50 protein-coding genes and 2 pseudogenes (1 of these 52 cut by a window edge) are annotated in these 57,245 nt (G+C 70.4%); 32 read left to right on the top strand and 20 right to left on the bottom strand.

Features of this window, described 5'->3' with window-relative positions; genetic code table 11:
* Both ACFWBQ_RS00685 and mmpA read left to right on the top strand, forming a co-directional pair.
* Positions 1–320, top strand: the 3' end of a protein-coding gene (locus ACFWBQ_RS00685) for an endonuclease V (RefSeq protein ID WP_385482411.1). Its footprint begins 358 nt before the window's first position; only the last 320 of its 678 coding nucleotides appear in the window; its start codon lies beyond the left edge, outside the window; the stop codon is at positions 318–320.
* Between the two features lie 114 nt (positions 321–434).
* Positions 435–581 (top strand): morphogenic membrane protein MmpA, encoded by a 147-nt coding sequence (gene mmpA / locus ACFWBQ_RS00680; protein ID WP_329205388.1) that lies wholly within the window; start codon positions 435–437, stop codon positions 579–581.
* Between the two features lie 43 nt (positions 582–624).
* Here mmpA and ACFWBQ_RS00675 read toward each other — a convergent pair whose 3' ends face one another.
* A complete protein-coding gene (locus ACFWBQ_RS00675) occupies positions 625–1,815 on the bottom strand; it encodes a saccharopine dehydrogenase family protein (protein WP_385482407.1) in 1,191 nt (396 codons plus the stop codon).
* Between the two features lie 205 nt (positions 1,816–2,020).
* Between ACFWBQ_RS00675 and ACFWBQ_RS00670 the strand changes: the two genes are divergently transcribed.
* From ACFWBQ_RS00670 to ACFWBQ_RS00650, 5 genes are read left to right on the top strand one after another with little or no spacing between them, the layout of a single operon-like run.
* Complete coding sequence (locus ACFWBQ_RS00670; protein ID WP_385482405.1) at positions 2,021–3,166, top strand: CaiB/BaiF CoA transferase family protein; 1,146 nt, start codon at positions 2,021–2,023, stop codon at positions 3,164–3,166.
* Entirely contained in the window at positions 3,166–4,200 is a 1,035-nt protein-coding gene (locus ACFWBQ_RS00665; protein ID WP_385482402.1) for an LLM class F420-dependent oxidoreductase, read from the top strand. The genes ACFWBQ_RS00670 and ACFWBQ_RS00665 overlap by 1 nt, the downstream gene beginning before the upstream one ends.
* Before the next feature lies 1 nt (position 4,201).
* A complete protein-coding gene (locus ACFWBQ_RS00660; protein WP_385482399.1) occupies positions 4,202–5,344 on the top strand; it encodes an acyl-CoA dehydrogenase family protein in 1,143 nt (380 codons plus the stop codon).
* Positions 5,345–5,394: 50 nt separating this feature from the next.
* Positions 5,395–6,609 carry an acetyl-CoA C-acetyltransferase gene (locus ACFWBQ_RS00655; RefSeq protein ID WP_385482396.1) on the top strand — a complete coding sequence of 405 codons (1,215 nt, stop codon included), beginning with the start codon at positions 5,395–5,397 and terminating at the stop codon, positions 6,607–6,609.
* Between the two features lie 39 nt (positions 6,610–6,648).
* A complete protein-coding gene (locus ACFWBQ_RS00650) occupies positions 6,649–8,820 on the top strand; it encodes a 3-hydroxyacyl-CoA dehydrogenase NAD-binding domain-containing protein (RefSeq protein ID WP_385482393.1) in 2,172 nt (723 codons plus the stop codon).
* Positions 8,821–8,839: 19 nt separating this feature from the next.
* Here the strand turns inward: ACFWBQ_RS00650 and ACFWBQ_RS00645 are convergent, their stop codons facing one another.
* A complete protein-coding gene (locus tag ACFWBQ_RS00645) occupies positions 8,840–9,574 on the bottom strand; it encodes a MerR family transcriptional regulator (RefSeq protein ID WP_385482390.1) in 735 nt (244 codons plus the stop codon).
* A gap of 165 nt (positions 9,575–9,739) precedes the next feature.
* Between ACFWBQ_RS00645 and ACFWBQ_RS00640 the strand changes: the two genes are divergently transcribed.
* Together ACFWBQ_RS00640 and ACFWBQ_RS00635 are read left to right on the top strand one after the other, a co-directional pair.
* Positions 9,740–11,572: an AMP-dependent synthetase/ligase gene (locus ACFWBQ_RS00640; protein ID WP_385482388.1), complete on the top strand. Its 1,833-nt coding sequence runs from the start codon at positions 9,740–9,742 to the stop codon at positions 11,570–11,572.
* 43 nt (positions 11,573–11,615) lie between these two features.
* Entirely contained in the window at positions 11,616–12,092 is a 477-nt protein-coding gene (locus ACFWBQ_RS00635) for a macro domain-containing protein (RefSeq protein ID WP_385482385.1), read from the top strand.
* 6 nt (positions 12,093–12,098) lie between these two features.
* Here the strand turns inward: ACFWBQ_RS00635 and ACFWBQ_RS00630 are convergent, their stop codons facing one another.
* Positions 12,099–13,262, bottom strand: coding sequence for an acyl-CoA dehydrogenase family protein (locus ACFWBQ_RS00630; RefSeq protein ID WP_385482382.1), 1,164 nt, complete (start codon positions 13,260–13,262; stop codon positions 12,099–12,101).
* A 101-nt stretch (positions 13,263–13,363) separates the two neighbouring features.
* Here ACFWBQ_RS00630 and ACFWBQ_RS00625 point away from each other — a divergent pair, with 101 nt between their 5' ends.
* On the top strand, positions 13,364–13,996 hold the full coding sequence (locus ACFWBQ_RS00625; protein WP_385482379.1) for a TetR/AcrR family transcriptional regulator: 633 nt from the start codon (positions 13,364–13,366) through the stop codon (positions 13,994–13,996).
* Between the two features lie 31 nt (positions 13,997–14,027).
* Here ACFWBQ_RS00625 and ACFWBQ_RS00620 read toward each other — a convergent pair whose 3' ends face one another.
* Genes ACFWBQ_RS00620 through ACFWBQ_RS00605 form a run of 4 tightly spaced genes read right to left on the bottom strand, consistent with a single transcriptional unit; the run spans position 14,028 to position 18,547 of the window.
* The gene (locus tag ACFWBQ_RS00620; protein ID WP_385482376.1) at positions 14,028–15,467 is read right to left on the bottom strand and encodes an aldehyde dehydrogenase family protein; all 1,440 of its coding nucleotides are present in this window, start codon (positions 15,465–15,467) and stop codon (positions 14,028–14,030) included.
* On the bottom strand, positions 15,464–16,342 hold the full coding sequence (locus ACFWBQ_RS00615) for an oxygenase MpaB family protein (RefSeq protein WP_385482374.1): 879 nt from the start codon (positions 16,340–16,342) through the stop codon (positions 15,464–15,466). The genes ACFWBQ_RS00620 and ACFWBQ_RS00615 overlap by 4 nt, the downstream gene beginning before the upstream one ends.
* A gap of 32 nt (positions 16,343–16,374) precedes the next feature.
* On the bottom strand, positions 16,375–17,913 hold the full coding sequence (locus ACFWBQ_RS00610) for a DUF6114 domain-containing protein (protein WP_385482371.1): 1,539 nt from the start codon (positions 17,911–17,913) through the stop codon (positions 16,375–16,377).
* Positions 17,914–17,926: 13 nt separating this feature from the next.
* A complete protein-coding gene (locus ACFWBQ_RS00605; RefSeq protein ID WP_385482368.1) occupies positions 17,927–18,547 on the bottom strand; it encodes a DUF6230 family protein in 621 nt (206 codons plus the stop codon).
* A 103-nt stretch (positions 18,548–18,650) separates the two neighbouring features.
* Here ACFWBQ_RS00605 and ACFWBQ_RS00600 point away from each other — a divergent pair, with 103 nt between their 5' ends.
* Together ACFWBQ_RS00600 and ACFWBQ_RS00595 are read left to right on the top strand one after the other, a co-directional pair.
* Complete coding sequence (locus ACFWBQ_RS00600) at positions 18,651–19,550, top strand: oxygenase MpaB family protein (protein ID WP_385482366.1); 900 nt, start codon at positions 18,651–18,653, stop codon at positions 19,548–19,550.
* Positions 19,547–20,449, top strand: a complete 903-nt coding sequence (locus ACFWBQ_RS00595) for an oxygenase MpaB family protein (RefSeq protein WP_385482363.1) — start codon at positions 19,547–19,549, stop codon at positions 20,447–20,449. Before ACFWBQ_RS00600 ends, ACFWBQ_RS00595 begins: the two co-directional genes overlap by 4 nt.
* Here ACFWBQ_RS00595 and ACFWBQ_RS00590 read toward each other — a convergent pair.
* Positions 20,412–21,433, bottom strand: a pseudogene (locus ACFWBQ_RS00590) (LacI family DNA-binding transcriptional regulator). The gene ACFWBQ_RS00595 and the pseudogene ACFWBQ_RS00590 sit on opposite strands and share 38 nt — an antisense overlap.
* Before the next feature lie 218 nt (positions 21,434–21,651).
* On the opposite strand from ACFWBQ_RS00590, the gene ACFWBQ_RS00585 reads away from it, so the two are divergent.
* A complete protein-coding gene (locus ACFWBQ_RS00585; protein WP_385482360.1) occupies positions 21,652–22,980 on the top strand; it encodes a M14 family metallocarboxypeptidase in 1,329 nt (442 codons plus the stop codon).
* A 73-nt stretch (positions 22,981–23,053) separates the two neighbouring features.
* A complete protein-coding gene (locus ACFWBQ_RS00580) occupies positions 23,054–24,790 on the top strand; it encodes a BCCT family transporter (protein ID WP_385482357.1) in 1,737 nt (578 codons plus the stop codon).
* 13 nt (positions 24,791–24,803) lie between these two features.
* Here ACFWBQ_RS00580 and ACFWBQ_RS00575 read toward each other — a convergent pair whose 3' ends face one another.
* Positions 24,804–25,772: an FAD-dependent oxidoreductase gene (locus ACFWBQ_RS00575; protein ID WP_385482354.1), complete on the bottom strand. Its 969-nt coding sequence runs from the start codon at positions 25,770–25,772 to the stop codon at positions 24,804–24,806.
* Positions 25,773–25,838: 66 nt separating this feature from the next.
* Here ACFWBQ_RS00575 and ACFWBQ_RS00570 point away from each other — a divergent pair.
* Positions 25,839–26,164 (top strand): annotated as a pseudogene (locus ACFWBQ_RS00570) (oxidoreductase); the annotation flags it as partial.
* A gap of 706 nt (positions 26,165–26,870) precedes the next feature.
* Here ACFWBQ_RS00570 and ACFWBQ_RS00565 read toward each other — a convergent pair.
* Positions 26,871–27,317, bottom strand: a complete 447-nt coding sequence (locus ACFWBQ_RS00565; RefSeq protein ID WP_385482352.1) for a hypothetical protein — start codon at positions 27,315–27,317, stop codon at positions 26,871–26,873.
* Positions 27,318–27,826: 509 nt separating this feature from the next.
* On the opposite strand from ACFWBQ_RS00565, the gene ACFWBQ_RS00560 reads away from it, so the two are divergent.
* On the top strand, positions 27,827–28,300 hold the full coding sequence (locus tag ACFWBQ_RS00560) for a hypothetical protein (protein ID WP_385482350.1): 474 nt from the start codon (positions 27,827–27,829) through the stop codon (positions 28,298–28,300).
* Complete coding sequence (locus ACFWBQ_RS00555) at positions 28,300–29,940, top strand: ABC-F family ATP-binding cassette domain-containing protein (protein ID WP_385482348.1); 1,641 nt, start codon at positions 28,300–28,302, stop codon at positions 29,938–29,940. Before ACFWBQ_RS00560 ends, ACFWBQ_RS00555 begins: the two co-directional genes overlap by 1 nt.
* Before the next feature lie 73 nt (positions 29,941–30,013).
* On the opposite strand, the gene ACFWBQ_RS00550 is transcribed toward ACFWBQ_RS00555, so the two are convergent.
* The 5 genes from ACFWBQ_RS00550 to ACFWBQ_RS00530 form a co-directional block, all read right to left on the bottom strand.
* The gene (locus ACFWBQ_RS00550; protein ID WP_385482345.1) at positions 30,014–31,318 is read right to left on the bottom strand and encodes a pectate lyase; all 1,305 of its coding nucleotides are present in this window, start codon (positions 31,316–31,318) and stop codon (positions 30,014–30,016) included.
* Positions 31,319–31,497: 179 nt separating this feature from the next.
* Positions 31,498–32,490 carry a LacI family DNA-binding transcriptional regulator gene (locus ACFWBQ_RS00545; protein WP_385482343.1) on the bottom strand — a complete coding sequence of 331 codons (993 nt, stop codon included), beginning with the start codon at positions 32,488–32,490 and terminating at the stop codon, positions 31,498–31,500.
* A 616-nt stretch (positions 32,491–33,106) separates the two neighbouring features.
* On the bottom strand, positions 33,107–35,554 hold the full coding sequence (locus tag ACFWBQ_RS00540) for a Tex family protein (protein WP_385482340.1): 2,448 nt from the start codon (positions 35,552–35,554) through the stop codon (positions 33,107–33,109).
* Between the two features lie 157 nt (positions 35,555–35,711).
* Complete coding sequence (locus tag ACFWBQ_RS00535) at positions 35,712–35,843, bottom strand: LPFR motif small protein (protein ID WP_385482337.1); 132 nt, start codon at positions 35,841–35,843, stop codon at positions 35,712–35,714.
* 68 nt (positions 35,844–35,911) lie between these two features.
* Complete coding sequence (locus tag ACFWBQ_RS00530; RefSeq protein ID WP_385482335.1) at positions 35,912–36,775, bottom strand: hypothetical protein; 864 nt, start codon at positions 36,773–36,775, stop codon at positions 35,912–35,914.
* A 136-nt stretch (positions 36,776–36,911) separates the two neighbouring features.
* Here ACFWBQ_RS00530 and ACFWBQ_RS00525 point away from each other — a divergent pair, with 136 nt between their 5' ends.
* A complete protein-coding gene (locus ACFWBQ_RS00525) occupies positions 36,912–37,868 on the top strand; it encodes a GlxA family transcriptional regulator (RefSeq protein ID WP_385482332.1) in 957 nt (318 codons plus the stop codon).
* A gap of 28 nt (positions 37,869–37,896) precedes the next feature.
* Positions 37,897–38,532 (top strand): DJ-1/PfpI family protein, encoded by a 636-nt coding sequence (locus ACFWBQ_RS00520; protein WP_385482330.1) that lies wholly within the window; start codon positions 37,897–37,899, stop codon positions 38,530–38,532.
* On the opposite strand, the gene ACFWBQ_RS00515 is transcribed toward ACFWBQ_RS00520, so the two are convergent.
* Entirely contained in the window at positions 38,519–39,304 is a 786-nt protein-coding gene (locus ACFWBQ_RS00515) for an enoyl-CoA hydratase/isomerase family protein (RefSeq protein WP_385482327.1), read from the bottom strand. The genes ACFWBQ_RS00520 and ACFWBQ_RS00515 overlap by 14 nt on opposite strands.
* Before the next feature lie 80 nt (positions 39,305–39,384).
* On the opposite strand from ACFWBQ_RS00515, the gene ACFWBQ_RS00510 reads away from it, so the two are divergent.
* Together ACFWBQ_RS00510 and ACFWBQ_RS00505 are read left to right on the top strand one after the other, a co-directional pair.
* Positions 39,385–39,972: an HdeD family acid-resistance protein gene (locus ACFWBQ_RS00510; protein ID WP_385482324.1), complete on the top strand. Its 588-nt coding sequence runs from the start codon at positions 39,385–39,387 to the stop codon at positions 39,970–39,972.
* A 148-nt stretch (positions 39,973–40,120) separates the two neighbouring features.
* Entirely contained in the window at positions 40,121–40,576 is a 456-nt protein-coding gene (locus ACFWBQ_RS00505) for an ATP-binding protein (protein ID WP_385482322.1), read from the top strand.
* A gap of 25 nt (positions 40,577–40,601) precedes the next feature.
* On the opposite strand, the gene idi is transcribed toward ACFWBQ_RS00505, so the two are convergent.
* From idi to galE, 4 genes are all read right to left on the bottom strand, one after another.
* Positions 40,602–41,195, bottom strand: coding sequence for an isopentenyl-diphosphate Delta-isomerase (idi, locus tag ACFWBQ_RS00500; protein WP_385482319.1), 594 nt, complete (start codon positions 41,193–41,195; stop codon positions 40,602–40,604).
* Positions 41,196–41,342: 147 nt separating this feature from the next.
* The gene (locus ACFWBQ_RS00495) at positions 41,343–42,596 is read right to left on the bottom strand and encodes a GNAT family N-acetyltransferase (RefSeq protein WP_385482316.1); all 1,254 of its coding nucleotides are present in this window, start codon (positions 42,594–42,596) and stop codon (positions 41,343–41,345) included.
* 203 nt (positions 42,597–42,799) lie between these two features.
* Complete coding sequence (locus ACFWBQ_RS00490; RefSeq protein WP_385482313.1) at positions 42,800–43,741, bottom strand: cation diffusion facilitator family transporter; 942 nt, start codon at positions 43,739–43,741, stop codon at positions 42,800–42,802.
* 164 nt (positions 43,742–43,905) lie between these two features.
* Positions 43,906–44,889 (bottom strand): UDP-glucose 4-epimerase GalE, encoded by a 984-nt coding sequence (galE, locus tag ACFWBQ_RS00485; protein ID WP_385482310.1) that lies wholly within the window; start codon positions 44,887–44,889, stop codon positions 43,906–43,908.
* A gap of 285 nt (positions 44,890–45,174) precedes the next feature.
* On the opposite strand from galE, the gene ACFWBQ_RS00480 reads away from it, so the two are divergent.
* From ACFWBQ_RS00480 to ACFWBQ_RS00430, 11 genes are all read left to right on the top strand, one after another.
* Positions 45,175–46,950 carry a DUF5941 domain-containing protein gene (locus ACFWBQ_RS00480; RefSeq protein WP_385483122.1) on the top strand — a complete coding sequence of 592 codons (1,776 nt, stop codon included), beginning with the start codon at positions 45,175–45,177 and terminating at the stop codon, positions 46,948–46,950.
* On the top strand, positions 46,947–47,684 hold the full coding sequence (locus tag ACFWBQ_RS00475; protein WP_385482307.1) for a sugar phosphate nucleotidyltransferase: 738 nt from the start codon (positions 46,947–46,949) through the stop codon (positions 47,682–47,684). The genes ACFWBQ_RS00480 and ACFWBQ_RS00475 overlap by 4 nt, the downstream gene beginning before the upstream one ends.
* On the top strand, positions 47,672–48,733 hold the full coding sequence (locus tag ACFWBQ_RS00470; protein WP_385482304.1) for an iron-containing alcohol dehydrogenase family protein: 1,062 nt from the start codon (positions 47,672–47,674) through the stop codon (positions 48,731–48,733). Before ACFWBQ_RS00475 ends, ACFWBQ_RS00470 begins: the two co-directional genes overlap by 13 nt.
* Positions 48,711–49,490: a CDP-alcohol phosphatidyltransferase family protein gene (locus ACFWBQ_RS00465; protein WP_385482301.1), complete on the top strand. Its 780-nt coding sequence runs from the start codon at positions 48,711–48,713 to the stop codon at positions 49,488–49,490. The genes ACFWBQ_RS00470 and ACFWBQ_RS00465 overlap by 23 nt, the downstream gene beginning before the upstream one ends.
* Positions 49,491–49,498: 8 nt before the next feature.
* Positions 49,499–50,371, top strand: a complete 873-nt coding sequence (locus ACFWBQ_RS00460) for a glycosyltransferase family 2 protein (protein WP_385482299.1) — start codon at positions 49,499–49,501, stop codon at positions 50,369–50,371.
* A 105-nt stretch (positions 50,372–50,476) separates the two neighbouring features.
* Positions 50,477–51,406, top strand: a complete 930-nt coding sequence (locus tag ACFWBQ_RS00455; protein ID WP_385482296.1) for an ABC transporter permease — start codon at positions 50,477–50,479, stop codon at positions 51,404–51,406.
* Positions 51,399–52,184 (top strand): ABC transporter ATP-binding protein, encoded by a 786-nt coding sequence (locus ACFWBQ_RS00450; protein WP_385482294.1) that lies wholly within the window; start codon positions 51,399–51,401, stop codon positions 52,182–52,184. Before ACFWBQ_RS00455 ends, ACFWBQ_RS00450 begins: the two co-directional genes overlap by 8 nt.
* A 417-nt stretch (positions 52,185–52,601) precedes the next feature.
* The gene (gene hpnC, locus ACFWBQ_RS00445; protein WP_385482291.1) at positions 52,602–53,522 is read left to right on the top strand and encodes a squalene synthase HpnC; all 921 of its coding nucleotides are present in this window, start codon (positions 52,602–52,604) and stop codon (positions 53,520–53,522) included.
* Between the two features lie 29 nt (positions 53,523–53,551).
* Positions 53,552–54,472 (top strand): presqualene diphosphate synthase HpnD, encoded by a 921-nt coding sequence (hpnD, locus tag ACFWBQ_RS00440; RefSeq protein WP_385482288.1) that lies wholly within the window; start codon positions 53,552–53,554, stop codon positions 54,470–54,472.
* A 124-nt stretch (positions 54,473–54,596) separates the two neighbouring features.
* Entirely contained in the window at positions 54,597–55,985 is a 1,389-nt protein-coding gene (hpnE, locus tag ACFWBQ_RS00435) for a hydroxysqualene dehydroxylase HpnE (RefSeq protein WP_385482285.1), read from the top strand.
* Positions 55,982–57,085 (top strand): polyprenyl synthetase family protein, encoded by a 1,104-nt coding sequence (locus ACFWBQ_RS00430; RefSeq protein WP_385482282.1) that lies wholly within the window; start codon positions 55,982–55,984, stop codon positions 57,083–57,085. The genes hpnE and ACFWBQ_RS00430 overlap by 4 nt, the downstream gene beginning before the upstream one ends.
* The last annotated feature ends 160 nt before the right edge of the window (positions 57,086–57,245 follow it).

The following is a 57,245-nucleotide window of genomic DNA, read 5'->3' as shown; positions in this document are numbered from 1 at the left end:
TCGGACTCGCCAGCCATCTGGGTGTCCTCACCGGCCTCGCGGTCATCGGCGTCGCCAAGAATCCGTTCACCTTCCGCTACGAGCAACCAGGACCCCGGCGTGGTGACTTCACCCCGCTCATGGACGGGGACGAGGTGGTCGGCCGGGCGTTGCGCACCCAGGACGCCACCAAGCCCGTCTTCGTCTCCGTCGGCCACCGCACCGGCCTGGACAACGCCTGCGCCCACACGATGCTGCTGGCCCGCGACTTCCGTCAGCCGGAGACCACGCGCCGGGCCGACGCCCTGTGCCGAGCGGCCCTGCGGGAGGCCGTTGCCTGACCGCCGTTGCCCGCTCGCCGTGGCCCGAACGCCCTTGCCCGCCTGCTGGGATTGTTTCCATCTGAGTACATGAACGGATGTTGTTCGTCGAACATCAGGGGCAGGCTGGTACGCATGATCGACCACCACGCACCCCCCATGAACACCGGAACCGTACGACTGTCCCAGCGCGGCGTTGCCGTGGGTATGACCCTGGGCGTCGTCGCGGGAGCCGCCTGGACCGTCTCCATGGTCTGTACCCTCGCCTCCTGGATGCTCTGACCCGGCCTACGCCCTCCCGCGCGCCCCGGGAACCGCACCCTCCTCACAGCACCGCCGCGACCCGGAAGCCCAGCCCCGCAGCCGTCAGCCGTTCCAGGAGCGCATCGCCCATCGCCACGGCAGTCGTGACCTGACCCGACGTCTTCGGCAGGTCGTCCAGGGCGAGGCACAGGGCCGATTCGGCGAGCATCTTCGCCGTCTCGTCGTAACCCGGGTCGCCGCCCGACACCTCGGTGAAGACCCGGCGGCCACCGCCTTCCCCGACGAAGCGCACCGTGAACCAGCTACGCGTCCTGCGCTGCTTGTCGGGGCCGCTGCCGGGTTCGTAGCGGTCCATCAGCCAGCCGCGCACGGCGGGGATCTGGGCGGCCGCCGTCAGCGCGCCCAGGGCGGCGGTCCCGCCGAGTGCCACCGACAGGTGCTTCACCGAAGCGAAGTGCCGGTAGCGGAAGTCGGGGCCGTAACGCTCCAGTACCCGCGCCGACCGCTCCACGACGCGAGGGTCCAGGGTCGGCAGCGGCAGCGCCCAGGTTCCGGTCGCCGGGCTGAAGTGGGGTGAGCCCTGCGGGGCGCGGGCCCGGCGGCCGACCAGGCGGGGCTCGTGCAGACGGCGTTCCTTGGCCGCCCGGATCATCTGCGGGCCGCGGCCCATCGCGGTCAGCGCCGAGGCGAATGTGCCGCCCGAGAAGACGGCATTGCTGCGGACGAAGCCGTCGACGGTCAACGGTACGTCCTCGGGGAGCTGCTGGACGGTGAAGTAGACGCCGAGATCGTGCGGTACGGAGTCGAAGCCGCAGGCATGCACGATCCGGGCCCCCGTCTCGCGGGCCCGTGTGTCGTGCTCCAGGAACATCCGGTCGACGAACTCCGCCTCGCCGGTGAGATCGGCGTAGTCGGTCCCGGCCTCGGCGCAGGCTGCGACCAGTTGCTCGCCGTACCAGACGTACGGACCCACCGTGGACGCCACCACATGCGCGGACTCGGCGAGTTCGCGCAGCGTGCCGGGATCGCCGGCATCGGCTGTCAGCAGGGGAAGGTCCGCGCAGCGCGGGTCGACCGCGGCGAGGTTTTCGCGCAGCCGTTCGAGCTTGTCCCGGTTGCGGCCCGCCGCTGCCCAGCGGAAACCGTCCGGTGCGTGCGCCGCCAGGTATTCGGCGGTGAGTGTCCCCACGAAGCCGGTGGCGCCGAAAAGGATGACGTCATAGGGGCGTTCTGCCCCGTTCTGCCTGTTCATGAGTGCCTCCGCAGGGGCCGGCGCCGATGTAGCAGGCAGAGGGTAGCGGAGGGGTTCGTGGCGCTGTGCAGCCGGGAGGGCCTCCATGCGAGAGGATCCGGGAGAAGGAACTAAGCGCTTGCTCGGCCAAAAGGGTTGTGCGGAGCGTCAAGCATTCTTAACATCATCGATGTTACATCAGTTGTGTCACACTGCTGGGGGCTTGATGGCAACGACAGGGCAGGGTCCGCTGGCCGGGGTGCGTGTCGTCGAACTGGCGGGCATCGGCCCGGGACCGTTCGCCGCGATGCTCCTGGCCGACCTCGGCGCCGATGTGGTGCGCGTCGACCGGCCCGGCGGCGCGGGGCTCGGGATCGATCCCGCGTACGACCTCACCAACCGCAACAAACGCTCGGTCCTCATCGACCTCAAGGCCGAGGGCGGCGCAGGGCGGGTCCTGGACCTCGTCGAGCGCGCCGACATCCTGGTCGAGGGCTACCGGCCGGGCGTCGCCGAACGCCTCGGTGTGGGCCCGGCAGCCTGCCTGGACCGCAATCCGCGGCTCGTCTACGGGCGGATGACCGGCTGGGGCCAGGACGGGCCGCTGGCCGACAGGGCCGGCCACGACATCGCCTACATCGCACTCACCGGCACCCTCTCCATGATCGGCAGACCCGGTGAGCCGCCCACGGTGCCCGCCAATCTGGTCGGCGACTACGCGGGCGGCTCGCTGTACCTCGTCGTCGGTGTGCTCGCCGCCCTCCAGCACGCCCGTACCCCCGGCGGCACGGGTCAGGTGGTGGACGCCGCCATCGTCGACGGAGCGGCCCATCTCGCCACGATGATCCACGGGATGCTGGCGGCCGGCAGCTGGCAGGACCGGCGCGGCTCCAACCTCCTCGACGGCGGCTGCCCCTTCTACGGCTGCTACGAGACGTCCGACGGCGAGTACATGGCCGTCGGACCGCTGGAGCCGCAGTTCTACGAGCAGTTCAGCAAGCTGCTCGGGATCGGTGACGAGGCACCCGACCGCAACGACTTCAGCCGCTGGGCGCAGCTGCGCACCGTCGTCGCCGACCGCTTCAAGGCCCGTACCCGCGCCGAGTGGACGGAGATCTTCGAAGGCACGGACGCCTGCGTCGCCCCCGTCCTCTCGCTCCGCGAGGCGCCTCACCACCCACACCTCGCCGCCCGCTCCACCTACATCGAGCACAGCGGCCTCACCCAGCCCGCGCCCGCTCCCCGGTTCTCCGCCACCCCCTCCCGCGTGCACAGCGGACCCGCCCGGCCCGGCGCGGACACCGAGGACGTGGCCCGCGACTGGGACGTACCGAGCATGCGCACCCTCCCGACGAAGGACGGCACCGACTGATGGAACTCTCCCTCCCGCTGAACTACGCCGGCGACCCGCGCGCCGCCTGCGACCAGGTAGCCGCCCTGGAGTCCGCCGGACTCGACGCCGTCTGGGTCGCCGAGGCGTACGGCTTCGACTCGCCGACGATCATGGGGTATCTGGCCGCCCGCACCGAGCGCATGAAGATCGGCGCGGCGATCCTCAACGTCTACTCCCGCACCCCCGCCCTCATCGCCCAGACCGGTGCCGGACTCGACGCCATCTCCGGCGGCCGGGCTTTGCTGGGGCTCGGCGCATCAGGCCCCCAGGTCGTGGAGGGCTGGCACGGCAAGGCGTACGACAAGCCGCTCGGCCGGACCCGCGAGACCGTCGAGCTCTGCCGGCGGATCTGGCGCCGCGAGGTCATCGACCACCACGGCATCACCGACATGCCGCTGCCGAAGGAGAAGGGCGGCAGGCTCGGCAAGCCGCTGAAGATCCTCACCCGGCCGGTCCGCGAGAACATCCCGCTCTACATCGCCTCGCTCGGCCCCGCCAACGTGGCGCTGACCGCCGAGATCGCCGACGGCTGGCTGCCCACCCTCTACATCCCGGAGAAGGCCGGTCAGGTCTGGGGCACCGCCCTGGCCCAGGGCGCGGCGAAGCGTGACCCCTCGCTCGGCCCGCTGCAGACCGTCGCGGGCGGGCTGCTCGCCATCGGCGACGACGCCGCGGCCCTCAGGGACCTGGCCCGCCCGCAGATCGCGCTGTACGTCGGCGGCATGGGCGCACCCGGCAAGAACTTCTACAACGACCTCGCCGTCGCCTACGGCTACGAGAAGGAAGCCGCCACGATCCAGGAGTTCTACCTCTCCGGGAAGAAGAAGGAGGCCGAGGCCGCCGTCCCGGACGAATTCTGCGAGCTCATGTCGCTCTGCGGACCCGAGGGGTACGTACGCGACCGCATCGAGGCCTTCCGCGAGGCAGGCGTCACCATGCTCAACGTCACGCCCGTCGGCCCCGAGCCGGCCCGTCTGATCTCCACCGTCAAGAACTGGCTCCAGGGGGCTTGAAGTGCAGCGGCAGATCTTCATGGAAGAGCACGACGCGTTCCGCGAGACCGTCCGCACCTTCCTGACGAAGGAGGTCCTCCCCCACTACGAACAGTGGGAGAAGGACGGCATCGTCTCGCGCGAGGCCTGGCTCGCGGCCGGCCGGCAGGGGCTTCTCGGCCTCGCCGTGCCCGAAGAGTACGGGGGCGGCGGCAACGCCGACTTCCGCTACAGCGCCGTCCTCGCCGAGGAGTTCACCCGGGCCGGCGTCGCCGGGCTCGCGCTCGGCCTGCACAACGACATCATCGGCCCCTACCTCACCGGACTCGGCACCGAGGAGCAGAAGCGGCGCTGGCTGCCCGGCTTCTGCAGCGGCGAGACCATCAGCGCCATCGCCATGACCGAACCCGGCGCCGGCTCCGACCTCCAGGGCATCCGCACCACCGCCGAGGACAAGGGCGACCACTGGCTGCTCAACGGCTCGAAGACCTTCATCTCCAACGGCATCCTCGCCGACCTGGTGATCGTCGTCGCCAAGACCTCCCCCCAGGGCGGTGCGAAAGGCCTCTCGCTGCTCGTCGTCGAACGCGGAGCCGAAGGCTTCGAGCGGGGCCGCAACCTCGACAAGATCGGCCAGAAGTCCCAGGACACCGCCGAGTTGTTCTTCAACGACGTGCGCGTCCCCAAGGACAACCTCCTCGGCGAGCTCGACGGCGCCTTCATCCACCTCATGACCAACCTGGCCCAGGAACGGATGGGCATAGCGGTCGCCGGAATCGCCGCCGCCGAGTACCTCCTGGAGATCACCACCCAGTACGTCAAGGAGCGCGAAGCCTTCGGGCGCCCACTCTCCAAGCTCCAGCACATCCGGTTCGAGATCGCCGAGATGGCCACCGAATGCGCCGTCACCCGGGCCTTCCTCGACCGGTGCATCGTCGACCACTCGGACGGGACACTCGACGCCGTACACGCCTCGATGGCCAAGTGGTGGGCCACCGAACTGCAGAAGCGCGTCGCCGACCGGTGCCTCCAACTGCACGGCGGATACGGCTACATGACGGAGTACCGGGTCGCGAAAGCGTTCACCGACGGCCGCATCCAGACCATCTACGGCGGTACGACCGAGATCATGAAGGAGATCATCGGCCGCTCGCTGCTCGGCTGACCCGGCTCCCGCCACCCCTGTTGCGCAACCCTCCTCGAAAGGCTGCTGTCTTGAGTACCGAAGCGTTCGTCTACGACGCGATCCGCACCCCGCGCGGTCGCGGCAAGGCCAATGGCGCCCTGCACGGCACCAAGCCGATCGACCTCGTCGTCGGCCTCATCCACGAGATCCAGGGCCGCTTCCCGGACCTCGACCCCGCGGCCATCGACGACATCGTCCTCGGCGTGGTCAGCCCGCTCGGCGACCAGGGCTCGGATATCGCCCGTATCGCCGCCATCGCCGCCGGACTCCCGGACTCCGTCGCGGGCGTACAGGAGAACCGCTTCTGTGCCTCGGGCCTGGAAGCGGTCAACCTGGCTGCCGCGAAGGTCCGTTCGGGCTGGGAGGACCTCGTCCTGGCCGGCGGCGTCGAGTCGATGTCGCGGGTGCCCATGGGCTCCGACGGCGGTGCCTGGGCCATGGACCCGATGACCAGCTTCGAGACCGGCTTCGCCCCGCAGGGCATCGGCGCCGACCTCATCGCCACCATCGAGGGCTTCTCCCGCAGGGACGTCGACGAGTACGCCGCACTGTCCCAGGAGCGCGCCGCCGCGGCCTGGAAGGACGAGCGCTTCGGCCGCTCCGTCGTACCCGTCAGGGACCGCAACGGTCTGCTCGTCCTCGACCACGACGAGCACATGCGGCCCGGCACCACCGCCGACTCGCTCGCCTCCCTCAAGCCGTCGTTCGCCGCGATCGGCGAGATGGGGGGCTTCGACGCCGTCGCCCTGCAGAAGTACCACTGGGTCGAAAAGATCGACCACGTCCACCACGCGGGCAACTCCTCCGGCATCGTGGACGGCGCCGCACTCGTCGCCATCGGCTCGAAGGAGGTCGGCGAGCGCTACGGACTCACCCCGCGCGCCCGCATCGTCTCCGCGGCCGTCTCCGGCTCCGAGCCGACCATCATGCTGACCGGGCCCGCACCGGCCACCCGCAAGGCGCTGGCCAAGGCCGGGCTCACCATCGACGACATCGACCTCGTCGAGATCAACGAGGCGTTCGCCGGAGTCGTCCTGCGCTTCGTCAAGGACATGGGCCTCTCGCTCGACAAGGTCAACGTCAACGGCGGCGCCATCGCGCTCGGCCACCCGCTCGGCGCGACCGGCGCGATGATCCTCGGCACGCTCATCGACGAGCTGGAGCGGCGCGACCAGCGCTACGGCCTCGTCACCCTGTGCGTCGGCGGCGGCATGGGCGTCGCCACCGTCATCGAGCGTCTCTGACCGTCCCCCGGCCATCCCTGCTTACGGAGAAGAAGAACCATGACCGAGAGCACGACCATCCGCTGGGAACAGGACGAGACCGGCGTCGTCACCCTCGTACTCGACGACCCCAACCAGTCCGCCAACACGATGAACCAGGCCTTCAGGGACTCCATCGAGGCCATCGCCGACCGGGCCGAGGCCGAGAAGGACTCCATCCGGGGCATCATCTACGCCTCCGCCAAGAAGACCTTCTTCGCGGGCGGCGACCTCAAGGACATGATCAGGATCGGTCCGGAGAACGCGCAGGACGCGTTCGACGCGGGCACCGCGATCAAGAGGTCGCTGCGCCGCATCGAGACCCTCGGCAAGCCGGTCGTCGCCGCGATCAACGGTGCCGCGCTCGGCGGCGGTTACGAGATCGCGCTCGCCTCCCACCACCGCGTCGCCCTGGACGCCCCCGGCTCGCGGATCGGCCTGCCCGAGGTCACCCTCGGCCTGCTGCCCGCAGGTGGCGGCGTCACCCGCACCGTACGGCTGATGGGCATCACCGACGCGCTGTTGAAGGTCCTCCTCCAGGGCACCCAGTACACCCCGCAGCGGGCTCTGGAGAACGGCCTGGTGCACGAGGTCGCCGCCACCCCCGAGGAGATGCTCGACAAGGCCCGCGCCTTCATCGACGCCCACCCCGAGTCGCAGCAGCCCTGGGACGTCAAGGGCTACCGGATCCCCGGCGGCACCCCGTCCAACCCGAAGTTCGCGGCCAACCTGCCCGCCTTCCCGGCGAACCTGAAGAAGCAGCTCGCGGGCGCCCCCATGCCCGCGCCCCGCAACATCCTGGCTGCGGCGGTCGAGGGTTCGCAGGTCGACTTCGAGACCGCGCTGACCATCGAGGCCCGCTACTTCACCGAGCTGGTGACCGGCCAGGTCTCGAAGAACATGATCCAGGCGTTCTTCTTCGACCTCCAGGCCGTCAACTCCGGTGCCAGCCGCCCCAAGGGCATCGAGGAGCGCCGGATCCGCAAGGTTGCCGTCCTCGGCGCCGGGATGATGGGCGCGGGCATCGCGTACTCCTGCGCCCGCGCCGGCATCGACGTCGTCCTCAAGGACGTCTCCACCGAGGCCGCCGCCAAGGGCAAGGCGTACAGCGAGAAGCTGCTCGCCAAGGCGCTCTCCCGGGGCCGTACGACCGAGGCGAAGCGCGACGAGCTGCTGGCCCGCATCACCCCGACCGGAGACCCGGCCGACCTCGCGGGCTGCGACGCCGTGATCGAGGCCGTCTTCGAGGACACCGCGCTCAAGCACAAGGTGTTCCAGGAGATCCAGGACATCATCGAGCCCGACGCGCTGCTCTGCTCCAACACCTCGACGCTGCCCATCACGGTGCTCGCCGAGGGTGTCAGCCGGCCGGTGGACTTCATCGGGCTGCACTTCTTCTCGCCCGTCGACAAGATGCCGCTCGTCGAGATCATCAAGGGCGAGAAGACCGGCGACGAGGCACTGGCCCGTGCCTTCGACCTGGTGCGCCGGATCAAGAAGACGCCGATCGTCGTCAACGACTCCCGCGGCTTCTTCACCTCGCGCGTCATCGGCCACTTCATCAACGAGGGCGTCGCGATGGTCGGCGAGGGCGTCGAGCCCGCGTCGGTCGAGCAGGCGGCGGCCCAGGCCGGATACCCGGCCAAGGTCCTCTCGCTGATGGACGAGCTGACGCTCACCCTGCCTCGCAAGATCCGCAACGAGACCCGGCGTGCGGTTGAGGAGGCGGGCGGTACCTGGGCCCCGCACCCGTCGGACGAGGTCATCGACCGGATGGTCGACGAGTTCGAGCGGCCCGGCCGCAGTGGGGGAGCGGGCTTCTACGAGTACGGCGAGGACGGCAAGCGCGGTGCGCTGTGGCCTGGGCTGCGTGAGCACTTCGCGAAGCCGGACGCGGACGTCCCGTTCGAGGACATGCAGGAGCGGATGCTCTTCGCCGAGGCCCTGGACAGCGTCCGCTGCCTGGAGGAGAACGTCCTCATGACCGTCGCCGACGCCAACATCGGCTCCATCATGGGCATCGGCTTCCCGGCCTGGACCGGCGGCGTACTCCAGTACATCAACGGGTACGAGGGCGGCCTGCCCGGCTTCGTGGCGCGCGCCCGGCAGCTCGCCGAGCGCTACGGCGACCGCTTCCTGCCGCCCGCGCTGCTGCTGGAGAAGGCGGAGAAGGGCGAGACCTTCCACGACTGACACCCGGCACGGGCCGCGTTCACTCCGCGGTGAACGCGGCCCGCAGCTCCTCCTTCAACGACCGCTGGAAGGCCGTCACCAGGGCCTGGAGCACCATCGGCTGCATATGGGCGGACAGCGACTTCATCGCCTTCACATGCTCCGGGTCCGACTCCCGCTCCCGGTACGGATTCCACACCTCGTCCCGGAACAGCCGCGTCAGCTCATGAGCGGCCGACCGGGTGTGCTCCAGCAGGACCGTGCGCGCCGCCAGGATCGTCTCGTGGGCGATCGGTACGTCCAGCAGCTCCACCCCGAGTCGCAACAGCCCGACATCGACCCGATGGGTGTCGTCGTCGGCGCCACCGGGGCGTTCCAGTACCCCCATCGCCGCCAGCCGGTCCACATCCGAGCCGGTGAGGGCCCGGCCGGCGCGCCGCTCCAGCTCCGCCCGGTTCATGTCCTCCGCGGAGTCCGGCGCCCAGGAGGCCACCAGAGCCCGGTGGATCGCCAGGTCGTGCGCACTCAGATCGGGCGGCAGCTGCTCCAGGTACCGCTCGATCGCAGCCAATGTCATGCCCTGGTGCTGGAGCTCCTCGATCAGGGCGAGCCGCGAGAGATGGCCGGGCCCGTAGTGCCCGACCCGGCGCGGGCCGATCTCCGGGGGCGGCAGCAGCCCCCGGGTGCTGTAGAAACGCACGGTGCGTACGGTGACTCCCGCGCGCGCAGCCAGTTCGTCGACGGTGAGCGTCGGCTCGTCGGTCCCGGTCGCCATGTCTGCTCCTTGTCGCCGGCCGCTGGACTGCGGTGCCTGCGCACCAATCAGGTGCAACAGTATTGCTGTCTCACCACTGTTGTGAAAGTGTCCGGCACCATCGAAGCACAGTCCCACCCCCCGGTACGGACCGGTCGGTCCGGCCGATGGCGACAGGAGGCGGCCGTGACCACGATCCTGCGACTTCCCACCGAACCCGATCAACTCACCCTCCCGGCCCTGCTCCTGCGCAATGCCGAGGACCACGGCGGGCTTCCCGCCCTGTCCTGGCGGGCCGCGGGCGACGATGTCGAATGGACGACCCTCACCTGGCAGGAAGTGCGCCGGGAGACCGCGGTGCTCGCCGCCGGTTACGCCGCCCTCGGAGTGGAGCGCGGCGAGCAGGTCCTCATGATGATGGGCAACCGGCCCGAACACTGGCTGAGCGATCTGGCCCTCACCCACCTCGGAGCCGTCCCCGTGACGGTGTACGGCACCGCTGCTCCCGGGCAGATCGCGCACATCGCCCGGCACAGCCGGGCGCGGTTCGCGGTCATCGAGGGCGCACGGGAACGGGAGCGCTGGGAGCCCCTGCTGGCGGACGCCACGGCACCGCTGGAGAAGCTGGTCGTCGTGGATCCGGACGAGGCCGGACCCCACCCGGCCTACGCCCTTGTTCACGCCACCGGAGCGCGGCTGCACAGGGCCGATGCCTTCGACAAGGCCTGGCGGGAATCCCGCGCGGACGATCCTCTGACGGTCGTCTACACCTCGGGCACCACCGGTGACCCGAAGGCCGTCCCGATCACGCATCGCAGCGTCGTGGTCAACGCACTGGCCCTGGACCGGGTGGTGGACCTCCCCGACCATGTCGAGCACATCTGCTACCTGCCGTTCGCCCACATCGCGGAGCGGATGCTCGGCATCTATCTGCCGGTCTTCCGGGCCTCGCACGTCCATCTGTGCGCGGACACGGCGGCGGTCGCGGCCACCGCGGGCGCGCTCCGTCCGGCTCAGTTCTTCGGTGTGCCGAGGGTGTGGGAGAAGCTCGCCGCAACCGTACGGGCCGCCCTGGCCGGACTGCCGGCACCACAGCAGGCGGTGATCGAAGCCGCGGCTGTGACGGCGCGGGAACACGTGTCGTACCGGGAGCGGGGCGAGGAGCCGCCCGCCGTGCTGGAGGCCGCGTACCGGCGGGCCAAGGCAGAGGTGCTGGACCCGATCCTCGCCCTCGCGGGCTTCGACCGGCTGGTCTGGACGGCCAGTGCCTCCGCCCCGATGCCGCTCGACGTGGTCCGCTTCTGGGCGGGCTTCGGCATCGTCGTCATGGACGCCTGGGGGCTCACCGAGACCGTCGGTGTGTTCACCACCAACAGCCCGTCGGCGTTCCGGCTCGGATCGGTGGGCCGGCCGCTGGAGGGGCTGGAGCTCCGGATCGCGGAGGACGGCGAGATCCTGGTCCGGGGCGGGACCGTGTTCGCGGGCTATCTGCGCGCCGACGGCACGGTGGACGGGGCGCTGGACGCCGATGGATTCTTCCCGACCGGGGACATCGGGCGGATCGACGGCGACGGCTATCTGTGGCTCACCGACCGCAAGAAAGAAATGATCATCACCTCGACGGGCAAGAACGTCTCCCCGGCACTCGTCGAGAACACGCTCAAGGAACACCCGCTGATCGGACAGGCACTCGTCCACGGCGACGGACGCTCCTACCTGGTGGCCCTGCTCGTCCTCGACCCGGAGCTGGCTCCGGCCTGGGCGGCGGCTCGCGGCATCGACGGGAGTCCGGCCACGCTGGCCGGCCACCCCGCCGTACGCGAGGAGATCGCCCGGGCCGTCGAAGCGGCCAACGCCCGGCTGAACCGCACCGAACAGATCAAGCGCTACCGGCTGCTGTCGCAGGAGTGGGGCCCGGAGACCGGCGAGCTGACCCCCTCGCTGAAGCTGCGCCGCCGGGTGATCCGCGAGCAGTACGGCGAGGTGCTCGACGCACTGTACGAGGAGGGCGGGAGCTGAGCGCCCCGGGTGGATTGTCAGTGGTGGCCCGTACGGTGAGGGCATGTCAGGGATCACCTATGTGCAGGGAGACGCCACCACGCCTCAGGGCAAGGGCGTCAAGCTCATCGTGCACTGCTGCAACGACCTGGGCGGCTGGGGCAAGGGCTTCGTGCTGGCCCTCTCCCGCCGCTGGCCCGAGCCGGAAGCCGCGTACCGCCGCTGGCACCGCGAGCGCGCAGGCAACGATTTCGGTCTGGGCGCCGTGCAGTTCGTCCAGGTGGGTCCGTACACCTGGGTGGCGAATCTGGTGGGGCAGCGGGGGATACGCACCGGCAGCAAGGGTGTGCCGGTGCGTTACGAGGCGATCGACGCGGGGCTGGAGAAGGTCGCCGCCCGGGCCGCGGAGTGGGGGGCGTCGGTCCATATGCCGCGCATCGGCTGCGGACTGGCCGGCGGCACATGGTCCAGGGTCGAACACCTGATAGCCGGGCGGCTGGCGGACCGCGGGATCGCCGTCACGGTGTACGACCACGGATAGCCGGATCTACAGCCCGTAGCTCCGGCCGATGATGTCCCTCTGGATCTCGCTGGTCCCGCCGTACACCGTCGACACGACCGCCGCCCGGAGATGGCGCTCCATGCCGTACTCGGTCGCGTAGCCGTAGCCACCCATCATCTGCATGCCCTCCAGCGCCGCGAGCTTCGCCGTCTCGGTCGCCTTGAGCTTCGCCATGGACGCCTCGCGCGGGAACAGCCGCTCCGGCTCGGCGTCGCAGGCCGACGCCACGTCGAAGACGAGCAGCCGCGCGCACTCGATCTCAGTCGCGAGGTCGGCCAGCCGGTGCCGCAGCGCCTGGAAGGAGCCGACAGGGCGGCCGAACTGCTCGCGGCCCCGCACATACGCGACGGTGTCGTCGAACACCCGCTCCGCCAGCCCCAGCATGTTCGCGGCGAGGAAGAGGCGTTCCGCGTTGAGTCCCGCCATCAGCTGGGTCCAGGCGCCGTCGACGCTGCCGACCACCGCGTCGGCCGGCAGCAGGACGTCGGTGAAGTAGACATCGTTGACCTCGCGTCCGCCCATCGTCTCGATGGGCCGGATCCCGATCCCGGGTGTGCGGGCGGGGACATGGAACATGGTCAGCCCCTCGTGCTTCGCCCCGCCGCTGTGCGTGCGGGCCACCAGCAGGATGTGCTCGGCCAGGTGGGCGTTGGAGATCCACGTCTTGTGGCCGTTGACCAGCCAGCCGCCCTCCGGGGTCCGTTCGGCCCTGCACCGCAGCGCCGCCACGTCGGATCCGGCCTCCGGCTCCGACATCGCGATGGAGAGGACCTGCCCGGCCACCACGCCCCCGAGCGCCGCCTTGCGCTGCTCCTCGCTGCCGAACCGTTCGTACGCCTTGGCCGTGATCACCGAGGTGATGAACCCGCCGGCCGGTACGAGCCCCCGTGCCGTCTCCCGCAGGAAGAGGCAGGCGTCGGTCATCCCGCCGCCTGCGCCCCCGTACGCCTCCGGCAGGCACACACCGAGCCAGCCGAGCCCGGCCAGCCGGGCGTAGAGCGACGGGGCGTGCGGTCCGCCCGACTCGGCGGTCAGGGCGTCGCGCTGCTCGCGCGTACCGCACTCGCGCCGGGCGAAATCGCGTAGGGCCGCGACGAACGCCCGCTGTTCGGCGGAGAGCGAGCGGGGGAGGGCATGGTCGATGGACACGGGGTGCCTCCTGAAAGGGGAAAGTTACAAAGTGACGGAACAGGTATCTGTGTTCCGTTTGTCGCTATGGTTGAGTGGTCACGGTGGAACGGGGAGGGCTCATGTCGGCACGGAGCACGAACGAGGCACTGCTGGCCCGCGCGCTGATCGAGACGCCGCCGTCGGATGCGCTGAGCGAGCAGATCCTCGACGCGGCACGCGAGCAGTTCATGACTTTCGGGCTGCGCCGCTCGACCGTCGACGACGTGGCCAAGCGGGCCAAGGTCTCGCGGGTGACGGTGTACCGGAGGATCGGCAACAAGGACAGCCTGGTGTCGGCCTGCCTGCTGCGTGAGTACCGCCGCTTCGTCATGGACGTCGACGACGCCGTGGCCGCACTGCCCACCATGGAGGACCGGCTCGTCGCCGGTTTCGTCGCCGTCCTCCAGCACATCCGCGAACACCCCTTGGTGGGCGGGCTGTTGAAACTGGAGCCGGAGATCATGCTCCCCTTCCTCACCCTGGAGAGCGGCCCCGCCTTCCTCGCGATGCGCGGGTATCTGGCCGACCGGCTTCGCCATGCCCAGCGCGCGGAGGGGCGGCCGGAGACGGACCCGACACCGGTCGCCGAACTCATGGTGCGGATCACTGTCTCCTTCCTCCTCAATCCGGTGAGCTGCTTCGAGCTCGACGACGACGAGCAGGTGGGTGCCTTCGCCCGCCGGTACCTGGTACCGCTGCTCAGCACCGGGTGACCGCGCTCAGCGCCGGGTGACCGCGTTCGGATCAGAACCGGGCGTGCAGTTTCCTGCCGAGCTCGACCGCCCGGGCGGCCTTCGCCCGGGGCGTCGCGAACGACGTCAGATCCACCGCCGGTGCGAACCGTCGTACGGTGACCGAGTGCGGCGCCGCGAAGGCTCGCAGCCCTTCCTCGCCATGGATCCGTCCGTACCCCGACTCGCCCGCACCGCCGAACGGAAGTGAGGCGATCGCGGCGAAGCCGAGCACCGAATTGACCGACACCGCACCGGAGTCGAGGCGTTCGGCCACCTGGAGCCCGGCCGCCCGGGAGCGGGTGAAGACGGCGGCGCCCAGCGAGTACGCCGACGCGTTGGCCCGCTCGACGGCCTCGTCCATGTCGCGCACCGGATTCACCACGACGACCGGGCCGAAAGTCTCCTCCGTCACGGCCGGGGAATCCTCGGGTACGCCGGTCAGCACCACCGGTCCCACAGTCCGCGTGGCCGGCGCATCGGGGCCGCCGAGCACGGCACGGCCCCCGTCCATCAGGGCCTGTTTCACATGGCGCCCCACCACATCGAGCTGGGAGGGCAGGGTGAGCGGCCCGTAGGCGTCGCCGGGCGCCAGCGCCCGGGCCCGGGTGACGATGCGTGAGCACAAGGCTTCGTGCACCGACGCCACCGCGTACACCCGCTCCACGCCCGCGCAGGTCTGGCCGGCGTTGCTCATCGCGCCCCACACGATCGCGTCGGCCGCCGCGTCCAGATCGGCGTCCGCCGCGACCAGTACCGCGTCCTTGCCCCCGCACTCGGCGAGCAGCGGCGTGAGCGTGGCCGCGCAGGCCGCCGCGACCTTGCGCGCGGTGCCGGGTGATCCCGTGAAGGCGACCTTGTCCACACCGGCCGGGCCGTCCGCGCCGGCCAGGGCGGCGCCGGTGGAAGCCGGGCCGGTGACCGTCTGCAACAGGTCCCCGTGGTCCGGGACGGCCTCCCCGAAGCTCCGGGCCAGCAGAACCCCCACTCCGGGCGTGAGTTCGGACGGCTTGAAAACCACGGCGTTACCCGCCGCGAGGGCGTAGCCGATCGAACCCATCGGCGTGTAGAGCGGATAGTTCCACGGCCCGATCACCCCGATCACCCCGAGCGGGCGGTAGGCGAGCAGCGCCCGCTGATGGACCGACAGCAGACCGGACGGCACCCGGCGTCGGCCCAGCACCCGGCGGGCATTGCGTGCCGCCCAGTCCAGGTGGACCACAGTCAATAGCACCTCGGCGCGGGCATCGTGCACCGGCTTGCCGGTCTCGGAGGCGATCAGCTCGGCGAACTCATCGGTGCGCCGGGCCAGTGCGCGCTTCCAGCGCAGCAGCGCCGCGCGCCGCTTCAGGGGGCCGAGCGCGGCCCAGCTCCTGCCGGCGCTCCTTGCCCGTGTCACCGCGGCGCGGATGTCGTCGATGCCGTGGACGGGACGGTCCGTCGGGGTCGTCATGTCTTCTCCATGGGCAGGGGTTCCAGCGGGCGGCTCTGTGCCCAGTGCGGACCGAGGTCGTCGAGCTGGTATCCGAAGGGGTAGCTGCGCGGCCGGGGCCGGGAAGGAAGCCAGCGCGGCCGGGCGGGCAGCAGCCGTACTCCGTGCGACCGGGCGCGCACCAGCCGCGTTGCCGTCGTCCGTACCCACCGGGGCTGGGCCGGGAAACCGAGGGCCCGCAGCAGCGGCTCGTCCAGCAGGGCGAGCGAGAGTCTGGCCACCAGGGGGCGCAGCGGGGCCGGGTACCAGGCAGCCATGACCCGGAAGGTGGCGTTGGCGACCCGGCGGTTCGCCGGGTCGTACGCGAACATCCGGTCCTCGTAGGAGTCGAGCAGCCTCTCGAATCCTTCGTAGGTGTCGGGAGCGCCCTCGATGCCCATCATGACGGCCATGCGCCGCCCCACCTCCGTCAGTGCCCCCGCCTCCTGCGCACACAGGGGCCGCCACCCGAAGCGGTCGATCCAGCGTTTGGGGCCGACGACGGTCGTGGCCAGCACATAGAGGTAGTCCTCGTTCGGGATGTGGTACTTGCCGTGAATGCGGTTGAGATGCCGGGCGGCCGCCCGGGCGCGCTCGGACTCGAAGCCGTCGGCCGCCATCTCGTATCCGAACAGGACGGTGTCGTCGTAGCGTTTCTGGCCATTGCGCTCGAACTCCTGGGTGCGGTCGAGCAGTACGGAGATCCTCGGGACGCCGTAGTCGCGCAGGAAGGCGACGCTGATGCCCTGCCGGTAGTCCCACGGGAATTCGTACTGCGACATCAGCCGGAGTATCTCGGCGCAGTCGCGGGCGGGATCCATCCGGCGGATCTCGCGCAGTCGGCTGTAGCGGCCCATGGTGTGCAACCTCCTCTGTGGATGAAGCCGGTTCAGGTGCGGGGGCCCGCGGTGAGGCCCGTGAAGCGGACGTCACCGGCATCGACGAGGACCTGGCCCGCCTCGACGGACTTCGCGGTGAGCCGGGGCAGTCGGACCGAGACGGGAAGATTCGCCGGGATGATGTCCGCGCCGATGCAGATGCGCGGGGTGTCCACACCGATGACGGGGATCCGGATGGACGCCGTCAGCACCGTCGCGTAGACGTCGACGTTGCGGATGTCGAGCTGCACATCGATGGTGGACGGAGTGCCGTCGGGGCCCTCGACCCGGAAGCGGTAGTCCTTCGCGACCAGTCGTTCGGCGTGGATCCAGAGCACCTTGACCCTGCCGCCTCCCACCGTCGGCAGGTACGTGGTGCCGTGGATGATCGCGTCGTACGCGTCGAGCCGGGTCGCCCCCACCTCGGGAGGGTGCGGACCGACGGGATAGGTGGCGCGGCCGGGGCCGGGCCGGTCCCCGATCGCGAGGGGCGGCGTCAGGGCGGTGAGATCGTCGGGGTTCTTTATGGGACCGGGCTTCGCGGTCTCGCGCGAGGGCGGGTCGCCCCCGGGCGGCGGATTGTCCAGGCCACCGGTGTCCACCCCGGTCAGGCAGGGAAGCGTGACCTGCTCGCCTGGGGGCTCGGAGGGTTCGGACGGAGCCGACGCGCTTGCGGACGGTTCGGGCTCTCCGGACGCGGACGGGGAAGGTGTGGGGCTCGTGCTCGCGGACCCCGAGAGGCCCGGGGTGGGGGCTGCGGTGGTCCCGGGAGCCGGGGTGGGCTCAGGAGCGCACTCGTCCTCGTCCCAGGGCGGCGTCAGCCCGTCGAACGGCCAGGGCAGGGTGACGCCTCCCGGGTCCTGGCACGCCGTCGCGGCGTTCCCCTGTCCGGGTGCCGCCGCGACGAGCGCCCCGGTCAGGGCAAGGCACAGGGGGAGCGCCACGAGGCGCGGCACCCGGTGTGCCGTACGTGTGCGGAGAGCCGGCCCCTCCCCGGCCGCAGGGGCTGCCGGGGACGGGTGCGGGGCGCGGCTCTCACCTGCTTTTGGGTCCGGAACGTCCCGGGTCACCGGTGCGGTGCGGTCCGGGGATTTCGGTAGGGCCCTGTCCGGTGCCGACGGTGCGGTCCTGTCCGGCATCCAGCCGAACGCCATGGAGGAGCCCAGCAGGCCGAGCCCCACACCGATCCCGAACCCGCCCAGGTTCGTCGTCGCCAGGGAGACCAGCGAGGCGATCGCCGTCACCACGGACACGAACAGCCGCTGGACGGGTACGAAGACGAAGAACAGGCCGCCCGCGATCAGCACGAGCCCCACCCCGATCGCCGACATCGCCCCGATGCCCACCTTCAGCATCAGCGGCAGCGGAGCCAGCGGCAGGAAGATCATCTCCAGGCCGCCGAGCACCGTCCACACCCCGGCCCAGAACGGCCGCCGCCTGCGCCAGGCACGCAGGGGCCGTCGCAGCCCCGGGGCCGGCAGCACCCGGTCCAGCCGGCTGCCGGTCTCCTTCATCAGCTCGGCGCCGAAGCCGAGCACCAGAGCGATCACAGTTCCCGCCCCCTCAGAAGCACTCGGTGCCGTCGTCGCTGAGCTCGACCTCGATCTTGTCGAGCGTCAGCGATCCGCCGTTGGTGGCCCAGGCGGTGCTCTTCACATCCCGTGCCAGCGCGGTGTCGGCCTGGACGCCGAAGATCCCGGCGGGCCCGCTGACACCGGGCGCCGCGTCGAGCGTCGACGCGTCACGGCCCGCCTGGACACCCGTGATCCGGCCACCGGAGCTGGTCAGCGCGTCCGCGTTCACCACCAGGTTCTCGCCCTTGATCGGTTTGCCGTTGCCGGAGCGGACGAGCAGCGAGATCTCCCCCACCAGCGGCAGCTTCTGCTTCATGGAGACACAGACGCCCTTGGCCGATCCGTTCTTGATCCCGGCCAGCAGCACCGCGTGCCCGGTGCCGTCCTTGCTGCCGATGGAGGAGGGGAAGCTCGCGATCCCCGAACCGTTGATCTCCTCGGCCGACACCTTGAAGTTCTTCCCGGACACCGCGAACGACGCGGCCATCGCCCCTTGCGCCAGTGCGATGACCACTGCGCCCACAGCGATCACTGAGGGGACGAACATCACCGCTGATCTCTTCCAGTGCGTGCGGCCTTCAGGGCTCAACTCGGCTACTGCATCAGTCATTTGACGTTCCCTCTCATCCTGAGAGTCAAAGTTACAAATACTATTGACTTGTTTCACGAGGCGCGTCAACACTGCTGACACAGATTCGAGGAAGGGACCCCGCATGGACATGCACACGGGTGCCGAGCCACCCTCCGCCGCCACGGCACCGCTCCGGGGCAGCGCCGCATGGCGCTACTTCGGAGACCTCCGCAACCTGCTGATCGCCCCCCAGTTGCTGCTGCTCCAGGTCGCCCACCCCGTCGTGGGTGCGGGCGTCGAGGACCACTCCGACTTCCGCGCCGAGCCGTGGCAGCGGCTCTGGCGCACCGTGTCGTCGCTCCACACCGTGATCTACGGGGGACAGGCCGCGGCGACGGCCGAGGGCGCGCGCCTCCGGCGCGTCCACAAGCCGATGAAGGGCACCGACAACCAGGGCCGCCGCTACCACGCGCTCAACCCGGAGGCCTATCACTGGGTCCACGCCACCCTGGTCCGCGGCGCGTACGACGGGCACCGGATCTTCGGCAAGGGGTTCAGCGCCGAGGAGACCGAGGTGTACTACCGCGGCATGCGCGACGTCGGTCGGATCTGGGGGCTGGGGGACCACCACCTGCCGCCCGACTGGGAAGCCTTCTGCGCGTACTACGACGAGATGGTCGGCGAGCGGCTGGAGCTCAACCAGTCGGTCCTGGATGTCCTGAACGAACTGCGCAGCCCGCAGAAGCCGCCGGTCCGATGGCTCCCCGGAGCCCTCTGGCGCCCGGTGGGAGCCAAGGCCGCGCACTATGCCCTGCTGGTCACCGTCGGCACCCTGCCCCCGGTGCTCCGCGAACGCCTCGGCCTGGACTGGAGCCCCCGCCAGGAACGCTCCCTGCGCCGGTTCGCCCGCCTGGTGCGGGTGCTCCTGCGACTGGTCCCGCCGCCCCTCCGGCTCGCCGGCGCGCTCGCGATCGCATACTGGAACACACACGGCCCGGGCACCGATCCGCGCACCCGCCGACCCCTGGGAGCCCCCGCATGACCAGCGCAGGAGAGCCTGTCCCGCCCCCGCCGGGCGGCGTCCTGTGGAGCCTCGCCGGTGACATCCGCGGGCTGCTGATGCTGCCTGCGGCCCTCACCCTCCAGGTCGCCCACCCGGCCGTGGGCGCGGGCGTCGACGAGCACTCGGTCTTCCGTACGGACCCGTGGGGACGCGGCGAGCGGTCCCTGCGCTCGCTCCAGCTCTGGGTGTACGGGGGAGAGGCGGCCGCCGAGGAGGGTCGCAGGCTCAGGAAGCTGCACCGCACCATCCAGGGCACCGACACCCGCGGCCGCCGCTATCATGCGCTCGCGCCCGCGAACTACGCGTGGGTGCACGCCACCGGCTTCCCCGTGTACCGGCACGCGGCGCGCTACCTGGTCCGCCCCCTCACCGAGGCGCAGGAACGGGCCCTGTACCGCGAGTGGCTCCAGGTCGGCCGGATACTCGGCATTCACGACCGGGACATGCCGCAGACGATCGAAGAGTTCTGGCCGTACTACCGCACGATGCTGGCCGACGAGATAGAGGCCACCGCCGTCGTACGGGAACTGGTCGCCGCCGACAGCGCCGTACCGCCACCCGGCAGAGGGCCGCGGGCCGTGAGGCTGCTGGTGGCAGCGGTATGGCCGGTCCTGCTCCCGCCGCTCGCCCGGTTCCGCAGCTTCATCACCGTGGGGCTGATGCCCCCGGACGCCCGCGAGGCGATCGGGCTCGACTGGACCCCGGCCCAGGAGCGGCGCCTTCGGCGGCTGTGCACCGTGGTCCGGCTGGTGGTGCCCGTGCTTCCCGAGCGGCTGCGCTATCTGCCGCGCGCCCGGACCGCGCGTGCCGCCTGGCACGCGGAGCAGAAGGTCCGGGGGTTCACGCCGAGGCGCGACGGACCAGTTCGGTCGGAGTGATCACGGACTCGGGCCACTCGCCCGTATCGCTGTTCAGCCGTTCCATCAGCCGGACGATCAACCGCCCCATTCCTTCGATGTCCTGACGGGCCGTCGTCGGAGGCGGTTCGGTGGTCTCCGCCACCGCCTCCATGTCGTCGAAGCCGACCGGTGCCACGTCCTGCGGCACCCGGATCCCCCGCTCGCGGAGCACCCGCAGGGCCCCGAAGCCATCATCCGGACATGACGTCAGCAGCTCCTCCATCGCCCGCCCACCGCCCCCGGTGGTGAAGTCGCTGTCCACCACCAGGGCCGGATCGGCGTCGGGCAGCACATCGTGATAGCCGTCGATCCGGTCGAGCGCAGACGTCGGGTCGCGCGGTCCGGCGATGCGGGCGATCCGTCGTCGGCCGAGCGAGACCGGATGACGTACCGCCTCACGGGCGCCGCCCCGGTTGTCGCAGTCGACGTACGGCACGGGCGGCGCGGTGGCATCCGTTGTTGCCGAGGGGCGCTCGGGCGGCCGCCGTAGACCGTCGGAACCCTGAACCGCCGGATGATCGCCGGCAGTTCGTCGTCGGTGTGCAGTGAGAAGGCAAGCGCGCCGTCCACATGGCCACCGGCCGGATAGCGGGTGACCCGGTCGACGTCACCGCTGCCCTCCACCAGGAGCAGCACCAGCTGAGCGTCGTGCGCATTCGGTTCGCGGCTGATTCCGCGGATCTGGCGCGAGAAGAACGGGTCGGAGAAGATGCGGAACTCGGGTTCGTCGATGATCACGGCGACCGCGCCGTTACGCCGGGTGACCAGCGTGCGCGCGGCGCGGTTGGGGATGTGGCCGAGTTCGTCGACCGCCGTGTGTACGTGCTCCACCAGGGGCTGCCGCACCCCGGCGCCGCCGTTGACGACACGGGACGCCGTCGCCCGGGACACGCCGGCGCGGGCCGCCACGGCCTCCAGGGTGGACCGGACGTCACCCCGAGGACCGCGGGCCGGATCGGGCAAGGGAAGCTCCTCGTACACGCGTGCGCCGGCGGGGAACGACCGGCGACCGGCGGGTTGAACACGAACGCGGCCACCCTGACCGCCCCGCTGTTTCGGCCGGACAGGTGATCGCCCCCTGTTGCACAGGAGTTGACCGGGGTACCTTCCGCACACGCCGACACGTGGGCGGGGCGGGACCGCTGTGGCCCAGCCCGGCCGGACCCGGGAGGCAGTCGTTCATGGTGCTCCGACTCACCCGTTCACTCCGTCACCGTTCCCTCCGCCGCCGCGTGCTGCGGCGCGATCTGGGCGTGATCGTGGCGGCAGCCGCGCTGGCCGTGCCGTTCGCCACCGGGCCGGCCGAGGCATCGCACCTCGTGCCCCGCACCGGATTCGAGACCAGCAGGGGAGAGCGGTGGACCGGGCAGGCGGAGGAGCGGTCCTTCCTTGCCGAGGTCGACCGGGCGAGCGACCGCGTCCTCGTCGAACGGATCGGCACGACGAACCAGGGGCGCCCTCTCCGGCTCGTCCACATCGGCACCCGCAGCCCGGCGGCCGGCACCGTACTGCTGATCTGCAGTCAGCACGGCGACGAACCGGCCGGCCGTGAGGCCTGTCTGTCGGCCGTCCGGGATCTCGCCCTCGCCGAGGACCGGGCGACCCGACGACTCCTGTCCCGAGCGCGTGTACTGGTGCTGCCCGACGCAAATCCCGACGGACGTGCGGCAGACACCCGTGGCAACTCCGACGGCGTGGACGTCAATCGTGACCACATCGCCCTGCGGACGGCAGAGGGCCGCGCTGTCGCACGGGTCATCCGTGACCAACGACCCGATGTCATCTATGACTTGCACGAGTACGGTGCCACCCCGCCGTATTACGACAAGGACCTCTTCGTGCTGTGGCCGCGCAATCTCAACACGGAGGACGGAGTGCACGACGCCGCACGGAGCCTGGCCGACCACTACGTCAGGCCCGCCGCGGCGGCAGCCGGCTACAGCAGCGGCCTCTACGGGATCTGGACCGACCCTGTCACGGGAGAACCGGTCAAGCAGACCGCGGGCGACGGCCAGGAGCGGATCCTGCGCAACACCGCGGGCATCAAGCACGCGGTCGGCCTGCTCATCGAGTCGCGGACCGACGCGCTCACCGAGGCCGAGCGGTCCGATCAGGCACTGAACAAGCGGCGCAGGGTCGCCTCCCAGCAGGCGGCACTCGGCGGTCTGTTCTCCTTCGTCGGGGATCGCCACGGCCGTATCGCCGCGGTCACCGCCGCGGCCCGCCTGGCGGGGCTCGCCGACCGCGGTCCCGTTATTCTCGGCGGCGCCGACAACGATCCGGCCGAACCGGGGGAGACCCTCCAGGATCCGCCCTGCGGCTACCGACTCGACGCGGCCCAGTACGCGGATGTCGGGGACGAACTGGCGCTGCACGGTGTGGCTTCCCGCCGCGACGGTGACGGAGTATACGTACCGCTGCGGCAGCCGGCCCGCAAACTGATCCCGCTCCTGCTGGACGAGCGGGCGACATATCACCTCGTAAAGGGTCAAGCCGATACGGCTTGTTGATCCCTGGGATGCACGCTGCGTGTGGTACTGCCTACGGAGAGCGAAATTTCGCACTGCGTGAAAGGTGCCATTTGTGTCACACGACGAGCAGAGAACGGATGGGCGGGGGGAGTACCTGCCGGTCACGGCCGACCTGCCCGCTGAGCCGGACCACGGCCGGCGCCCCACGACCGACAGGGTGGTCTTCGGTGTCACGGCGGTGCTCACCGTAGCCTTCGTGGTCTGGGGCTCCACGGCCACCGACTCGCTGGAGGATGTCTCCAGCAAGCTGCTCAACGGGCTGATCCACAACGGTGGTTGGGCCTTCATGCTGGCCGCGTCGGGCTTCGTCGTCTTCGCCCTGTGGCTCGCGATCAGCCGTTACGGGAAGATCTCGCTCGGCCAGGAGGGCGAGAAGCCCGAATTCCGAACGGTCTCCTGGGTCGCGATGATGTTCAGCGCGGGTATGGGAATCGGCCTGATGTTCTACGGAGTGAGCGAGCCGCTGGCCCACTTCGTCAATCCGCCTCCCGGCACGCGTCCCGCCGACGCCGCCGAAGCGATGCAGACGGCGATGGCCACGACCCTTTTCCACTGGACACTGCATCCCTGGGCGATCTACGCGGTGGTCGGTCTCGCCATCGCGTACAGCACCTACCGACGGCGCAGGCGGCAGACGATCAGTGCGGTGTTCGAGCCGCTCATCGGAGCCCGGCACGCCCATGGCGGCAGGGGTCGGTTCATCGACATTCTCGCCATCTTCGCGACCCTGTTCGGCTCGGCGGCCTCACTCGGGCTCGGAACCCTCCAGATCGGCAGCGGTTTTCAGGAGCTCAACTGGATGGAGACGACCGGCACGGGTCTTCTCGTGGCGATCATCGCCGTCCTGACGGCCGCCTTCGTCGCCTCAGCCGTGTCCGGCGTCGAGAGGGGCATCCAGTGGCTGTCCAACATCAATATGGTGCTCGCTCTGATCCTCGTGGTGTTCGTCTTCATCGCCGGTCCCACCATCATCGTGCTGGATCTGCTGCCCACGTCCCTCGCCGCGTACTTCGGTGATCTCGCCCAGCTCGCCGGGCGTACCGAGGCGACCGGCGAAGGAGAAGTGGCCGACTGGCTCGCGAGCTGGACCGTCTTCTACTGGGCGTGGTGGATCTCGTGGACGCCCTTCGTCGGGATGTTCATCGCCAGGATCAGCCGGGGCCGGACGATCCGGCAGTTCGTCGGCGGCGTCATCCTGGTGCCGAGCACGGTCAGCCTGGTCTGGTTCGCCGTCTTCGGCGGTTCGGCGATCAGGCTGGAGGAAGCCGGGCAGCTCAAGAACGTCGGGGAGACCCCGGAGGCACAGCTCTTCGGCGTCCTCCAGCAGTTCCCGATCGCCACGGTGATGAGCATCCTGGTGATGGTCCTGGTCGGCATCTTCTTCGTCTCCGGTGCGGACGCGGCCTCGATCGTGATGGGCACGCTCTCCCAGAAGGGAGTGCGCGAACCGGCCAAGTGGGTCGTGATCTTCTGGGGCGTCGTCACCGGTGCCGTGGCCGCGGTCATGCTGCTCATCGGCAACGGCAAGGGTGACGCCCTGGCGGGCCTCCAGAACCTGACCATCCTGGTGGCCGCGCCCTTCACGATCGTGATGATCGGCATGTGCGTGTCCCTGATGAGGGACCTGCGGCAGGACCCGATGATCGTCCGCCACGAGTTCGGCGTGGAGGCCGTCGAGTCCGCGGTGATCGAGGGCCACGCCAAGTACGACGGAGACTTCGAGATCAGGATCGGTCCCGGTAGCGAGGTCATCACCGACAAACGGCACAAGCCCGGCCCGTCCGACTGACCGGCGCTGCGGCTCAGCCCACCAGCTGGGCCGCAGCCCGTGCGCAGCCCCAGGCCACCGTCACCCCGGCGCCGCCGTGCCCGTAGTTGTGCACCAGCAGGCCGCCTCCGGGCTGCGCTTCGGCCTCGATCCGTACCCCGCCGTCACGGGCCGGCCGATGCCCGACCCGGTGTCCCGTGATCCGGGCCCCGGCGATCTCCGGCCGCACCCGCGCGCAGCGTGCCACGATCTCCTCGGCCGTGCGGGGGTCGGGCTCCGTGCGCCAGTCGTCCGTCTCGGCGGTCCCTCCCAGCAGCAGCCCGCCCGGCTGGGGGAAGAAGTACGTCGTCGCGCTCGAAGCCGGATCCGCCAGGGTGAACCACTCGTAGATCCCCGGATTCTCCACCACCACCAGCTGGCCCCGCACCGGCCGCATCCCCGGATCCGGGACCAGGCCGCGGGCGCCCAGGCCGGTGCAGTTGACCACCACGGGGGCCTCGGCGGCGGCCTCGTCGAAGCCACGCACCGTACGCTGCTCGGTCACGCCCCCGGCCGCGGCCAGCCGCCCCTGCAGCCAGCCCAGATGGACCGGCATGTCGATCAGGGGCAGAGTCACCCGCAGCCCCTGATCGACCTCGGACACGTTCTTCAGGCTGCGCGCCCACGGTCCCAGCGCCGACAGCCGCTCACCCCCGTGCACCCCCGGGACCAGCCGTACGCCGGACTCGTCCGGTGCGGCGGCCAGGTCCTCGTACACCCGCAGTGACTGCAGCGACCAGTCGCCGACCAGGGCCTCCGGCTCGATCCGGTACGGCCACCACAGGGCACCGGCCACCGCCGACGTCGTGGCCGAGGACGCGTCACGTGACCAGAGCCGCACCCGGTGACCGCGCTCCGCCAGTACCACCGCCGTGGTCAGCCCGCTGACTCCGCCACCCACCACGATCACGTCCGTCACACTGCTCACCCCATCCCTCCCGCGGCCACGGGCGCCCGCGCTCATGGGCGGACGCTAACGGAATCCCCCAAGCCGTGCTCACACCGGGCTCCCGGTGGGAATACTCCCGTCATGTCAGCCCAGTACTCGACTTTCGGCCTCGCGCCGGCGATACGGGCCGGGGGAGTCCTGGCCGACGGTGGCTACCAGGCGCACCGGGACTTCATGGACTTCATCGTCGACGGCAGACCGCTGCTGTTCCAGCTGTCCGACCTCGACGCGGTCTCGCCGCTCGCCTCCGACGTACCGCCGGAAATCTTCGCCACTCATGTACGGCGCCTGCTGCTCGCAGCGGACGCTCCGCCGGCCGACGGCCGCTATGTGATCTACGGCTGCCCGAGTGCGAGAGCCTCGAATGCGGGGCGGTCACCGCCGTCATCTCCCAGCGGGCTGATGGTCAGCATCCACTGCATGCGCGACAGGCTCGAAGCCATCGAGCTGGGGAGACCGTCGACCCAGACAGACCGAGTGCTATTCCAGGGTGTCGACGTTTTTGCGCTTCCCGCCCGAGAGGTCGTCCGACGCGTCGGTGAGTACACCTCCATCGAGGAAGACCCCGACGACGCTGGTTCATTCATCGCCCAGAACTTGTTGCTGAGCTTCTGGCGCCCATTCGCAGCCGACGATGAGCCCGAGGAAGAACAGGGCTACTACTTCAGCTCAGTCCTCGTGGCACAGCCTGGCGACTACGACACGGGGGCCCCTCTCCATACCCAGAACACGAGGGACCGGGCGCGCCGCCGCGGGAAGCGCTGCGATGCTCGGTTCAGCCCGCACGCCGGGATCGAGGTGAGTCCGGAGCCGGTCGGACTCGGGCTCGAGCCAGTCACTGCCCGGGCAGGCCTCGCCGGGGCTACCTCGTGGACACCTGCCCCCTGTCAATCCTGGTCACTGTATGTGACGATGAGGTGGTATCAGTCCTCTGACCAGCCGGAGCTCTCCGCCGTGATCACGCCGCGCCAGCGCCTGATCAGCACCGCCCTGCTCGGATCGGTGCCGGTCGCGGCATTTCGGGTGTACAGCGGAGCCGTGTCAAGGTGGTCGAGATTCGGGCGAGGACGTCGGCGGTGTGCTCGGTCTCGTCGATCCGGCTCGCCGTCGGGATCAGCTCTCAGCAGGTACAGGTTCCGCGTGAAGTGACACGGCGGTGAGGTAGAGACCGTCGCCGCTGATCCGGAGGGTCGGGGGTAGGCCGTCACTGAAAGCATCCGAAACCTCGGCGGTCGGGTAGCCGAAGAGGTTGATGCCGCGGAGGACAACAGGGCAGGCAGACGGCCCAGTGAGCGTGAAGGGGTCGCGGGTGAGGCCGATGCCGGCTAGGCCAGGGGTGTCCTGGTGCCAGCCGCGGCGGTCCGTGGTGTCACCGTATGTGTCGAGCGTCAGGCCCCGGTACTGCGCGCTGAAGGCCCAGCGGGCGCCACAGACCCAACCGTCGCGAACGTCCGCGACGGTGGCGACGGCCCACTGGGCGGTGCGCTCGTCCATGCCGAAGCGGAGGGTGCCGGCAGAGCCAGGGAGCCGGAGACCGACTCCGGGGAGCAACTCGAACATGCGGAGATGGTCCCAATGGACGGCACTGCGCCACAAGTCGGAAACGACGATCACCTGCTGCTGACTTCCAAGGGACGTTTCCTGTTCCTGCAGATCAGGCGGCTTGCGCGAGCTGGTGCACGAGTTCAAGACCCGCGGGCCGGTCTACCGGCGCACGGTGCAGACGACGCTGAAGGCGTCGTACACCAACCACTACCGGCGCGGGCTGATCAGGCTGCTGGACGTGCTGGAGTTCTGCTCGTCCAACCACACGTACCGGCCGGTGATCGAGGCCCTGGCCCTGGCGGCGCGGTACGCGAACGCGGGGAACACGACGTACTACCCGCTGGGCGAGACGGTGCCGGTCCACAAGGCCATGGGCGGGGACTGGGCGGAGGTCGTGCACCGCGCCGACAAGCGGGGCCGGCGCCGGGTGGTGCGCATGGTTTACGAGGTCGTCGCCTTCCAGGCCCTGCGCGATCAGCTCAAGTGCCTTCGGCCGGGCCGTCCCCGAGGCGGAGCGCGTCGCGGTGCGCGAGGCGTTCGGCCGGGCGGGCGCGGAGGTCGCGTACGTGGACGGGACCGCCCCGGTGATCCCGCTCCTCGTCGCCCGGATCGAGAACGCGCTGGACCGTACCCCGCCCTCCGGACGGCGGCTGCTCGGGCTCACCGTCACCGACGGTGCGGCCTGCCTCGAGGTCAGCTCGACCTGCCGGGTGAGACTGGTCGCGTACCGCCTCGACCTGCTGTACCGCACTTGGACCGACGAGGTCTTCGAGGGGGTGCTCGCAGCCGGCGAGCACCGGAATCCCCTGGAGGCACGGGTGGTGAAGGGGCAGTCCTTCCTCGTGGCGCGCAGCACGGGGAGCGTGCTGATCGCGACCGTCGCACGCCGAGAGACCGCCCGCACCCGTCGCCCCCGAGACCGCGTCCGTCGCACGGGGACCGCGTCCGCCGTCCCCTGGGACCGCACCCGGAGCGGTTCGTTAGGATCGGCACCCTGATGACTGCCACTCTCGTCGCCAAGGAACTCGCCGCCGGGCACGGCGACCGCACGCTCTTCGCCGGACTCGACCTCGTCGTCGCGCCCGGCGACGTGATCGGTCTCGTCGGAGCCAACGGCGCCGGAAAATCGTCGCTGCTCCGCCTGCTCGCAGGGCTCGACCGCCCGGAGGAGGGCGAGCTGCGCCTCTCCCCGCCCACTGCCACTGTCGGACACCTCCCGCAGGAGCCCGAGCGCCGCGTGGGCGAGTCCGTGCGGGAGTTCCTCGCCCGCCGCACCGGGGTCGCCGAAGCGCAGTCCGCGATGGACGCCGCGACCCAGGCCCTCGTGGACGGCGCGCCCGGCGCGGACGACGCGTACTCCGAGACCCTGGAGCGCTGGCTCGCCCTCGGCGGAGCCGACCTCGACGAACGAGCGGAGGAGGTGGCCGCCGACCTCGGTCTGAGAATCGGTCTCGACCTTCCGATGACCGCGCTCTCCGGCGGCCAGGCGGCCCGCGCCGGACTGGCCTCGCTGCTGCTGTCGCGCTACGACGTCTTCCTGCTCGACGAGCCCACCAACGACCTGGACCTGGACGGCCTGGAGCGGCTGGAGCGCTTCGTGTCCGGCCTGCGCGCGGGCACCGTCGTCGTCAGCCACGACCGCGAGTTCCTGATGCGTACGGTCACCAAGGTCCTCGAGCTCGATCTTGCCCAGCAGGAGATCAACCTCTACGGCGGCGGCTACGCCTCCTACCTGGAGGAGCGCGAGCGGGCTCGTTCCCACGCCCGCGAGGAGTTCGAGGAGTACGCGGACAAGCGCTCCGCGCTCGAAGGCCGTGCGCAGATGCAGCGTGGCTGGATGGACAAGGGCGTCAAGAACGCCCGCCGCAAGGCCACCGACAACGACAAGATCGGCCGCAAGTTCCGCAGCGAGGCCAGCGAGAAGCAGGCCGCGAAGGCCCGGCAGACGCAGCGCATGATCGAGCGTCTCGATGTCGTCGACGAGCCGCGAAAGGAGTGGGATCTGCGGATGGAGATCGCCTCCGCCCCCCGCTCCGGATCCGTCGTCGCCACCCTCCGCGACGCCACCGTCGTCCTCGGCGACTTCTCCTTCGGTCCGGCCACCCTGCAGATCGACTGGGCGGACCGGGTCGCCATCACCGGAGCCAACGGGGCGGGCAAGTCGACGCTGCTCGCCGCGCTGCTCGGCCGGCTCCCGCTCGGCTCGGGCCACGCCTCGCTCGGTTCCGGAGTCGTGGTGGGCGAGGTCGACCAGGCGCGCAAGCTGTTCCACGGTACGGAGAGCCTGCTGGACGCCTTCTGTGCGGCCGTCCCCGAGACGGAACCGGCCGAGGTACGTACGCTGCTCGCCAAGTTCGGCCTGCGCGCCGACCATGTGCTGCGGCCGGCCACGACACTCTCCCCGGGCGAACGCACCCGGGCCGCCCTTGCCCTCCTTCAGGGCAGAGGCGTCAACCTGCTGGTCCTGGACGAGCCGACCAACCACCTCGACCTGCCCGCGATCGAGCAGCTGGAGTCGGCGCTCGACGCGTACACCGGGACGCTGCTCCTGGTCACGCACGACCGGCGGATGCTCGAAGCCGTCCACACGACCCGCCGGGTCGAGGTCGCCGACGGCAAGGTCGTCGAGAGAGCCTGACGGCGAGGGACCCGCCCTTCCCGGATGCTGCCGGGAAGGGCGGGCCCGTCATGCGCCCCTGGAAGGGGCCGCCTCAGTCGACGTAACTGATGTCGGACGAGGAGTAGATGCAGTTCGTGCCATCCGCTCCCGAGCCGATCTCGCTCGGCTCGCCGCTGGTCGTTCCCTTGTACTTGGTGCAGATCTTCATGTCACGGTCGCCGTCGTCGTAGATCGTGACGCCCGAGATCCGTGCCGTGTCACCGTAGTTGGTGTTGATGCCGACCAGGCTCGTGCCGGGGGCCGTCGCCCAGATGTTCTGGAGCTGGATGTGCCGGGCGTTCTGTGTGGAGCAGTTGCCGCAGGAACGGACCAGCTTGCCGAAGTCGTCGACCTGGAAGTTCTTGACGATCAGCGTGCCGACGCCGTTGTGCTGGAAGACCTTGTCCTCCGCCAGCTTCGCACCACCGCCGTCGATCGTGCGGACCGTCGAGGAGGAGCCGCCGCGGAAGGTGGCCGCGTCCTCGCCCACGTCCTCCCACCAGACGTTCTTGAGGGTGCAGGTGCCCGCGCAGTGCACACCGTCCGCGGCCGGAGCGCCGAGGATGACGTTCTGCAGAGTGGCGCCGTCCGCCAGCGTGATCAGCGGGGGCTGGTCCTCTTCCTGGCCACCGCTGCCCAGGTCACCACTGCCGTACAGGCGCTTCATGCCACCGTCGTAGGTGCCCGAGACCGCGATGGTCGCCGAGACGGCCTGGCTGCCGTTGGCCGTCGGCCAGGACGGCGGGGAGTCCGGGTCGGTCGGCGGGTCGGTGGGCGGGTCGGTCGGCGGGTCCGTGGGGGTCGTGCCCGACGCGGTGAACGTCCAGTTCTTGCTGGTCACCGAGTCGCAGGAGTTCTGCTGGATCAGAGCGCCGGACGCCGTCGAACTGTCCTTCACGTTCAGGCACTTGCCACCGTTGCTGTTGACCACCCGGTAGGTGTTGCCGCTGACTGCCGTCAGCGTCCAGACCTGGGTCGCTGCACTGCTGCAGCTCTGCTGTTCGACCGCCTTGCCGGCGCTGGTGGAGGCATCCTTCACCCCGGCGCACTGGGAGCTGTGCGCGGCGGCCAGCTTGTAGCCGCTTCCGGAGGCGGTCAGATTCCAGGTCTGGTTGGTGGCCGCGTTGCAGGCGCTCTGGGCGAGCTGCACGCCGGCGGAGGTGCTCGATCCGGGCACGCCCAGACACAGTCCGCTGGCCGCGTTCTTCAGGGTGTACGAGCCGGTCGCCGGGGCGGCTGTCGCCGAGCCGGTCGCGAACAGTGCGGTGAGGCCTGCGGCGATCACGGAGACGGTGGCGACGAGTGAGGCGGCCGCGCGGCCGCCACGCCTTCTGACGTGCTGATTCTTGGTGCGCACTGAGTATTCCTTTCACCGCCTGCGGCATCATCCGCAGGCACCTGTCGGTGGTTTGGTGCGGTGGTGAAGGCCGTTCCCGATTCCGGAATTGAGTTCCGTACATGAACCAGGTTCGTGTATGTGAACAGCGGTGACGGTACGTCACCCACTCCGAGCGGTCAAGAAGTTGGTACGGGCGATCAGTCGGCAGGGTGCGCCGGGGCTGCCGTGGAGTCCCGGACGACCAGGGACGTCGCCAGGGTGGTCTGTGCTGTGGCCGGACCGCCGCCCGCCGTCTCCACGGTCTGGATGAGCAGATCGACCGCCGTGCGACCCGCCGCAGCGGTGGGCATGGCGACCGTGGTCAGCCGGGGGCGGTTCAGTCGACCGGCCACGGTGTCGTCCACCCCGATCACACTGATGTCCCCCGGCACCCGCACGTTCCGGTCGTCGAGCCCTTCGATGAGCCCGATGGCGACCAGGTCGTTGTAGGCGATCACCCCGGTGGCGCCCGTCCCCAGGACGGCGGGCGTCGCCGCGATACCACCGTGCTCCGTCGGCCGGTTGGGGCCGAGCACGTCCAGCCTGACCCCCTCGTCCGCAGCCGCCCTGCCGGCGGCCCTGCGCATCTGCGCGCTGGTCCACGAGCCGCGGGGGCCGCCGACCAGGGCAAGATGCTCGTGACCCAGCCCGGCCAGGTGTTGCACCGCGAGCGCCGCGCCGTGCGCCACGTCCATCAGTACGGCGGACAGGCCTGCCACGGACCGGTTGACCAGGACGAACGGCAGGTCCCCGCCCAGCCGGCCGATGACGTCGTTGGCCAGCCGAGGGCTGACCAGGATCACTCCGTCCACCTGGCGGGCCAGGGTCTGGATCAGCTCCTCCTCGACAGCCACGTCCTCGTCGGTGTCGGCCACGAAGATCTGGTAGCCGCGGACCCTGGCGTACGCCTGGGCGGCCTTGATGAGCGGCGGGTAGAAGGGGTTGGCGATATCGGAGACGATCAGTCCCAGATTTCGGGTGCGCCCCGTGGTCAGGGCACGTGCGGTCTCGTTGGGCTGGTAGCCCAGTTCCGCGGCGATGGCGAGCACCCGGTCCCGCGTCTCCCGTTTGACCAGGTGGGAGGCCGAGAAGGCCCGGGAGACGGTCGAGACATGAACCCCTGCGGCCTGGGCGACGTCACGGATGGTCATGGCCACGGTTGTTTTCCCCTTGCCCGCCCTGCGCCGCCGCCCGCTCTGTCCCTCACCGCGTGCCGGTCGACACTTCTCCCCAGGCTCCTCAGCCTAGTCAGCGCGGTCCGGCCCGCGCGGATCAGGGGGCGGTTCCCAGAGTTTTGCAACCGGTTGCACATCTGTGTGGACGTCAGGGGGCCGGGTGGACCTTGTCGACTCCCGCATCGGACTCCTCCCCGGCCGGGGAGGCGGCCCAGGTGCCGGCGCGGAGAGCAGATCGGCTCGCCGGTGCGGGACCGGGGCGAGTGGGTGAGCGTGTCGTGCCGGACATGAGTAGTCCTCTCCACGGGATTCGGTGGGGGTGTGCGAGATGGTGAGGCGGGGGACCTCGCTCCTGCGGCGTGCGGCGTGCGGCGTGTGATGTGCGGCGTGTGATGCGTGCGGCTCATCGCTCGGAATGCAACCGGTTGCATTCCGGGTTGGGAATCAGGGTGGCGGCGGGTACTGGACATGTCAATGCTTCGGGCAACTCCCGTTCCACGTAACGGTTCTGTTCCGCGTTGCCGGACAGCGCAGGGCGGGGACAGACGAAACGGGCGGACAGGAAAAGTTCCTGTCCGCCCGCTCCGTTGCCTCAGCGCTTACGGCCACCCCGGTCGGGCCCCGTCAGCCCTGCACGCCGCAACGCGTCGGCCATCGCGCTGTTGGCCGGTGCGGCGGCCGGACGCGGGGCAGCGCCCTGACCGTCGCCGCGCCGGTCGCGGCCCTGACCGCCGGCGCCCTGACGGCTACCCTGCGCCTGCCGCTGTCCCTGGCCGCCCTGCCGCTGGCGCGGCGGACGCTCGCCGTCGCCCTGGGCGTTCCTCTCGCGCCGCGATCCCTGCCCGCCGCCCTGCGCGTCCGAGGCCTCGTCGTCCAGCCGCAGCGTCAGCGAGACCCGCTTGCGCGGGATGTCGACCTCCATGACCTTCACCTTCACGATGTCGCCCGGCTTGACGACATCCCGCGGGTCCTTGACGAACGTCCGCGACATGGCCGACACATGCACCAGACCGTCCTGGTGGACGCCGATGTCCACGAACGCGCCGAACGCCGCGACGTTCGTGACGACACCCTCCAGCACCATGCCGGAGGCGAGATCGCCGATCTTCTCGACGCCCTCCTTGAACGTGGCCGTCCTGAAGGCGGGGCGCGGGTCACGGCCCGGCTTCTCCAGCTCCTTCAGGATGTCCGTGACCGTCGGGAGTCCGAACTTCTCGTTCACGAAGTCGTCGGCCCGCAGCGACCGCAGGACGCCCGTGTTGCCGATGAGCGAAGCGACATCCCCGCCCGTCGTCTTCGCCATCGTCCGCACCACGGGGTAGGCCTCCGGGTGCACACTCGACGCGTCCAGGGGGTCGTCGCCCCGGATCCGGAGGAAGCCCGCGCACTGCTCGTACGCCTTCGGGCCCAGCCGGGCCACATCCTTCAGCGCCCGGCGCGACCGGAACGGGCCGTTGGTGTCCCTGTGCGCCACGATGTTCTCGGCGAGCCCGGAGCCGATGCCCGACACCCGCGAAAGCAGCGGCGCCGACGCGGTGTTGACGTCGACACCGACACCGTTCACACAGTCCTCGACCACCGCGTCCAGCGAACGCGACAGCTTCACCTCGGACAGATCGTGCTGGTACTGACCGACGCCGATCGACTTCGGATCGATCTTCACGAGTTCGGCCAGCGGGTCCTGCAGGCGTCGCGCGATCGAGACCGCGCCGCGCAACGACACGTCCATGTCCGGGAGTTCCTGTGAAGCGAAGGCCGACGCCGAGTACACGGACGCACCCGCCTCCGACACCATCACCTTGGTGAGCTTCAGCTCCGGGTGCCTGTCACACAGCTCACCGGCGAGCTTGTCGGTCTCGCGGGACGCCGTGCCGTTGCCGATCGCGATCAGATCGACGTCGTGCTCCTTCGCCAGCCGCTCGAGCGTGGCCAGCGACTGGTCCCACTTGTTCGCCGGTACGTGCGGGTAGATGACATCCGTCGCGACGACCTTGCCGGTGGAGTCCACCACGGCGACCTTCACGCCCGTGCGGAAACCGGGGTCGAGCCCCAGCGTCGACCGGGTGCCGGCCGGTGCGGCGAGGAGCAGATCGCGCAGGTTCGACGCGAAGACACGGACCGCCTCGTCCTCAGCCGCCGTGCGCAGTCGCAGCCGCACATCGATCCCGAGATGGACGAGGATCCGCGTCCGCCAGGCCCAGCGCACCGTGTCGCCCAGCCATTTGTCACCGGGCCTGCCGCGGTCCGCGACGCCGAAACGGCGAGCGATCATGTTCTCGTACGCCGACGGGCCCGGCTGCTCGGTGCCCGCAGGCTCCTCGGGCTCCAGGACCAGGTCGAGCACGTCCTCCTTCTCTCCCCGGAGCATTGCGAGGACCCGGTGCGAGGGCAGTGCGGTGAACGGCTCCGCGAAGTCGAAGTAGTCGGCGAACTTCGCGCCGGCCTCCTCCTTGCCGTCGCGCACCTTCGCGGCCAGCCGGCCGCGTGACCACATGCGCTCGCGCAGCTCACCGGTCAGATCGGCGTCCTCCGAGAACCGCTCGGCCAGGATGGCGCGGGCGCCCTCCAGCGCGGCCGCCCCGTCCACGACACCCTTGCCGGCATCCACGAAGGCGGCGGCCGCCGCGAGGGGGTCCACGGACGGGTCGCCGAGCAGTCCGTCGGCCAGGGGTTCGAGGCCGGCCTCCCGCGCGATCTGTGCCTTCGTACGGCGCTTCGGCTTGAACGGCAGATAGATGTCCTCAAGGCGCGCCTTGGTGTCGGCCGCCCGGATCTGCGCCTCCAGCGCCTCGTCGAGCTTGCCCTGCTCGCGCACGGACTGGAGGACCGCCGTACGGCGGTCCTCCAGTTCCCGCAGATACCGCAGTCGTTCCTCGAGCGTGCGCAGCTGCGCATCGTCGAGCATCTCGGTCGCTTCCTTGCGGTAGCGCGCGATGAACGGCACGGTCGACCCGCCGTCGAGCAGCTCGACGGCCGCCTTCACCTGACGCTCACGTACGCCGAGTTCCTCGGCGATCCTGCCTTCGATGGACGTCGTCACGTTTTCCCGACTCGCCTTCTCGTACTGGCTGTGCTGGCGGTGCTGCTGGCTGTGTCACCGGGGTGGTCCACACCTGGGTGGTCCCCTTCGCCTGCATTGTGCCGGGTGCTCGGGTGTTGTGTCGCGTGACCTCGTCGAACGCGGGCGCGCCGTCGTCTCAGGCGCGCCGGGTCCTGCCGCCGCGCGAGGCGCCGCCGAAGAGCCGGGCGACCAGTCGGAACGGCAGGGAAACCACGGTGGCCACGGCGGAGCCGACGGTACGGAGGGCGTCTGCGATCGTACGGAACACGGTGTGCCTCCTTCGTAGGGTGTGCGTACTCGCGTAGCCGGTTCCGGGCTCCGTAAACGTGCCCGCGCTCAGCCCCTGCCGACCAGGTCCTCCGGGAAGGCCCCGGCCGATGCAGCAGCGAAGAGGAATCCGCGTGCCAGCTCCGTCAGCCGCTCCACGCCTTCGGCGCCCAGGTGCTCGTACGGTGCGGCGTCCATGCGGTCCGTCGAGTCCTCCAGATCTGCCCGGAGGGCCGTGCCCGCGTCCGTCAGCTCACCCTCGGCGTCCAGAAGCCCGCGCCCGCGCAGCCTCTCCACCGCCGCGTCCCAGTCCGCGCGCCGCCAGCCGCGGGTGGCAAGGATCCAGCGCGGTGCCATGCCCTTGCCGGTCGCGGTGTGGCTGACCAGGGCCTCGACCGGGTCGAGACCGGCGGCGAGCAGCGCGGCGAGGTGCGCGTCGCCGCGGTGCTCGCGCAGCAGCGTCGCCGCGTGCCAGTAGGCCAGGTGCGGCTGCTCCGGCACCGGCAGATCGGCGTGCGCCGCGTACAGCGGCCGGGCGTGCCGGGTGCAGGCCTCCGCGGCGCGCAGCGCCAGCTGTGCCGCCTCCGCCAGCTCGGGGGAGGCGATGACCTCCGCGCCGAGCACGCGGCGCAGCGTCGAGTCGACGGCACGCAGCCGCGCGTCCAGCACGGCCGCGGGGGAGGCGACAGCCCACACGGCGGGCACGTGGCGCGCCACCAGCTCGTGGTTGAAGTTGTAGAAGGTGGCCGTCACCGTACCCGCGCCGACCGCGCCCAGGGCGGCAGCGCGTGCGGCGAAGTAGGCGGCGCTCGCATCGTCGATGCCGAGCTCGCCGAGCTCCTTGCCCAGGTCGGGCGAGAAGTAGACAGTCGAGTGCAGTGGGTTGACGGCGTTGTGGCAGCGGCGCCCGGCGCGCGGCGGAAGAGTACTCATGCCTGCACGTTACCGACTGGTCAGTACGGTGCGTAACCCCGGTGCGGCGGTGACATGGACCGCATCCCCCGGATGGCGGAAAAGGTGGGTAACTCGTCATTGCAGCCATCGGGCCGGGCCGCCCAGGATGGCAGGCATGAAGCAGCGATCCGTACTCGTCGTCCTCTTCGACGGCGTCCAGAGCCTCGACGTGAGCGGCCCCATGGAGGTCTTCGCCGGAGCCTCCCGCTTCCCCGGGGTGGCGTACGAGCTGCGCACCGCCTCGCTCGACGGCGCCCCGGTCCGCTGCTCCAGCGGGCTCACCCTCGTCCCCGACGGCCTGCTCGCCGACGCCGCCGAGCCGGACCTGCTGCTTGTCCCCGGCGGCTCGGGCACCCGCACGCCCGATCCCGCGCTGATCGAGTGGCTGCGCGCGCACGCCCCGCGCGCCGGACAGCTCGTCTCCGTGTGCACCGGAGCCCTGCTCCTCGCCGAGGCGGGGCAGCTCGACGGCCACCGCGTGACCACCCACTGGTCCGTCTGCGAGACCCTCGCCCGCGACTACCCGGCGGTGGAGGTGGACCCCGACCCGATCTTCGTACGCGACGGAAGACTGGCCACCTCGGCCGGTGTCACCGCCGGCATCGATCTCGCCCTCGCCCTGGTCGAGGAGGACCACGGCCGCGAAGTGGCGCTCACGGTGGCCCGCCATCTCGTCGTGTTCCTGCGGCGCCCGGGGAATCAGGCCCAGTTCAGCGCCCAGCTCACCGCCCAGACGGCCGTCCGTGAACCGCTGCGGGCCGTTCAGCACTGGATCACCGAGCACCCGGACGCCGACCTCTGCGTGGAGGCCCTCGCTGCCCGGGCCAGGCTCTCGCCCCGTCACTTCGCCCGCGCCTTCCAGGCCGAGACCGGTCTGACGCCGGGCCGGTACGTCGAGCGGGTACGCCTCGAACAGGCCCGCCGGCTCCTGGAGGACACCACCGACGGCGTCGCCGGAATCTCCCGCGCCAGCGGCTACGGCACCCCGGAAGCCATGCGCCGCGCCTTCCTCAAGGCGCTCGGTACGGCGCCCGCCGAATACCGCCGCCGCTTCCACTCCCAGCCCGCGTAATCAACCCGCCTGCAACGTAAGGAACACCATGCAGATCGCCATCGTGCTCTTCGACCGCTTCACCGCGCTCGACGCCGTGGGCCCCTACGAGATCCTCAGCCGCACCCCCGATGCCGAGACGGTGTTCGTCGCCGAACGGACCGGACCGGTACGCAACGACAGCGGGAGCCTCGCGCTCGTCGCCGACCGCACGCTCGCCGACGTCCCCGCCCCCGACGTGGTGATCGTGCCCGGCGGCCCCGGGCAGAGCGCCCAGATGGAGAACGAGACCCTGCTCGGCTGGCTGCGCACGGCCGACGCCACCAGCACCTGGACGACCTCCGTGTGCACCGGCTCGCTGCTCCTCGGCGCAGCCGGGCTGCTCGACGGCCGTCGAGCCACCTCGCACTGGCTCGCCCTCGACGTCCTCAAGGCGTACGGGGCCGAGGCGACCGGCGAGCGTGTCGTGTTCGACGGCAAGTACGTCACGGCCGCCGGAGTGTCCTCCGGCATCGACATGGGCCTCACCCTGCTCGGCCGGATCGCCGGGGACGAGCACGCCCAGGCCGTCCAGCTGCTCACCGAGTACGACCCCCAGCCGCCCTACGACGCGGGGTCCCCCGAGAAGGCCCCGGCCGCCCTGGTCGAGGAGTTCCGTACGAGCAGCCGGTTCAGCCTGCGGTAGCAGCGGCTCCCGCAGGTCCCGTGGTCCAGGTGAAGCGGGGCGTGCGGCGCTCCATGAAGGCGGCGACACCCTCCGCGGTGTCGCCGCTTCCGCGCGCCTGCTCCGACCAGTACGCGTCCCGGTCCTCGCGGCCGTCGGCGAACTCCTTCGCCGCGGCCTGGGTCAGTTGCGAGCGCGATGCCAGGACCTGCGCGAACGACCGCACCCGGCCCTCCAGCCCGCCCGCCGGCAGTACCTCGTCCACCATTCCTGTGGCGAGGGCCCGTTCCGTGCCGATCAGCTCGCCGGAGAAGAGCAGGAACTTCGCGGCGGCCGGGCCGACCAGCGAGACCAGACGCCGCGTCGAGGACGCCGGGTAGACGATCCCGAGCTTGGCCGGAGTGACGCCGAACGACGCACCTTCCTCGGCGAACCGCAGGTCACAGGCGGCCGCGAGCTGGCTGCCGCCGCCCACGCAGAACCCGCGCACGGCAGCCAGAGTGGGCCGGGGAAAGGCGGCCAGCGCCTCCTCGGCCTGTACGGCGAGCGCCTGCGGCCGGCCGCCGGGGTCCCGGAGCGAGGTGATGTCCGCGCCGGCACAGAAGGTGTCCCCGGCGCCGGTGAGTACGAGTACCCGCACCCGGCGGTCGGCAGCCAGCCGCTCCAGCAGGCCGGGCAGGTCCTGCCACATGTCCGCCGTCATGGCGTTGCGCTTGGCGGGGTTGCTGATGACGACGGTGGCGACGCCGTCCGTGACGGTGTGCTCCAGCCGCGCCTGCTCCCTGAGGTCCATGTGCCGGATGCTATCCGTACGGTCCGAACCTATGATCAAGAAGGGGTCGCGAAGCGGGCACGCACCGTGAGGAGCTGTCGATGGCCGGACCCACGACCGAGGGCAGGAAGCTCAACCGCAGTTTCGGCGGGCTCGCCCTGCTCGGCATCCTGCTGGTGATTGCCGGGCTCGTCGGCCTCGTCTACACCGGCGTGGCCACGCTCACCTCGATGATCCTTTTCGGCTGGCTCCTGCTGATCGGCGGCCTGGTCGGCCTCCTTCACGCGATCCAGGCACGCGGCACCCCGTACTTCTGGCTGGGCGTGGTCGTCGCCGCACTGAATATCGCGGCCGGAGTCGTCGTCATCCGTCACCCGCACGGCACGGCCGAGGCGCTGACCATGTTCGCCGCGCTGCTCTTCCTCACCGGGGGAGTGTTCCGGCTGGTCGGCAGTGTCGTCGTCCGGGGTCCCCAGTTCGGCTGGACGCTGCTGCAGGGTGCTTTCGGACTGCTGCTGGGGCTGCTGGTCCTCTTCGACTGGCCGCACAGCAGCCTCTATGTGCTCGGCTGCTTCTTCTCGCTCGCCCTGCTGTTCGACGGGCTGGGGCTGATCGCGATCGGGATCGGCGGCCGACGGATCGTCAGCCTGGTGACGGACCAGATGACGCCCGAAGAGGACGAGAAGTAGTCCAATCAACTGACGCTGTCATACTCACTCGGTCACATTGCATCTATAACTGACTACTTGTGGTCAGAAGCTCGGTCCGGACCAAGCTGTTCCCGACACTCATTACTCGATAGTCAGTGACGTGCGAGTCGAGAGCGGGTGCCGGTCTATGGAGAGCCGCGGGAGTGTCCCGGCCCATCCCGTGCCGTACGAGGGAGTGTGGCGATTCACCGCCCCCGCCGTCGACGTCTCGGTGCCGCAGGCCCGGCACGCGGTACGGGACCTGCTGAACCGGCAGGGCGTGCCCGTGGAGGACGACGTCCTTCAGGGCCTGCTGCTGATCGTCTCGGAACTGGTCACCAACGCCGTGAAGCACGCCGCACTGCTCTCGCCCGAGCTCGCGGTCGAGGTGGCCATCGGGGCGGAATGGATCAGGGTCTCCGTCGAGGACAACCACCCCTACCGCCCGACCGCCCTGGTGACCGACTACGCGCAGACCGGCGGCCGTGGGCTGCTGCTGGTCCGTGAGGTCACGGCGGAGGCGGGCGGCACCTGCGACGTGGAGCACACGGCGGGTGGCGGAAAGATCATCTGGGCGGCGCTGCCACTGAAGACCCAGCTCTGACCGCCCCCGCACCCGCCGGGTGGTGTCACCAGCCCGCGGACGGCCCCGTCAGCTCCCTGATCGCAGGCCGTGCGGCGTCCAGCACGGTCATGAACCACGCCGAGAACGGCGCGGCGGCGTGCTGCTTCGCGAGCTCACCGGCCGTCACGAAGGCCGTCTCACCGACCTCCTCCGGATCCGGTCGCAGCTCCTCCTGCGCCATCCCGACGAACAGGTGGTTGAACTCCTGCTCCACCAGGCCCGAGACGGGGTCCGGGTGGTTGTAGCGGACCGTGCCCGCGGCCGCGAGCAGCGAGGGCGAGATCCCGAGCTCCTCGTACGTACGCCGGGCGGCGGCCGCGAAAGGCGCCTCGCCGGGGTACGGATGACCGCAGCAGGTGTTGGACCACACGCCGGGGGAGTGGTACTTGCCGAGCGCACGGCGCTGCAGCAGCAGCCGGCCCTGTTCGTCGAAGAGGAACACGGAGAACGCCCGGTGCAACTGGCCCGGTGCCTGGTGGGCGGCGAGCTTCTCCGCGATGCCGATGGTGGTGCCGTTCTCGTCGACCAGTTCGAGCATGATCTCTTCTGCTGTGCCGTTCGACGAGTTGTGCGCCGCGGTGGCTGGTGTGGTCGGCATACCCATCCTTCGCTTTGGTTCCCGGCCTCGTGCGCCGGACCCCTCGAGTCCGGTCAAGTCTGCCGCACAAAAGCCGCTTGTCCGTACTTCGGATGCTGGCATGTCCGGCCCGCCGCACCCTGACGGTGCGGCGGGCCGGACACCGCGTCAGACCCCGAAGGCGTCCGGATACTGGATCTTGCCCATGGGCACCGGCGCGGAATCGTCGAGCAGCAGAGCCATCACGGCCTCGTCGGGAACATCGAAGCCGACCCCGATCCCGAACCGTGACGCCGGTACGAAGCCGAAGGCCGGGTAGTACTGCGGATGGCCCAGCACCAGCACGAGCGGCTCACCCCGCAGCCGAGCCGCGTCCAGCACGGCCCGCACCACCGCACGGCCCGCGCCCCGGCGCTGATGAGCCGGTGCGGTCGCCACCGGGGCCAGCGCCAGCGCCGGTGCGTCCCCGACCCGGCACCGGGTCAGGAGCGCGTATGCGGCAACGGAACCGTCCGGGGCATCGGCCACGTACGAAAGACCGGGCAGCCAGGCGCCGGGATCCAGCCGCAGGGCATCGACCAGATCGGCCTCGTCCCGCGTCGGGAACGCCGCGGCGTTGACGGCGTGCACGGCATCGCGGTCCGCAGCCGTTTCCGGACGGGTTCGCCACCGGGGATCGGCCGGGCGCAGGACATAGCCGGCGTAGCTGTACTCCGTGCCGTAGTCGCGGCGTACGGCCAGCTCCTCGGCGGTGGCCGCGAGAGCTTCTTCCATACCGGGAGCCGTGGGATCGGCGGCGGCGGCCCGTTCGGCGAGCGGGACGTAGTACTCGTCCCAGTCGCTCCCGGGCTGCACCAGCACCCCGAGCACATGGCAGCCCGCCGCGACGCAGGCAGCCGTGTTGGCCGCGACCGGGCGCAGGGAGGCGTGCCGCTCCCAGAACGCGCGGGCCCCCTCGGAAGGCGCGTCCGTGGTCCAGACGCACTCGGTGATCACCATCGAGCCGCCGGGAGCGAGAAGCCGCTGCCAGTCACGCAGCGCCGTGTCGAACCCGATGATGTACGCGGAACCCTCGGCCCAGACCAGGTCGAAGGAGCCGTCGGCGAACTCGGGTCCGCTGAGGTCCGCCATATCGGCCCGGACGGTATGGATCCGGTCACCGAGGCCCCGCGCCTCGGCGGCCTCGCGCAGTTCGTCGAGGAACGGCTGGTGCAGATCGACCGCGGTCACCTCCGCGCCCGCCTCGGCGGCGAGCAGCAGGGCGGCCCTGCCCGGACCGCAGCCCAGGTCCAGGACGCGCGGGCGGTCCGGCTGCGGGCCCGCGAGGGCGAGGAGCTGCCGGGTGGTCGCGTCGGAGCCCGGGCTCTGCCGGGGCAGGCGGTGGTGCAGTTCGAAGAAAGCGTTGAATGTGTGGTCGGTCAACGTGGGAAACCCTTGGGTGAGAGGGCTCCGGCCAACGCGGCGACGTGGAACAGCCGAGGAGCTAGCCGAGAACCCGGGAGATGAGGAAGGACCGATTGCTGCGCCGGGCAGCCGTCGTCGCGACAGTCATCAACCTCAGCTCCTTCTCTCTCACGGGCTTACGCACTCGAACGTACGCCGGAGACCCTAACACCCGGCCCCGCTCAGTGGCAGAGCCTCGCCTCGTGCTCCGCATGCCCGCTCGGCTCCAGCTGGAAGGTGCAGTGCTCCACGTCGAAGTGATGGCCGAGGCAGCCCTGCAGCTCGTGCAGGAGCTTCTCGTGACCGATCGAGTCCAGCATCTCCTGGTGCACGACCACGTGCGCGGAGAGCACCGGCATCCCGGAGGTGATCGTCCAGGCGTGCAGGTCGTGGACGTCCAGCACCCCGGGCAGGGCGGTGATGTGGGCGCGCACCTCCGCCATGTCGACGCCCTTGGGTGCCGACTCCAGGAGCACGTCGAGCGTCTCGCGCAGGAGCTTCACCGTACGGGGGACGATCATGAGGCCGATCAGCAACGAGGCGATCGGGTCGGCGGCCTGCCAGCCCGTGGCCATGATGATGCCCGCCGACACCAGCACGGTGACCGAGCCGAGGGTGTCCGCGACGACCTCCAGATAGGCACCCCGCACATTGAGGCTGTCCTTCTGTCCGCGCATCAGCAGGGACAGCGAGACGACGTTGGCGACCAGACCGACGGCGGCGAACGCGATGGCCAGACCGCCCCTGGTCCCGGCCGGAGTGACGAAACGGTCGACGGCCTCGAAGACCAGGAAGCCGCCGACGCCCAGGAGCAGCAGACAGTTGGCCAGTGCCGCGAGGATCTCCGCGCGGGCGAAGCCGAAGGTGCGGTTGGGCCCTGCGGGCCTGTTGGCGAAGTGGATCGCGAGCAGGGCCATGCCGAGACCCAGCGCGTCGGTGGCCATGTGGGCCGCGTCCGCGATCAAGGCGAGGGAGTTGGCGAGGAGTCCGCCGACGATCTCCATGACCATGACGCCGAGTGTGATCCCCAGGGCGACCCGCAGCCGGCCCTTGTACGCGGCGGCGGCCGTGCCCGTCGGGGGCGGCCCTCCGTGCGTATGCCCGTGATCGTGGCCAGCCCCCATGGGAACGCCTCCGGAACGCGTCGTACCACTCGGGCGCCGACCGCCCGATGTGGCCAGTGAACTACGGGCGGGGGGTACCGGGCAACACGGCACTGAACACCGTTGTCATGTGCTCTGACCTGCGGAAACGTTCGCAGGTCAGAGCGTCGGCAAGATGGCGCTGGTCACTCCGCGCGGGCCTCGGGGTGGCGTAGGCACCAGCCCTCCCAGGCGGACTCGACCATCTCGCGCACTCCGCGCCGGGCCGTCCAGCCCAGTTCCTCGGTCATCCGGGCAGCCGACGCGACGGCCCTGGCCGCGTCGCCGGGCCTGCGCGGTTCGATCACGGGTTCCGCGGGCAGTCCGGTGATCTCGCCCACCAGATCGGCGAGCTCACGCACCGAGACGCCTTCACCGCGGCCGATGTTCACGGTCAGATCTCCGCCGAAGTCCTGCTCCGCCAGCTTCCGGGCCACCGCGAGGTGCGCGTCGGCGAGGTCGGCGACGTGGATGTAGTCGCGGACGCAGGTGCCGTCGGGCGTCGGGTAGTCGTCACCGAAGATCCGAGGCGCCTCGCCGCGCGTCAGCCGGTCGAAGATCATGGGCACGACGTTGTAGACGCCCGTGTCGGACAGCTCGGGCTCCGCGGCCCCGGCCACGTTGAAGTAGCGCAGACAGGCGGTCGAGATCGAGTGCGCCCGTCCTGTCGCCCGCACCAGCCACTCCCCGGCGAGCTTGGTCTCGCCGTAGGGGTTGATCGGGGCGCACGGAGTCTCCTCGGTGATGAGCTCCGTATCCGGAACGCCGTACACCGCGGCCGACGAGGAGAAGAGGAATCGCTGCACACCGGCTGCGGCCACCGCCTCCAGCAGCACGGTGAGCCCGGTCACGTTCTCCCGGTAGTAGAGAAGCGGCTTCTCGACGGACTCGCCGACCTGCTTCTTCGCCGCGAGATGCACCACGCCCGTCACCGCGTGCTCGGCCAGTACCCGGTCGAGCAGCGCACGGTCGGAGGCCGAGCCGCGCACCAGAGGAACGTCCGCGGGCAGGCGCCCCTCGATACCCGTCGAGATGTCGTCGAGCACGACGACCCTTTCGCCGGCTCCCGTCATGGCCTTCGCCACATGTGCTCCGATGTAACCGGCCCCGCCTGTGATCAACCACGTCATGCGTGTCAGCTTATGCGCTGAACCTGCGCGGTTTGTGGGCCGAGGTGTTGATCGACGATGATGATCGCGAACGGCGCCGCATGATGGCCGGTTCGCCCGAACGGAGCACAAACGGGCGGTGAACTCGGTCTTCCGTTCATCCGATAGCCTCAGCCGACGTGCCGCCGGCCCGCCCGAGGGCCGCACTGTCGCGCGCCGTTCCCGTGAGCACCCAAGGAGTGAGTTCGTCTGTCGATCGCCATCCTCACCGGTGCGCCGGTACCCGGATCGTCGCTCGAGGACGATCTGCGGTCACTCGGCTTTGACGTACAGGCAGCCGCCGACGCCACCGAGGCCGCGGAGCTGCTCGCCGCGGTCCCTGCGAGCCGGCGCGTCGCGCTCGTGGATCCCCGCTTCGTCGGTCACGTCCATGCCCTCAGGCTCGGGCTGACCGACCCCCGCTTCGCCGCCGCGACCGTGCCCGGAGCGCTCACCGCGCAGCCCGAGGCACGGGCCGCCCTGCTCCGCGCCCTGCGCAGGGCCGTGGCAGCCGTCGGCACGGGAAGCCCCGTCGCGCCCCCCGGTGCCGAGCCCGTCGCCGAGGACCGCACGGTGCCCGGCCGGCTCGCCGTGGCACTGGACGCCGAGGGCACCGCCGTGCAGCGCCCCGAGCTCGGCTCGCTGACCGCCGCGGTACCCACCGGCCCCGAGGAGCGCGGTGCCGCACAGGCCGCCGTCGACGCCGTCGACGACGAGGCCGTACGGCTTCGCAGCGCCGTGAAGGCCCACGACGGCTTCTTCACCACGTTCTTCATCAGCCCGTACTCGCGCTACATCGCCCGCTGGTGCGCCCGCCGCGGCCTCACCCCGAACCAGGTCACCACCGCCTCGCTGATCACCGCCCTGATCGCGGCCGGCAGCGCGGCGACCGGCACCCGTGGCGGCTATGTCGCGGCCGGAGTGCTGCTGCTCCTCTCCTTCGTCCTGGACTGCACCGACGGGCAGCTCGCCCGCTACTCGCTGCAGTACTCGACGATGGGCGCCTGGCTGGACGCCACCTTCGACCGGGCCAAGGAGTACGCGTACTACGCGGGCCTCGCCCTGGGGGCCGCCCGCGGCGGCGACGACGTGTGGGTCCTCGCACTCGGCGCGATGGTGCTCCAGGCCTGCCGCCATGTCGTCGACTTCTCGTTCAACGAGGCCAACCACGACGCGGTCTCCAACACGAGCCCCACCGCCGCGCTCTCCGACAGGCTCGACAGCGTCGGCTGGACGGTCTGGCTGCGCCGGATGATAGTCCTGCCCATCGGCGAACGCTGGGCCATGATCGCCGTGCTCACCGCGGTGACCACCCCCCGGATCGTCTTCTACGCCCTGCTCGTCGGATGCTCCCTGGCAGCCTGCTACACCACGGCCGGGCGACTGCTGCGCTCGCTGACCCGCCAGGCGCAGCGCACCGACCGCGCCGCCGTGGCGCTGGCCGACCTCGCCGACTCGGGACCGCTCGCGCAGGCCGTGGCCGGGGCGGTCCGCCGCCCGGGCGGCGGCTTCACGGCCCCGCTGCTGGCGCTCGCCGGAGCACTGGTGATCGTTGCCGCCGCACTGTTCGCTCCCTACGGCAGCTCGCTGACCGTGGGCGCCGCCGTGGTGTACGCGGTCGTCTCCGGTCTCGCGGTCTCGCGGCCGCTCAAGGGTGCGCTCGACTGGCTCGTACCCCCGGTCTTCCGGGCCGCGGAGTACTGCACGGTTCTGGTGCTGGCGGCCCGCAGTGATGTGCCGCACGCGGTTCCCGCAGCATTCGGTCTCGTTTCGGCCGTCGCCTACCATCACTACGACACGGTGTACCGCATCCGAGGCGGTACCGGCGCACCGCCCCGGTGGCTGGTGCGCACCATCGGCGGGCACGAGGGCCGGACCCTGGTCGTGGCCGTACTCGCCGCCGTACTGATCCGGAGTTCAGGTTTCACCACGGCCCTGACCGCGCTCGCGGCAGCCGTGGCTCTGGTGGTGCTCGTGGAGTCCATCCGCTTCTGGGTGTCCTCCTCGGCCCCCGCTGTACACGACGAAGGAGAACTCGCATGATCGGCCTCGTACTGGCTGCCGGTGCAGGACGACGTCTGCGTCCTTACACGGACACGCTGCCCAAGGCACTGGTGCCCGTGGACGGCGAGAAGACGGTCCTGGACCTGACGCTGGCCAACTTCGCCGAGGTCGGACTCACCGAGGTCGCGATCGTCGTCGGCTACCGCAAGGAAGCCGTCTACGCCCGCAAGGCCGAGTTCGAGGCGACGTACGGCGTGACGCTGACGCTCATCGACAACGACAAGGCCGAGGAGTGGAACAACGCCTACTCCCTGTGGTGCGCCCGTGAGGTCCTGAAGAAGGGCGTCATCCTCGCCAACGGCGACACCGTGCACCCGGTCTCCGTCGAAAAGACCCTCCTCGATGCCCGTGGCAAGGGCCAGAAGATCATCCTCGCCCTCGACACGGTGAAGAACCTCGCCGACGAGGAGATGAAGGTCATCACGGACGGCGAGAAGGGTGTGCAGCGGATCACCAAGCTGATGGACCCGGCCACCGCGACCGGCGAGTACATCGGCGTCACGCTGATCGAGCCCGAGGCCGCCGAGGAGCTCGCCGACGCGCTGAGGACCACCTTCGAGCGCGACCCCGACCTCTACTACGAGGACGGCTACCAGGAGCTCGTGAACCGCGGCTTCACCGTCGACGTGGCCCCCATCGGCGAGGTCACCTGGGTCGAGATCGACAACCACGACGACCTCGCCCGCGGCAGGGAGATCGCGTGCCGGTACTGACCCGCCTCATCCCGTCCCCGGTCGTCGTCGACATCCGGCGCGGCGCCATGGACGATCTGGCCGGTCTCCTTGCCGACCAGCGGATCTCCGCGTCGGGCAAGCTCGCCATCGCGATCAGCGAAGGTTCCGGGCGCGCCCTGCGCGAGCGGCTCGCTCCGGTGCTGCCCGGGGCCGACTGGTACCCGGTCACCGACGGCACGATCGACTCCGCGGTGAAGCTCGCCGACGGCATCAAGGGCAACCGCTACGACGCCGTCGTCGGCCTCGGCGGCGGCAAGATCATCGACGTGGCGAAGTACGCCGCGGCGCGGGTCGGCATGCCCATGGTCGCCGTCGCGACGAACCTGTCCCACGACGGGCTCTGCTCCCCGGTCGCGACCCTGGACAACGACAACGGGCGCGGCTCCTACGGGGTCCCCACCCCGATCGCGGTGGTCATCGACCTCGATGTGATCCGTGAGGCCCCGGCACGCTATGTGCGCTCGGGCATCGGGGACGCGGTCTCCAACATCTCCTGCGTCGCCGACTGGGAGCTCGCCCACGAGATCCAGGGCGAGGAGATCGACGGACTCGCGGCCGCAATGGCCCGCCAGGCCGGCGAGGCCGTGCTCCGTCACCCCGGCACGGTCGGCGACGACGCCTTCCTCAAGGTGCTGGCCGAGGGCCTCGTCCTGACCGGCATCTCGATGTCGGTCGCCGGTGACTCCCGGCCCGCCTCGGGCGCCTGCCACGAGATCAACCACGCCTTCGACCTGCTGTACCCGAAGCGCGCGGCAAGCCACGGCGAGCAGGTCGGCCTCGGCGCCTGCTTCGCCATGCACCTGCGCGGCGCGCGCGAGGAGTCGCTCCACATGGCGTCCGTACTGAGGCGCCACGGGCTGCCGGTGCTGCCCGGCGACATCGGCTTCACCGCCGACGAGTTCGTGCGGGCCGTCGAGTACGCCCCGCAGACGCGCCCGGGACGCTTCACGATCCTGGAACACCTCAACCTGTCCACCGACCAGATCAGGGACGCGTACGCCGACTATGCAAAAGCCATCCATAGCTGAACTCCGTCCGGTCGTGCACCCCCCGGGCGTGAAGGACCGGCGCAGTGGCGAGCACTGGGCGGGGCGGCTGTACATGCGCGAGATCTCGCTGCGCATCACCCGGCGCCTGGTGACCACCAAGGTCACGCCCAACCAGCTGACCTACGTGATGACCGTCGCCGGTGTGCTCGCGGCGCCCGCCCTGCTGGTCCCGGGTATCCCGGGTGCCCTGCTCGGGGTCCTCGCGGTCCAGCTCTACCTGCTGTTCGACTGTGTCGACGGCGAGGTGGCCCGGTGGAAGAAGCAGTTCTCGCTGGGCGGGGTCTACCTGGACCGGGTGGCCGCCTATCTGTGCGACGCGGCGGTGCTGGTGGGCTTCGGCCTGCGTGCTGCCGACCTGTGGGGCCCGGGACGCGTCGACTGGCTGTGGGCCTTCCTGGGCACGCTCGCCGCGCTGGGCGCCATCCTGATCAAGGCCGAGACCGACCTCGTCGGTGTCGCGCGCCACCAGGGCGGGCTGCCGCCCGTCAAGGAAGCCGCGTCCGAGCCGCGCTCCTCCGGCATGGCGCTCGCCCGCCGGGCCGCCGGCGCGCTCAAGTTCCACCGGCTGATCCTCGGCATCGAGGCGTCGCTGGTCATCCTGGTGGTCGCCGTCCTCGACACCGTCAGGGACGACCTCTTCTTCAGTCGCCTCGCGGTCGCCGTCCTGGCCGGCATCGCCCTTCTCCAGACCGTCCTGCACCTGGTGTCGATCCTGGCTTCCAGCAGGCTGAAGTGAGCTCCCCCATGAAACTCGGCGCAGTCATCATCACCATGGGCAACCGTCCGGACGAGCTGCGCGCCCTCCTCGACTCGGTCGCCAAGCAGGACGGCGACCGGATCGAGGTGGTCGTGGTCGGCAACGGCGCCCCGGTTCCCGACGTCCCCGCGGGCGTACGGACCGTGGAGCTGCCCGAGAACCTGGGCATTCCCGGTGGCCGCAATGTCGGCATCGAGGCGTTCGGTCCGTCCGGCGCCGACGTGGACGCACTGCTCTTCCTCGACGACGACGGGCTGCTGCCGAACACCGATACCGCCGAGCTCTGCCGGCAGGCCTTCGGGACGGATCCGAAGCTCGGCATCGTCACCTTCCGCATCGCCGATCCGGACACCGGGGTCACTCAGCGCCGGCACGTGCCGCGGCTGCGTGCCTCCGACCCGATGCGCTCGTCCCGGGTGACGACGTTCCTCGGCGGTGCGAACGCCGTACGCACCCAGGTGATCGCCGAGGTCGGCGGACTGCCGGACGAGTTCTTCTACGCGCACGAGGAGACGGATCTGGCCTGGCGGGCCCTGGACGCCGGCTGGATGATCGACTACCGCGCGGACATGGTGCTCAACCACCCCACCACCGCTCCCTCGCGGCATGCGGTCTATCACCGCATGGTGGCCCGTAACCGGGTCTGGCTCGCCCGCCGGAACCTGCCTGCGCCACTGGTGCCCGTGTACGTAGGCGTCTGGTTGCTGCTCACCCTGGTCCGCAGGCCGTCCGCACCCGCGCTCAAGGCGTGGTTCGGTGGTTTCCGGGAAGGATGGGCGAAGCCCTGCGGTCCCCGGCACCCCATGAAATGGCGTACGGTCTGGCGGCTGACCAGACTGGGCCGACCGCCTGTGATCTGAGAAGCTCTTCTCTGAGACCATGAGGCGTATTTTTCGTACGGGAACCTGTCCGCCTTGGCCGCGCCCGCGACCGGCTGCGCATTGTGAAGACGAGAGTTTCAACTTGTGAGTGAGACAACGCACGACGGTGGGGTTGCGCTGAGCACCCCGCCGTCCGCCGACGAGGGGCTGAGCGCGTCCCAGGTGGCCGCCAAGTACGGCCTGACGGTGAGCGGCGCCAGGCCCGGGCTGTTCGAATACACCCGTCAGCTCTGGGGCCGCCGTCACTTCATCCTGGCCTTCTCCAGGGCGAAACTGACCGCGCAGTACAGCCAGGCCAAGCTCGGCCAGCTGTGGCAGGTGGCCACACCCCTGCTGAACGCGATGGTCTATTTCTTGATCTTCGGACTCATCCTGGGCACCCGGAAGGGGATGAGCCAGGAGGTCTTCATCCCGTTCCTGGTGACCGGAGTCTTCGTCTTCACCTTCACCCAGAGCTCGGTCATGGCGGGGGTGCGGTCCATCTCCGGCAACCTCGGCCTGGTCCGCGCCCTGCATTTCCCCCGCGCCTCACTGCCCATCTCCTTCTCGCTCCAGCAGCTGCAGCAGCTGTTGTACTCGATGATCGTGCTGCTGGCCGTGGCGGTGGGCTTCGGCAGCTATCCGACGCTCTCCTGGCTGCTGGTCGTCCCGGCGCTGGCCATGCAGTTCCTGTTCAACACGGGCCTGGCACTGGTCATGGCCCGGCTGGGCAGCAAGACTCCCGACCTGGCGCAGCTGATGCCGTTCATCATGCGGACCTGGATGTACGCCTCGGGCGTCATGTTCTCCATCCCGGTGATGCTGGCGGGCAAGCCGCAGTGGATCGCCGATGTGCTGCAGTACAACCCCGCGGCCATCTATATGGACCTGGTCCGCTTCGCGCTCATCGACGGCTACGGCTCCGAGAACCTGCCGCAGCACGTCTGGGCCGTCGGGCTCGCCTGGTCGCTCCTGGTGGGCGTCGTGGGCTTCGTGTACTTCTGGAAGGCAGAGGAACGGTACGGCCGTGGCTGAGGAAACGTCCCAGGGGCACATCCCCACCGTCATCGCCGACGACGTGCACATCGTGTACCGGGTCAGCGGGACGGGTGGTGGCAAGGGCGGCGCCACCGCGGCGCTGAGCCGGATCATGCGCCGGGGCAAGGGCGAGCCGCGCGGTGTCCGCAAGGTGCACGCGGTGCGGGGTGTTTCCTTCACCGCCTACCGGGGCCAGGCGATCGGTCTCATCGGCACCAACGGTTCGGGCAAGTCCACCCTGCTGCGGGCCATCGCCGGACTCCTGCCCACGGAGAGCGGCAAGGTGTACACGGACGGCCAGCCGTCGTTGCTGGGAGTCAACGCCGCGCTCATGAGCGATCTGACCGGTGAGCGCAACGTCGTGCTCGGCGGACTCGCGATGGGCATGAGCCGCGAGGAGATCCACGAGCGGTACGAGGACATCGTGGACTTCTCCGGGATCAACGAGAAGGGCGACTTCATCACGCTGCCGATGCGGACGTACTCCTCGGGTATGGCGGCGCGACTGCGTTTCTCCATCGCTGCGGCCAAGAACCACGATGTGCTCATGATCGACGAGGCACTCGCCACCGGTGACCGCAAGTTCCGGGTCCGCTCCGAGGCGCGGATCCGGGAGCTGCGCAAGGAAGCGGGCACCGTCTTCCTGGTCAGCCACAACAACACCACCATCAGGGAGACCTGCGACCGGGTGCTGTGGCTGGAGAAGGGTGAGCTCCTGATGGACGGTTCCACCGACGAGGTCCTCAAGGCCTACGAGCGGGAGACCGGCAAGTAGTCCCGCAAACCCTGTGGCCCCCGCCGGAGCACAACGGCGGGGGCCGCTGCGGCGTCCGGTTCCGGAACAGCTGGACGAACAACGGCTCCCGGGTATCTCCTCCCGCCGGATGACGTCAATTGCCCTGAATTTGGGGAAGGTTGGCGGAGATCGAAGTGTTGTACAGGGGTGCGTCGCACCCCGGCGCGGCCTTGTGGGCTGTACAACGTAAGCTGTACCGGTGCTGATTCGCGGCAATGTGGGGGGATACGCCCCCTGTGCATCACCCCTGGTGAGCCCGTCGCACTCGGGAGAATGAGCGGCGTGTCCGAAAAGGGATGTTTTGGGTCGGCAGTGTAGAACGGGAGATATGACGGCAATGATGGAAGATCTCCAACTCCGACGTGGTTTCGCCGTCCCCGCGTCGGGCGGTACGCAGTGATCCGCACCCAGCAGGCGCGTACCGACGCCGCCGCAACCGGCACGCTCGACAAGGCCGCGGAAGAGAATTTCCCCGTGGCCCCCTTCTTCCTGCCCCGCGCCTGGCGCGACGACCTGATGGCGGTCTACGGCTTCGCCCGCCTCGTCGACGACATCGGTGACGGCGACCTCGCCCCCGGCGGAGCCGACGCGCGCCATCTCGGCCTCGAGCCCGGACAGGCCGAGGACCGGCTCGCCATGCTCGACGCCCTCGAGGCCGATCTGCACCGGGTCTTCGCCGGCTCGGCCGAAGTCCCGCGCCACCCCCTGCTGCGCGCACTGCGCCCCACCGTGCGAGCCTGTGCGCTCACCCCCGAACCCTTCCTCCAGCTCATCGAGGCCAACCGGCAGGACCAGAAGATCCGCCGCTACGGGACGTACGCCGAGCTCCAGGCCTACTGTGAGCTCTCCGCCAACCCCGTAGGCCGGCTGGTCCTGCAGATCACCGGCACCACGAGCCCCGAACGGATCCGCCGCTCCGACGCCGTCTGTACCGCGCTGCAGATCGCCGAGCACCTCCAGGACGTCACCGAGGACCTCGGCCGCGACCGGATCTATCTCCCCGCCGACGACATGGCCCGTTTCCATGTCCGTGAATCAGACCTGGCCGTACCGTCCGGGGGCGCATCCCTGCGCGCCCTGGTCGCGTTCGAAGCGGAACGCGCTCATGACCTGCTGGATGAAGGCATTCCCCTGGTGGGTAGTGTCAACGGCAGGCTCAAGCTGCTGCTCGCCGGATTCGTCGCCGGAGGCCGAGCCGCCCTCGCCGCGATCTCGGCCGCCGGGTTCGACGTACTGCCCGGACCGCCCAGGCCCACCGCGCCCAGCCTGCTGCGCGAAGTGGGAGTTGTACTGCGAAGAGCGCACAGAGAGGGGTGAGCCGGACCGTGGAGGGACAGACGACGTACATGTCGGCACCGGTACAGGCCGCATACAGCTACTGCGAGGCCGTCACCGGACAGCAGGCCCGTAACTTCGCGTACGGCATCAGGCTGCTGCCGTACGACAAGCGGCAGGCCATGTCGGCGCTGTACGCCTTCTCCCGTCGGGTCGACGACATCGGCGACGGTGAGCTGGCCCCGGAGACCAAGCGGTCCCGGCTGGAGAGCACCCGCGAGCTGCTCGACCGGGTCCGCAGCGGCGCGGTCGACGAGGACGACACCGACCCGGTGGCCGTCGCGCTCGCCGACGCGGCGCGCCGGTTCCCGCTGCCGCTCGGCGGGCTCGACGAGCTCATCGACGGCGTACTCATGGATGTGCGCGGGGCGAGCTACGAGACCTGGGACGACCTCAGGACCTACTGCCGGTGTGTCGCGGGTGCGATCGGGCGGCTCAGCCTGGGCGTTTTCGGGACGGAACCGGGTGCACCGGGCGCGGACCGCGCCGCGGAGTACGCGGACACACTCGGCCTGGCACTCCAGCTCACCAACATCCTGCGCGATGTCCGCGAGGACGCGGGCAACGGGCGTACGTACCTGCCCGCGGACGATCTCGCCAAGTTCGGCTGCTCCGCCGGATTCCACCGGGCGACCCCGCCCCCCGGCTCCGACTTCGCCGGCCTGGTGCACTTCGAGGTCCGGCGCGCCAGGGCCCTGTTCGCCGAGGGCTACCGGCTGCTGCCGATGCTGGACCGGCGCAGCGGCGCCTGCGTCGCAGCCATGGCGGGCATCTACCGCCGGCTCCTCGACCGGATCGAACGCGACCCCGAGGCCGTACTGCGCGGCAGGGTCTCGCTGCCCGGGCACGAGAAGGCCTACGTCGCGGTACGCGGCCTGTCAGGTCTTGACGCCCGCTACATCTCGCGCCGGACGGCCAGGGGGCGGGTCTGATGTGTCCCGAGAGCGGTACCGGGCGGCGGGCAACCCTCCGCCTGCCCGATGCGTCCCTGACTGCGACGTTTCCGGTCCCGGTGATCCGGGCCCGGTCGGCCCGAGCCCGGCGAAAGGGGGACGCATGAGTGGCCGGAACCTGCGCTCCTCACGTGCAGTGGTCGTAGGCGGCGGCCTGGCCGGAGTCACTTCGGCCCTCCGCCTCGCCGATGCCGGGCTTGACGTGACCCTGCTCGAAGGTCGCCCCCGGCTCGGTGGGCTGGCCTTCTCCTTCCGTCGCGGCGACCTGTCCGTCGACAACGGCCAGCACGTCTACCTGCGTTGCTGCACCGGCTACCGCTGGTTCCTGGACCGGATCGACGGCGCCCATCTCGCCCCGCTCCAGGACCGCCTCGACGTGCCCGTACTGGACGTCGGAAGGCTTGCCGGGCCGCGGCTCGGGCGGCTGCGCCGAACCGGCCTTCCCGTGCCCCTGCACCTTGCCGCCGGTCTCGCCGCGTACCCGCACCTCTCGCTCGCGGAGAAGGCGGGCGTCGCGCGGGCCGCCCTGGCACTGGGCCGCCTCGACCCCGCCGACCCCGCGCTCGACGGCATCGACTTCGCGACCTGGCTCCAACGGCATGGACAGTCGCAGCGCACCATCGAGGCGCTCTGGGACCTCGTCGGCGTCGCCACGCTCAACGCGACCGCGCCGAACGCCTCCATGGCACTGGCCGCCATGGTCTTCAAGACAGGGCTGCTCTCCGAGCCCGGCGCCGCCGACATCGGCTGGGCCGCGGTCCCGCTCGGCGAGCTGCACGACACCCTGGCCCGCAAGGCGCTCGACTCGGCCGGCGTGCGGACGCAGCTGCGCACCCGGGTCGGCTCGCTCACCCGAACCGACGAGGGCCGTTGGGCCGTCGGGACGGACAGCGAGCTGATCGAGGCGGAGACCGTCGTTCTCGCCGTCCCCCAGGGCGAGGCCCACGGGCTGCTGCCCGACGGGGCGATCGACGATCCCGGGCGCCTCCTGGACATCGCCGACGCGCCGATTCTGAACGTTCACGTCGTCTACGACCGCAAGGTGCTGCGCAGGCCGTTCTTCGCAGCCCTCGGATCGCCCGTGCAATGGGTCTTCGACCGTACCGAGCAGTCGGGGCTCCAGGGCGGCGGGCAGTACCTCGCGCTGTCCCAGTCCGCGGCGCAGGGCGAGATCGACCTGCCCGTCGCCGAACTGCGCAGGCGCTACCTGCCCGAGCTGGAGCGGCTCCTTCCGGCAGCGCGCGGCGCCGGGATCCGCGACTTCTTCGTCACCCGGGAGCGCAACGCGACCTTCGCACCTGCCCCCGGGGTGGGACGCCTGAGGCCGGGCGCCGGCACCCGCGCCCAAGGCCTCCACCTGGCAGGTGCATGGACCGCCACCGGCTGGCCCGCCACGATGGAGGGCGCCGTCCGCAGTGGCTTCAGCGCCGCGGACTCCGCACTCCGGGTTCTCGGCCGGCCCCACGAACATCCGCTGCAGGAGGCGGCATGAGCAGTACCACCGGAACAAGAGGAGAGTCTGTGACCCCGGCGAATCCGGCTTTCGACACCGTGGCGGACACCACGGACGTCACCGCGCTTCTGGAGCGCGGAAGGGCCCTGTCAGCGCCGGTGCTGCGAGCTGCCGTGGACCGGCTGGCGCCGCCCATGGACACCGTCGCGGCCTACCACTTCGGCTGGATCGACGCCCAGGGCCTGCCTGCCGACGGCGACGGCGGCAAGGCCGTGCGCCCCGCGCTCGCCCTGCTGTCCGCCGAAGCGGCGGGCGCCCCGGCCGAAGCCGGGATCCCCGGCGCGGTCGCCGTCGAACTCGTGCACAACTTCTCGCTGCTGCACGACGACCTGATGGACGGTGACGAGCAGCGCCGCCACCGAGACACCGTATGGAAGGTGTACGGCCCGGCCCAGGCGATCCTGGTCGGTGACGCGCTCTTCGCGCTGGCCAACGAGGTCCTGCTGGAGCTCGGTACCGTCGAGGCGGGCCGTGCGGCCCGCCGTCTGACCACCGCCTCCCGCAAGCTCATCGACGGGCAGGCCCAGGACATCTCCTACGAGCACCGCGAACGGGTCACCGTCGAGGAGTGCCTGGAGATGGAGGGCAACAAGACGGGTGCCCTGCTCGCCTGCGCCGTCTCCATCGGTGCCGTGCTCGGCGGCGCGGACGACCGCACCGCCGACACCCTGGAGGCGTACGGCTACCACCTCGGCCTCGCCTTCCAGGCGGTCGACGACCTGCTCGGGATCTGGGGCGACCCGGATGCCACCGGAAAGCAGACGTGGAGCGATCTGCGTCAGCGCAAGAAGTCCCTGCCCGTCGTGGCCGCGCTCGCCGCGGGCGGACCGGCGTCGGAGCGACTCGGCGAGCTGCTGGCCGCCGACGCCAGGAGCAGCGACTTCGACAGCTTCTCCGAAGAGGAGTTCGCCGCGCGAGCGGCACTCATCGAGGAGGCGGGCGGTCGCGAATGGACCGCCCAGGAAGCCCGCCGTCAGCATGCGGTAGCCATCGAGGCGCTGCACGGTGTCGACATGCCGGAACGCGTGAGGGCGCAGCTCACCGCGCTCGCCGACTTCGTTGTCGTCCGAAAGAGATGATCACCATCCTCATATGAATCGCAGTCGCCGGCGGGCGCCCGAACAGGGCGCCCCCCGACCGCGGACCCACCCACACACAGGTGCAACAGCACCGAAGGGGGTGCCAGTAAGCCGCCAACCAACGGAAGACCCGGGGCGCCAAACACCGCGCCACCACCGG

This window comes from Streptomyces sp. NPDC060035 (assembly GCF_042736635.1).
GTDB lineage: Bacteria > Actinomycetota > Actinomycetes > Streptomycetales > Streptomycetaceae > Streptomyces.
This window is presented reverse-complemented; position numbering and strand designations above follow the sequence as displayed.

Coding starts and splice junctions, on each gene's coding strand:
- mmpA (WP_329205388.1), top strand. CDS start 435: ATGATCGACCACCACGCACCCCCCATGAACACCGGAACCGTACGACTG.
- ACFWBQ_RS00675 (WP_385482407.1), bottom strand. CDS start 1,815: ATGAACAGGCAGAACGGGGCAGAACGCCCCTATGACGTCATCCTTTTC.
- ACFWBQ_RS00670 (WP_385482405.1), top strand. CDS start 2,021: ATGGCAACGACAGGGCAGGGTCCGCTGGCCGGGGTGCGTGTCGTCGAA.
- ACFWBQ_RS00665 (WP_385482402.1), top strand. CDS start 3,166: ATGGAACTCTCCCTCCCGCTGAACTACGCCGGCGACCCGCGCGCCGCC.
- ACFWBQ_RS00650 (WP_385482393.1), top strand. CDS start 6,649: ATGACCGAGAGCACGACCATCCGCTGGGAACAGGACGAGACCGGCGTC.
- ACFWBQ_RS00645 (WP_385482390.1), bottom strand. CDS start 9,574: ATGGCGACCGGGACCGACGAGCCGACGCTCACCGTCGACGAACTGGCT.
- ACFWBQ_RS00635 (WP_385482385.1), top strand. CDS start 11,616: ATGTCAGGGATCACCTATGTGCAGGGAGACGCCACCACGCCTCAGGGC.
- ACFWBQ_RS00625 (WP_385482379.1), top strand. CDS start 13,364: ATGTCGGCACGGAGCACGAACGAGGCACTGCTGGCCCGCGCGCTGATC.
- ACFWBQ_RS00620 (WP_385482376.1), bottom strand. CDS start 15,467: ATGACGACCCCGACGGACCGTCCCGTCCACGGCATCGACGACATCCGC.
- ACFWBQ_RS00615 (WP_385482374.1), bottom strand. CDS start 16,342: ATGGGCCGCTACAGCCGACTGCGCGAGATCCGCCGGATGGATCCCGCC.
- ACFWBQ_RS00605 (WP_385482368.1), bottom strand. CDS start 18,547: ATGACTGATGCAGTAGCCGAGTTGAGCCCTGAAGGCCGCACGCACTGG.
- ACFWBQ_RS00600 (WP_385482366.1), top strand. CDS start 18,651: ATGGACATGCACACGGGTGCCGAGCCACCCTCCGCCGCCACGGCACCG.
- ACFWBQ_RS00595 (WP_385482363.1), top strand. CDS start 19,547: ATGACCAGCGCAGGAGAGCCTGTCCCGCCCCCGCCGGGCGGCGTCCTG.
- ACFWBQ_RS00585 (WP_385482360.1), top strand. CDS start 21,652: ATGGTGCTCCGACTCACCCGTTCACTCCGTCACCGTTCCCTCCGCCGC.
- ACFWBQ_RS00575 (WP_385482354.1), bottom strand. CDS start 25,772: ATGAGCGCGGGCGCCCGTGGCCGCGGGAGGGATGGGGTGAGCAGTGTG.
- ACFWBQ_RS00565 (WP_385482352.1), bottom strand. CDS start 27,317: ATGTTCGAGTTGCTCCCCGGAGTCGGTCTCCGGCTCCCTGGCTCTGCC.
- ACFWBQ_RS00555 (WP_385482348.1), top strand. CDS start 28,300: ATGACTGCCACTCTCGTCGCCAAGGAACTCGCCGCCGGGCACGGCGAC.
- ACFWBQ_RS00545 (WP_385482343.1), bottom strand. CDS start 32,490: ATGACCATCCGTGACGTCGCCCAGGCCGCAGGGGTTCATGTCTCGACC.
- ACFWBQ_RS00530 (WP_385482335.1), bottom strand. CDS start 36,775: ATGAGTACTCTTCCGCCGCGCGCCGGGCGCCGCTGCCACAACGCCGTC.
- ACFWBQ_RS00525 (WP_385482332.1), top strand. CDS start 36,912: ATGAAGCAGCGATCCGTACTCGTCGTCCTCTTCGACGGCGTCCAGAGC.
- ACFWBQ_RS00520 (WP_385482330.1), top strand. CDS start 37,897: ATGCAGATCGCCATCGTGCTCTTCGACCGCTTCACCGCGCTCGACGCC.
- ACFWBQ_RS00515 (WP_385482327.1), bottom strand. CDS start 39,304: ATGGACCTCAGGGAGCAGGCGCGGCTGGAGCACACCGTCACGGACGGC.
- ACFWBQ_RS00510 (WP_385482324.1), top strand. CDS start 39,385: ATGGCCGGACCCACGACCGAGGGCAGGAAGCTCAACCGCAGTTTCGGC.
- ACFWBQ_RS00505 (WP_385482322.1), top strand. CDS start 40,121: ATGGAGAGCCGCGGGAGTGTCCCGGCCCATCCCGTGCCGTACGAGGGA.
- idi (WP_385482319.1), bottom strand. CDS start 41,195: ATGCCGACCACACCAGCCACCGCGGCGCACAACTCGTCGAACGGCACA.
- ACFWBQ_RS00490 (WP_385482313.1), bottom strand. CDS start 43,741: ATGGGGGCTGGCCACGATCACGGGCATACGCACGGAGGGCCGCCCCCG.
- galE (WP_385482310.1), bottom strand. CDS start 44,889: ATGACGTGGTTGATCACAGGCGGGGCCGGTTACATCGGAGCACATGTG.
- ACFWBQ_RS00475 (WP_385482307.1), top strand. CDS start 46,947: ATGATCGGCCTCGTACTGGCTGCCGGTGCAGGACGACGTCTGCGTCCT.
- ACFWBQ_RS00465 (WP_385482301.1), top strand. CDS start 48,711: ATGCAAAAGCCATCCATAGCTGAACTCCGTCCGGTCGTGCACCCCCCG.
- ACFWBQ_RS00460 (WP_385482299.1), top strand. CDS start 49,499: ATGAAACTCGGCGCAGTCATCATCACCATGGGCAACCGTCCGGACGAG.
- hpnD (WP_385482288.1), top strand. CDS start 53,552: ATGTCGGCACCGGTACAGGCCGCATACAGCTACTGCGAGGCCGTCACC.
- hpnE (WP_385482285.1), top strand. CDS start 54,597: ATGAGTGGCCGGAACCTGCGCTCCTCACGTGCAGTGGTCGTAGGCGGC.
- ACFWBQ_RS00430 (WP_385482282.1), top strand. CDS start 55,982: ATGAGCAGTACCACCGGAACAAGAGGAGAGTCTGTGACCCCGGCGAAT.